This is a genomic window from Bacillus cereus group sp. N12 (assembly GCF_016483575.1).
Taxonomy (GTDB): domain Bacteria; phylum Bacillota; class Bacilli; order Bacillales; family Bacillaceae_G; genus Bacillus_A; species Bacillus_A toyonensis.
In genome coordinates this window covers 1-50,499 of record NZ_JAEHBO010000035.1, presented here as the reverse complement: position 1 = coordinate 50,499, position 50,499 = coordinate 1, and the positions used below count along the sequence as shown (strand labels likewise).

Below are 50,499 nucleotides of genomic sequence, written 5' to 3'. Positions count from 1 at the left end.
GCATATAAGTGTCCACTTTCGTCCAATTAAATCTGTAATGGTTCCGACTAGAATAGCGCCAATAAACATCCCAAATAGAGCGTAGCTGGCAATTGTTCCAGCTTGAGCTGGTGATAGTGCCCAATTGTTATCTTCTAAAAGCTTTGGCAGAACGGCACCGTAAATACCTAAATCATATCCGTCAGCTAGAATGGCTAGCCAACAAATAAAAACAACAAGTTTTGTAATAGAGCTTGAAAAGATAGTTTCTGTAGATTCTAGATGAGGTGGAGCAGAAGGTTGCATAGTATTCACCCCTTTTATTTGTAGATGAATATATTATTTTATTTACTGTTAATATTTCCCTTCTTATGTCGAAATTTATATGAAAAGGTGTCATGAAAAACAAAGAAGTTCAACAGGATTCTTGTTGAACTTCTTTGTTTTTTATTCGTTATCAACTCGTTTTAATGGTTGATCTGCTGGCCCTTCCATAACATCGCCATCAATGGAAAAACGAGAACCGTGGCAAGGACAATCCCAAGTACAATCACCGTTATTCCATTCAACTTCACAGCCGAGGTGTGTACAAGTCGTATCGACGATATGTAGTTTTCCTTCTTTATCTTTATAAGCACCTGCTCGTTTACCGTTGACATGTACAACGGATCCTTCGCCAACTTCAAGATCCTCTGGTTTACGTAATGCAGTTTCAAGTTTCCCTTCAATTAAATGTTTAGCAACATCAATGTTTTGAGAAAGGAATGTTTTTATATCTGGATTTGCATGAAACCGTGATGGTGCAAACAGCTCTTTATATGGGCTGTGGACTTTTAGTATGGAATCCTTCAGTAAATGAGCTGCAGCAGTTCCAGTTGTCATTCCCCATTTGCGATATCCAGTTGCAACAAATATATTGGGATTGCTTTCGTTAATATGTCCGATATAAGGGAGCTTGTCTAGCGTAATCAAATCTTGCGCTGACCATCTATAGGGAACTTCATCTACTCCAAAAGTTGCTTCAGCAAAAGAATAGAGTGCTTCATAATGAAGCATTGTATTTATTCCCTGTCCCGTTTTATGACTCTCTCCGCCAATCAAAATTAATTTTTCTCCATTGTTTGTTATATAGCGTAAGGAGCGTTTTGGATCATCAATACTTAAATACATGCCACCTGGATAATCTGTTTTTGCTTTTATTGCAAGAGCATAGGAGCGTTCTGCGTACATTCGCGTAAAGAAAAAGCTATTCGCATCATAAAAAGGAAAGTGAGAACAAGAGACGACATATTCACAAGTGATGCGATGCCCCTCCTTTGTAATTACTTGTGGATAATCTCCTTTTTCCACATCCATAGCTGTTGTTTGTTCATAGACCTTTCCTCCCATCTCCACAAACTTTTCTAAAAGTGTTTTCAAATAAAGGAGGGGGTGGAATTGCGCTTGATTTTTCATTACAAGTGCAGATTGTACTGGAATAGGAATCGATAGAGATTGAACATAGTCACAAGGTATATTTAATTTTTGATAAGCTTCATATTCTTTCGATAAATTTCTTAATCCGTTATCAGTAGTTGTATATAAATATGAATTTTCGTTTGAGAAATTACAGTCGATTTTATATGTTTGAACAGTTTCATTTATGAATTGTAGAGCCTTATTATTTGATTCATAGTAAAGCCCGGCCTTTTCTACACCGAAATGATTTATTAATTCATCATAAATAAGATCATGTTGTGCTGTTACTTTTGCTGTTGTATGCCCAGTCGTTCCGTTTAAAATACGACCAGAATCAATTAAAACAACGTCGATGCCTTCTTTTGCAAGTAAATAGGCAGTAGTAATACCTGTAATACCAGCACCGATAATAGCAACTTTCGTCTTTATATTTTCGGATAAACGAGAGAAAGTAGGAAACTGAGTAGATTCAATCCAATAAGATAGCGGCAGTTGTGGAAATGTATCACTTGTCATTGCGGAAACCTCCTAATTTTAGAACAATTTTCCTTTTAATATTTCCATATTATATGAAATTCATGTGTATTGTTTTAGAAGTAGTCTATCTTTATTAAAAGAGGTTATAAATTATTTTAATATAATTAATTAGGTGGGGCATTATGAAGAAGTAGGATTTATATAAAACTAAATTTAAGTGATTCCATTTATTGATCACATAGAGAGTTATTGAATGAGATAGAGTCTATGGCGTTTAAGAAAATGTCTATATATAGTAGGTGAATCCTTATGGAATCTATACATTTTCTTTAGTGAAATAAAGTATGATTATAAAAATATAACCAACTTTTATTACTAGGTCATAAAAGTTGTTGACAATATAGAAATTCTATTGTTATGATTCATCATGTGGAAAGGTTGATAGAGAGTAAAAAGAGAAATGTTTTTCATTGATAATAAAAGCGAAAAATAAGTGACGATAGAGTGAGTATATTTTCCTTATAATAGATGCTTTTTGGATCATCTAGTAAAATCAATCTGGAAGCAAGAATTGATATATGTAAGTTGCGCAAGGCGCGGCATAAGAAAGGGGCAAAAGGATGAAGGAGCTTCATACGTTTGGGTGGTATGCAGCACGTGTATCACCACATTTGCCGAAAAAAGCATTTAAACCAGTGCCTACTCGTTTATTTGGTGGACTGGCTTATTTGCTTGTGGCATTGGCGGGGTTAATATCGATTGGTGTATTTGAATTGAATGTGTGGGCGAATCTAGGAATTGCGATTGTTCTTGGATTATGTTTTGCTTCACTAGGATTTTTAGGGCATGAAATTTTACATGGAACTGTTGTAAGAAAAGCATGGCTTCGTGACTTCTTAGGCGCGATTGCATTTATGCCATTATCAACAGGACCAAAGCTTTGGAGAAAGTGGCATAATGCAACGCATCATGTTCATACACAGCATGAAGAGAATGATCCGGATGCATGGCCGACACTTGAGAAACTTAAGAAGAGTAAGTTTTTGAGTTGGGTATATCGTATGCCTTTACATGTACGTTCATTCTTTAGTTTTCTGTCACTAACAATTCAATTTACATTGCATTCGACTCGAATGTTCTTTCATTTTATAAAAGAATTTAAGTCATCGAATCAAAAATCTGTATGGCTTCAACTTCTTTTGCCTTGGACAGTTTGGATTAGTTTATTATTTATTATGGGACCTGGAAAATGGTTATTTGCATATGTAATTCCTTTGTTAATTGCTAACTTTATTGTAATGGCATATATCGCAACAAATCACCGCTTAAATCCAATTGTTCCAGTAAATGATCCGTTAGCAAACTGTTTATCAGTAACAGTGCCGCGCTGGGTAGATGTTTTACATTTCAATTTCTCGTATCATACAGAACATCATCTGTTCCCTGCTATGAGCTCTAAATACTATCCGTTAGTAAAAGAGAAGATTAAAGAAATGTGGCCGGAACGCTATCACGAAATGCCGATGACAAAAGCATTGGCAGCACTTTGGAATACACCACGTGTGTATTATCACGGAAGTGAATTAGTTGATCCGCATAGAGAACATTTCTACGGTTCTTTAGGAAATGGATTAGACCCTCATAATATTTCATATCGTGAGGAACATATAGAAGAAAAAGAGAGTATTAAAAAAGTAAATCAGTAAAAGTTGATATATTTTGCAGTGAAAAAGCAAGCCATCTCAGGCTTGCTTTTTTTTATAAAGAAACTTCTTTTTTATTCTTTGTATGGACTTGGATAGAGTTTGTCTCTTTGCGCTGTAATCGTTTTTCTAAAAGGTTAACAAAATAAGTAAATAGGAGAACGAGTACGAGATAATATAAACCAACGATTACATATGTATCTAATTGTTGGAAGTTACTTGCGGCAATTGATAAACCCGATCCCCATAATTCGGACAGTCCTACGTAAGCAACAAGTGAGGAATCTTTCAATCCAATAATAAATTGATTACCCAGAGGAGGAAGAGATAGACGAAATGCTTGTGGTAATATAATTCGGCGCATCGCCAAAGGGTAAGGCATGCCTAAAGAGCGAGCAGCTTCTAATTGTCCACGGTCAACGGATTGAATGGATCCACGGAAAATTTCGGTAATATATGCACCGTTATGAATTGCTAAAGCAATTGCTCCTGCCCAAAAAGGGGTGAACACAACAACAGATGTAATACCAAAATAGAGAATTGCGATTTGAACAATTAAAGGTGTACCACGAATAATGGCGATGTAGACATGAGCGATACTATTTAGAACTTTATTGTTAGAGATTCGAAAGAAAGCGAATAGTAATCCAATTAATGAGCCGAGTACTAGGGAAGTTAATGTTAATTGTAATGTGACAATAGTAGCTTTTAAGAGTGTGGGGTAGGTAGAGATAAAAATTTCAAACATGCGTTTCACCTCATAGTGTATAGATTTTAGTAGGGAATGAAATACCCCACATAAAAAGTGGGGCATGATTTATGGAATCTTTGAATAGTTAACTTACTTCGTTTTTGCCTCTTCTCCAAGAATATTACGACCAAACCATTTTTTACTAATCTTTTCGTACGTACCATCTTTAATGATTTCATCTAAAGCCTTATTTACTTTCTTAACCATTTCTTTATCATCTTTGCGAATAGCAATTCCCATTTCATCAAGATTTAATGGTTTTCCAGCTTCTTTTATATTTGATTTACCTTCTTTAATCATTCGAAGACCAACCATTTGATCAGTGATTACTGCGTCCACACGCCCAGGCTCTAAGTCCATAAGAGCGGTAATATCACTATCGTATTCTGTAATTTGATCTGTATGTTTTGAAACAAGAGTTTTAAAGGTACTAGCTTTTACAACACCAATTTTCTTTCCTTTCAAATCTTCTGGAGAAGAGATAGATGTATTCTTTTTAGCTACGAAAATCTGGGCACCAGAGCGATAATATGGGTTTGAGAAACTAACAGCTTTTAATCGTTCTTCTGTAATGGCCATACTTCCTAAGATTGCATCATATTTTTTTGATTGTAGACCTTGAATTAGCGTTTCCCACGGATTTGTAATAGGAGCGGGTTTCATTCCCATCTTTTTCGCGAGCGCCTCACCTATTTCTACATCAAATCCGGCAAGTTTTCCGTCATTTTCTTTATAGTTAAAAGGTTTGTATAATCCACTCATCGCATAACGAAATTCCTTTTCACCATTTGATGAAGTAGTCGAGCTTTCCTTACTACAGGCTCCCAGTATGAATGATGTACATAGTGTAATACTCGCAACAATGGTTAATAGTTTTCTTTTCATAAGACCCCTCCTATATATTGATCATACGGATGGTTTTAAGTATGTTATCGAGATATTTTATTTGGACAATTAGTTGTGCACCGTATAAATGTATTTCTTTACGTTTGAAATAGAAGTTACATTATAAAACGTTACGTAAAAACTGTTTTGCTCGTTCATGTGATGGAGCTGAAAAGAATTGCGCTGGCGGAGCATCCTCTACAATTTTTCCGTCATCCATAAAGATGACGCGATCAGCTACATCTCTTGCGAAATTCATTTCATGAGTAACAATAACCATTGTCATTCCTTCTTCAGCAAGTTCTTTCATAACTTGCAATACTTCTCCAACGAGTTCAGGGTCTAAGGCTGAGGTAGGTTCATCAAATAGCATAATTTTAGGATTCATAGCAAGAGCTCGTGCAATCGCAACGCGTTGTTTTTGACCACCTGAAAGTAGGTGAGGAGTTACATCCGCCTTATCTTGTAGGCCGACTTTTTGTAGGAGTTGATTCCCAACGTCCTTCGCGTCTGCTGTTTCCAATTTTTTTACGTGAATAGGTGCTTCTATGATGTTTTCTAGTGAGGTCATATGAGGAAAGAGGTTAAAGTGTTGAAAAACCATACCGACATTTTCCCGGACTTTGTTTAAATTTGAATGCTTTGGATCAATTCGTTCACCTTGTAAGTGAATTTCACCTTCATCGTACATTTCTAAAAAGTTAAGACAACGAAGTAATGTACTTTTGCCGGAACCACTGGCACCGATTAAAACAACAACTTCTTTTTCTTTTACTTCTAAATCAATTCCTTTTAAAACATCAAGTGAGCCAAATGATTTTACTAGATTTCGAACTTGAATCATACAAAACCCCCAGTCAAAAATATATTTTACAAATGTTGCCCCTTATTTCTGTTATTAGTCATAAATTGTCAGAATCCTTTATTTTTTTCAGGGGATTTAATATTCAAAGAAATAATGATTTTTAAAATCCCTATATCTTTCTATAACGAAAATATGGATAATAATATATAGGTAGTACTTATATTGCTTATAAGAAGGGGGAAAGAAGAGATGGGAAAAGAAAGAAAAACATTTTCCTTTGGCTTGCGTATACAGCTTATGTTATTTACTACAATTCTAGCTTTCATTACATATTCAACAAGTTTAATTTTCATTTACGTTATATATGATTATTTTCAAAGTTATGTAAGTCAAACTGTTTATAATATTATCGTTATGTTATTAGGTGTAGTATGGTCTGGAATTTTAGCGTATGGGGCAGCAATATTTTTAATTAAACCACTTCGAAAGTTGGAAGAAGCAGCAAGGAAAGCGGCTGAAGGTGATATTCGTGAAGATGTCCCATTGCCAAAGATCGATGATGAGATAAAATCTTTAAGTGTTGCATTTAATATGATGCTAGGGAACTTAAGGGGCATGGTAAAAAATATCGATACTACATTTTCGTATACAAATAATCAAGTTCAGCAAATTAGAAAACAAACAGGTGAAGCGACAAAGCAAGCACAAGGTGTGTCTGAAACCCTTGCGGAGATTTCTTCCGGTGCCGAGCAATCAGCAGCATCGATTCAAGCGATCGTTTCTACTGTTGATACAACGACTTCTATTGCAAATGAAGTAGAAGGAAAAGCAAAACAGTCTGACGAGTTGTCTTCAGAAATGGTTCAAGCTTTAGGACAAAGTACACGTGTCTTTACTTCTTTAATTCAAGGTATTCAAACATTGGCGAGAGAAAATGAAGATTCGATGGAAAATGTACAGAAATTAGAAGAGCGAATGAAACAAGTTGAACACATTGTTTCTGTTGTGAGTGAGATTGCTAGCCAAACAAATTTATTAGCACTCAACGCTTCTATTGAGGCAGCTCGTGCAGGGGAGCATGGAAGGGGCTTTGCGGTTGTAGCAGAAGAAGTACGTAAACTTGCTGATGAAAGTGATCATTCCGCAAAAAACATATCGCAGTTATTACGGAATATGCAAGATGAAGTACAGCAAGTCGCATTGAAAATGACAGAGCAGGTGAAGACAGCTAAAGAAGAGGCGAAACGCGGAGAAGCTACAGAATTAATTTTAAAAGAAATGTCATCAAGTGTTATGGAAGTAGCCGATGCAACTAAGCAAATTAGTAGTTATATGAATGAACAAGTGAATCACATTCATCAAACAGGAGCACAAACAAAGGCTGTAGCAGCAATTGCGGAAGAAACGTCAGCTGGTTCACAAGAAGTGGCACGTGTGACGTTGCAACAGTCTAAAAATATGATAGCAATCGATCAATTATTAAAAGACTTAGAGAAGCAATCAGCGGATTTAAAACAAACAATTGAACGGTTTTCAATGTAAAAGGAAGAACAGAATGCTGTTCTTCTCTTTTTTTAGCTAGATTTAATATCTACAGTTAAAAAGTATAAACTATGAACGTTTCCGCAACATTCTTTTCTGTCCCTTTCGGATGAAAATTATAGCGAGCTATAATATTAAAAGGGGTGTCTTTTATGAAAAAAGAAAAAAGACAACGATTAATTAAACAATTTGTAAAGGAGTATGAAATAGAGAAGCAAGAAAGATTAGTAGAATTGTTAGCAAAAAAAGATGTATTAGTAACACAAGCTACAGTTTCTCGAGATATTCGTGAGTTAAATTTAACGAAGGTACCTTCTCAAGAAGGATTAATGATATATAAATTTTTCTCAGAAGAGCATTTACAAACTGATATAAAGTTAAAGAAAAAATTACGAGAGGTTGTTGTAAAAATTGATTGTGTAGATCAATTAATGGTTATTAAAACATTACCCGGTAATGCACATGTTATTGGTGTTTTGTTTGATGAGCTAGATTGGAAAGAAAAAATAGGATGTGTATGTGGAAATGATACATGCCTTATCATTTCTCAGTCAAAATCCGATAGGGAGATTTTAGAAGAAAGGTTAAATTTAATTATTTAGATGCAAAATCCTGTTTTTAATAAAAATTAAAAACAGGATTTTTGTTTAAATACGGAAGTTAAATATTCAACATATATGCGTAATATATGTGTTTTTTTATTGAAAAATCGGGATGAAGTGTTATAAAAATACAAATTCATATGATTTTAAAAAAATAACTTGTTTAATATTTCACAATGATAATGTGGATGCTTTCACAAAGATGAAGGCGCGTAGCATTTATTATGTACTTGTAAGACATCAAACATATTTAAAAGGAGGTACAACAAATGAAGCATCCGATACATGTTACTTCAGAGATTGGGGAATTACAAACAGTTTTATTAAAACGACCTGGTAAAGAAGTGGAAAACTTAACGCCAGATTATTTGCAACAATTATTATTTGACGATATTCCATACTTACCAATTATTCAAAAAGAGCATGATTATTTTGCACAAACATTACGCAATCGGGGTGTTGAAGTTCTTTATTTAGAAAAACTAGCTGCTGAGGCATTAGTAGATAAAAAACTTCGAGAAGAATTTGTTGATCGTATTTTAGAAGAAGGACAGGCTGACGTAAATGTTGCACATCAAACTTTAAAAGAATATTTACTTTCCTTTTCAAATGAAGAATTAATTCAAAAAATTATGGGTGGTGTACGGAAAAACGAGATTGAAACAAGTAAGAAGACACATTTATATGAATTAATGGAAGATCATTATCCGTTTTACTTAGACCCAATGCCTAATTTATATTTTACTCGTGATCCAGCAGCTAGCGTGGGTGATGGATTAACGATAAATAAGATGAGAGAACCGGCGCGTAGACGTGAATCATTATTCATGGAGTACATCATTAAATATCATCCAAGATTTGCAAATCACAATGTGCCAATTTGGCTAGATCGTGATTATAAGTTTCCAATTGAAGGTGGCGATGAGCTAATTTTAAATGAAGAAACAATTGCAATTGGAGTATCTGCCCGTACGTCAGCTAAAGCAATTGAACGTTTAGCTAAAAATCTTTTTAGTCGACAAAATAAAATTAAGAAAGTGTTAGCAATAGAAATTCCAAAATGCCGAGCATTTATGCATTTAGATACAGTGTTTACAATGGTTGATTATGACAAGTTTACAATTCACCCAGCCATTCAAGGGCCAAAAGGAAATATGAATATTTATATTTTAGAAAAAGGTCCAGATGTGGAAACTCTTAAAATTACACATCGCACTTCTTTAATGGAAGCATTAAAAGAGGTATTAGGTTTAAGTGAATTAGTTCTTATTCCTTGTGGAGGAGGAGATGCAATTGCTTCCGCTCGTGAACAATGGAATGATGGTTCTAATACATTAGCAATTGCGCCAGGTGTAGTTGTTACATATGATCGCAACTATGTATCCAATACGTTATTGCGGGAACACGGTATAGAAGTCATTGAGGTGCTAAGTTCGGAATTATCTCGTGGGCGTGGGGGTCCACGTTGCATGAGTATGCCAATTGTTCGTAAAGATATTTAGTATAAATAACGGAGAAAGTAGGGATGAAGTATGTTAATGACTAGACCAAATTTAAAAGGAAGAAGTTTTCTAGCTGAAAAAGATTTTACACAAGAAGAATTGTTATATTTTCTAGATTTAGCAGCAGAATTAAAAGAGAAAAAGAAAAACGGTGTCCCACATCATTATTTAGAAGGTAAAAATGTAGCGCTATTATTTGAAAAAACCTCTACTCGTACGCGATGTGCATTTACAGTAGCATGTACAGATTTAGGTGCGAACCCTGAATATTTAGGGAAAGGTGATATTCAGCTTGGAAAAAAAGAATCCGTTGAGGATACAGCAAAAGTGTTAGGACGTATGTTTGACGGAATTGAGTTTCGTGGATTTAATCATGAAACTGTAGAATCTTTAGCACAAAATTCTGGTGTACCGGTTTGGAATGGATTAACAGATATGTGGCATCCAACACAAACACTTGCAGATTTATTAACAATTAGAGAACATGTAGGGAAATTAAAAAATGTGAAGCTCGTTTACGTTGGAGATGGACGAAATAATGTTGCTAATAGCTTACTAGTTGGTGGAGCGATTGTTGGATTGGATGTACGTATTTGTACACCGGAATCTTTATGGCCAGAGCAAGAAGTAATTGATTTAGCAAAAAAATATAATGAACAGGTAATGATAACAAGTAATGTGGAAGAAGCTGTTGCGAATGCAGATGTAATTTATACAGATGTATGGGTGTCTATGGGAGAAGAAGAAAAATTTGCTGAACGTGTCGAGTTATTGAAACCTTATCAAGTAAATATGAAAATGATTAAAGAAACAGGGAATGAAAACGTGATTTTCTTGCATTGTTTACCCGCATTCCATGATGTTGAAACGATGTATGGTGAGGAAGTTTATGAGAAATATGGGCTGAGAGAAATGGAGGTAACTGACGAAGTATTCCGCAGTAAACATTCAAAAGTATTTGATCAGGCTGAAAATAGAATGCATACAATTAAAGCGGTTATGGCAGCTACTTTAGGAAACATGGAGTAAAGAAGAAAGGGAGTCTTCCTTTCTTCTTTCTCCTCCTTTAGACACTATCATTCACTATTGCTTTCGTATTGTTATTGCAATTAAAGAGAGGTGAGTGGAATGGGTGAAGATAAGAAATTAGGGTTGTTTACATTAACGGCGCTTGTAGTGGGGTCTATGATTGGCGGTGGAGCATTTAATTTAGCAAGTGATATGGCAAAAGGTGCTGGTGCTGGAGCCATTATTATTGGTTGGGTTATAACAGGAATTGGTATGATTGCGCTTGGATTATCTTTTCAAAATCTAACTGTAAAACGGCCAGATTTAGATGGTGGTATTTTTAGTTATGCAAAAGCAGGATTTGGGAATTTTATGGGATTTAATAGTGCGTGGGGATATTGGCTATCTGCCTGGCTTGGTAATGTAGCTTACGGCACATTATTGTTTTCTTCATTAGGGTATTTCTTCCCAATCTTTGAGGGCGGTCAAAATGTAGCATCCATTATTGGTGCAAGCGTATTATTATGGTGTGTTCACATGTTAATTTTACGTGGAGTTCAATCAGCAGCACTTGTGAATTTAGTAACTACAATCGCAAAATTAGTACCTGTATTTGTATTTATTGTTATAGGAATCTTCGCGTTTCATATTGATACGTTCCTAGATGGATTTTGGGGACAAACTGGTTCTTTTTCATGGGGAGCAGTTGGCAGCCAAGTTAAAAGTACAATGCTTGTAACTTTATGGGTGTTCATTGGGGTAGAAGGGGCTGTTGTTTTATCAAGTCGAGCAAAAAATAGAAGTGATGTAGGGAAAGCAACGGTTATTGGCTTAATTGGTACACTCATCATTTACATTTTAATTACAGTACTGTCTCTTGGACTTATGCAGCAAGCAGATATTGCTAATTTAAAAAATCCGTCTATGGCTTATTTATTTGAAAGTGTTGTTGGAAAATGGGGTGCTATCTTTATTAATTTAGGTTTAGTTATCTCTGTATTAGGTGCTTGGTTAGGTTGGACTTTACTCGCATCTGAAATTCCGTATTTGGCGGCTAAAGACGGAGTATTTCCAAAATGGTTTGCAAAAGAAAATAAAAATAAAGCTCCAATAAATTCATTATGGATAACAAATGGCTTAATTCAAATGTTCTTATTAACATTCGTCGTTTCCGATCAGGCGTATAACTTTGCATTCTCATTAGCATCTTCAGCTATTTTAATCCCATATGCTTTTTCAGCATTTTATCAACTGAAGCATAGCTTAAAGTCTGAAGAAGCGGATCGAAATAAAAATATAATAATTGGTTTGATAGCAAGTATGTACGGTGTGTGGTTAGTTTATGCAGCTGGTTTAGAGTATTTATTATTAACAATGACTTTATATGCGCCAGGTATTTTTATTTTTTACAATGTTCAAAGGCAAAAGAGTTCGAAGCAAATATTTACTCGAGTGGAATTAGCATCATCGGTAGCAATTGGTGCTTTAGCATTCTTTGCGATTTATGGATTAATTACAGGCAATATTACTTTATAAAGCGTTGTGAAATCGAAATCAACTGGAGGGCTGAAATATGGCACGAAGAAAAATTGTAGTTGCACTAGGGGGAAATGCGATACAGTCTGGAAAAGCTACTGCGGGAGCACAGCAAGAAGCGTTAGAAAAAACAGCGGAACAACTTGTGAAAATAATGGAAAATGATGTAGATATAGTAATTGCGCATGGAAATGGTCCACAAGTGGGAAATATTTTATTACAGCAAAAAGCTGCAGAAACGGAAAAGACACCTGCAATGCCATTAGATACTTGTGGTGCAATGAGCCAAGGGATGATTGGATATTGGATGGAAAATGCGATTGAAAAGGCATTGAAAAAAAGGAATATAAAAAAAGACGTAGCAACGGTTATAACACGCGTTGTCGTGGATGAAAAAGATGAGGCATTTAAAAATCCAACTAAACCAATTGGTCCTTTTTATACAGAAGAAGAGGCCAGAAGATTAATGGAAGAAACAAAAGCAGTGTTTAAAGAAGATGCTGGCAGAGGGTGGAGACGTGTTGTTCCATCACCGAAGCCTGTAAGTATTCATGAACATAAAGTAATTAATTCTTTAGTTGAGGATGGAAATATAGTGATAGCTGTTGGTGGTGGTGGAATTCCAGTAATTGATTCTGAAGAAGGGTTAAAAGGAACTGAAGCGGTTATCGATAAAGATTTCGCTGCGCAGAAATTAGCTGAATTAGTAGATGCCGATACGCTCGTAATTTTAACTGCAGTTGATCATGTGTATGTAAATTATAATCAACTGAATCAAAAGAAATTAGAGCATGTCACAGTGAATCAATTAGAAGAATACATGGAAGAACAACAATTTGCTGCGGGAAGTATGCTTCCAAAAATTGAAGCTGCTATTAATTTTGTTAATACAAATCCAAAAAGAAAAACAATTATTACGTCTTTAGAAAAAGTATATGAAGCACTAGAAGAAAAAGCTGGTACTATTATTTCTAAACAGAATGTATGCATGTATGTTTAAATAATTATGTACGCTATTTATTAGTAAAAAAGAATGGAGTTAGTAACTTCATTCTTTTTATGTATTAATATTTTTTGTACTCATTGTTCATAAAGTTTTCATGATGAAATCTGAATATATAAGTTAGTTATGATAAAATTAAATTTGAATACGCTTTCTTGATTTTTCGCTCCAACATACAGCAAGAGAGAGGGAATCTTATGAATAGACGGAACGTAGTTAAAGATTTAAAGCAATTTGAATTATTTGCTCATTTAACAGAAAAGAAATTGAAAGGTTTGACGGAGTTTGTCTATTGGCGAACTTATAAAAAGGGTCAATTTTTATTTTTAGAAGGGGATTCAAGAGAAAGAATTTACTTCATGTTAGATGGTTTTGTAAAGTTAGAGCGGGTAAATCAAAGTGGAAATTTATTATATGATGACTATGTAAAGCGGTATTCTATTTTTCCTTATGGTGGTATGTTTACAGACAGAGGATATAACTATACGGCAGAAGCGATGACAGATGTAGAGGTATATTATATTCCGACAGTAATTTTTGAAGATATGGTGAAATCTAGTAGGACGCAATTAATGTACGTTGTTCAGCAATTATCATCAATATTAAAACTAAACGAAAATCGAGTGCAAAACATTACAATTCCTAATGCACAAGATCGAGTCATTCAAACATTAAATTATTTAATGCAAGATTTAGGAGAACAGAGTGGCGAAACGATTGTAATTTCCTGCCCACTTACAACAATTGAAATATCGAAAATATCTGGTACGTCTCGAGAGACGGTTAGCGGCGTATTAAAACAATTAAAAAACGATAGTATTGTTACGATTCTGGATAAGAAAATTACAATACATAATCCAACATATTTTGAGGAAGTCTCTATGTGAAAATTGCATATGGATTTTCTAATTCATACTATATATTAATAAAGTTCTTTATATATTTATAAGGAGCTTTTTTACGTTATCCTCTATAAAAAGATTGTATAGCATGGTAATAATAGCTAAAATCGATAATAAAAAAGTAAGGGGAAGGAGAGAAAGAATGGTCCGAATTGAGTATGATCGATTAGTAGCTATTTGTTACAGTATAGGGGTTTTGTTATTATTAAAAATTCCAAACGATAATGAATTAATTGGGGAAAAACTATTCAATTTCTTTAATGTTCCGGTATATACATATACTTATATGGATTATAAAGTCTCAAATATAGTAATCGTTTCTTTCATACTACATGTAATCGCATTTATATTATTTGTAAAATGGTTAGTAAAAAAGAAATCTAGTACATTTAGAACAATGAATAAGATAAAAGTAGTAGGCATTAGTATTTTGATTTTAATGATGCCGTTTATGCTAAATAACATCCTCCAGACATTGAATAAAACATGGTACTACGCAGGAAAAACAGGGGTAGAGGCGATAGAATATAAAAAAGAAGATAGTCAATGTAGAATGGAGAAGAATGAAGGGGATATTGAACAAAAGTGCATTGTTACTTTAAAAAATTATCGTAATCATTCACAAGCATTAAAAATTGTTTTATATGATAATGCAACAGAGACTTCCAAAAGTTATCCAGTACCGAAACCAGTCTATTTACAAAAACATGAGACAAAGCAATTGGAATTTCAAATTCCTGTTGCTTATAATAGCGGTATTGAAAAAGATAAAGTACCAAATATTAAATTACATTCATTGCATAAAAATGATGAGAAATACAATTAATCCGTAATTGAAAGTTTATGAGTAGGAGCAATAATTTGAAAAGATATAGAAAATTAACTTGAATCATCCAACATGCTGCGAGGTAACGGCATATTGGATGATTTTTTATTTTATCCCCTTTTTTACGTATGAAAAGGTGGGATACTTTGTTGAAAACGAAAAACATTGCAAGGATCATATATGGTTTTCACTTTACGTAATCTGTGAAAGTTAGAGCCATAGTAACTAGTTTGCCAATTTTTAATGTCGATATCGGGCCAATTGACATAATCACCTAGTGTATAAGGATCTAAGCTTTCTCTTAAATCTTTAACCCAGCGTATATTTCGATTTTCTTCATCATCGCATTTCCAAGAGGTAATGTATTCTTGCGCAATAATTGCTTTGCGATGGAAATAAGCTGTTTCAGTAGGCGAAATATTTTCCACAGCACCTACGAGCGATTGGTGCCAAATACTCGCATCTTTATTTGGTGCATGAGAAAGAAAATATTGCATAATCTGAATGCCTTTAAGAGGGATAGGTTTATATACGTAGGAACCGGAGCGCTTGAAGTTTTCAGGGATGTTACCACTGTTAAAAAATTCAACAGCCTTTATATAAGGAACTTCATCTATAAAGAGAGAGGGGGTACCGCTTTCAAGAAGTGGTGATAATAAGGAATGGAGTTCAGAGGGAGAGCCAACAAACTCACCTTGTGCTTCAATTTTATTTTGTTGCTTTGCGAATAATTCAATTGATGAAGTGAGACGTTCATCTATATAAGGCGCCCAGTTTTGCCAAGCTTGAAATGCAGCGATAAAATCTTCCCATTCCCATGTGATGGAGAAGATTGATACATTTTTTATAGGATGTACTCGAAAAGTTAAAGAAGTAACAATTCCGAAGTTTCCACCACCACCGCCGCGGCAAGCCCAAAACAAGTTAGGGTTTTCTTGTTCGTTTGCACGAATGATTTTTGCGCCCAATTTACCGCATGCTTGTACCATTTCAACTTCTACTAATTGATCACATGTTAATCCAAATAAGCGTGAAAGCATACCGATACCACCACCAAGTGTTAATCCAACAATTCCAACACTTGCACTTGTACCAGCCGGTATTGTAACACCATAATTCCAAAGTTCTTTATAAACCGTACCAAGATTTGCACCAGCTTCAATTGTTGCTGTTAATTTATTTGTATTAACAGTAATGCGATGCATTTCACTCACATCAATAATAAGTCCTCTATTTAAAAGAGAAAAATTTTCATAGCTATGACGTCCGCTTCTTAAGCGAAATGGTATATGACGTTCACGTGCCCATTTTAAGGCATTACACACATCATTTTTATTTTGGCAAAAAACAATAATACAAGGGAGTTTTGGAATACTTAAATTTAAATTCATTCGGGCTACGTCATAGTCAGGATCTGAGGGAACAACGATACGACCTGTTAATTTTGTTTGTTTCAATTTATCACTCCTTTCTAAAATAAGCAGTGCTTTTTATTAATATATGAAAAGCGTATGTAACGTGCGTGGACAAGAGCAGGTAAGAATGAGATTTACCTTTGTGAGAAATAAATAAAGTGAAGGCTAATAATCAGTGGGAGTTTTGTTCCTCCCCCACTGATTATTAGCCTTCACCAATCGGACTTTAACGGGCAGCCCGATCCCCACCGAACTTCTTTGCTTTCGCTGAATTTTGAGGTGGGGTTCTTACTGCTCGGCCAATAGCGGGATAAAGCATAAGAATAAGGAATCTACATAGAGTTCAATGAAAACAGTTGCAAACTATTCATATTTTGTTATGATAGTGTTACGAAAACGTTTGCATAAAATTTCCGATGGGATGCAAAAGGAGAGAATGACTATGAATAAGACATGGTGGAAAGAAGCAGTTGCTTATCAAATTTATCCACGAAGCTTTATGGATTCAAATGGTGATGGTATTGGAGATTTACAAGGTATTATTGCAAAGCTGGATTATTTAAAAGATTTAGGTATAGATGTAATTTGGATTTGTCCAATGTATAAGTCTCCCAATGATGATAATGGTTATGATATTAGTGATTATCAAGATATTATGGATGAGTTTGGTACAATGGCGGATTTTGATGCTTTATTAGATGAAGTTCATAAGCGTGACATGAAGCTTATTATTGATTTAGTTATTAATCATACGAGTGATGAACATCCATGGTTTATTGAATCTCGTTCATCTAAAGACAATCCGAAGCGTGATTGGTACATTTGGCATGATGGTAAAGATGGTGCGGAACCAAACAACTGGGAAAGTATTTTTAATGGTTCGGCATGGGAATATGATGAAGTAACAGAACAATATTATTTACATTTATTCTCACGTAAACAACCAGATTTAAACTGGGAGAATAAAGAAGTTCGTGAAGTGTTATACGATACAGTTAATTGGTGGCTTGATAAGGGAATTGATGGTTTCCGTGTTGATGCAATTAGCCATATTAAAAAAGAAGATGGCTTCAACGATATGCCAAATCCAAAAGAATTAAAGTATGTACCATCTTTTGATAAACATATGAATGTGGATGGTATTCAACCTTTATTAGAAGAGTTAAAAGAAAATACATTTTCTAAGTACGATATTATGACTGTTGGTGAAGCGAATGGCGTTAAGATTGAAGATGCTGAGCTTTGGGTTGGAGAAGAGCAAGGTAAATTCAATATGGTATTCCAGTTTGAACATTTAAGCTTATGGGATGCAGAAAAGAAGAAAGACCTTGATGTTGTAGGATTGAAAAAGGTATTAACGAAATGGCAAAAAGGATTAGAGAATAAAGGATGGAATGCTTTATATATCGAGAATCACGATAAGCCACGTATCGTTTCAACGTGGGGAGATGATAAACAATATTGGCGTGAAAGTGCAACAGCTCTAGGAGCGATGTATTTCTTTATGCACGGTACACCGTTTATTTATCAAGGACAAGAAATTGGTATGACAAATGTTCAGTTACCAAATATTGAAGATTACGATGATGTAGCAATTAAAAATTTATATCGAGAGAAAATTGCAGAAGGCGTATCACATCAAGATATGATGGAAATTATATGGGCTTCTTGCCGTGATAATTCACGTACACCTATGCAATGGAACGATGAGATGAATGCTGGTTTCACAACAAGTGCACCTTGGTTTGGCATGAATCCAAATTACAAAGAAATTAATGTTGAAAAGCAAAAAAATGACGAAAAGTCTATTTTCAATTTCTATAAGACAATGATTGCCTTGAAAAAAGAGCACGATGTATTGAATTATGGTACGTACGATTTACTTTTAGAGGACGATCCACAAATTTATGCATATACACGTACGTTACAGGATGAAAAAGTCATTGTAATTAGTAATATCTCAAAAGAGGAAGCTGTGTATAATGAGCCTTTATTCGCACTAGAACGCAAACGTTTGCTTTTAAATAACTATGAAGTTGCGGAACATGAACAATTAACTACAATCACGTTAAAACCTTATGAAACAAGGGTTTATCGCATTTCATAATACAAAAGGATGCTCCTTGAGCATCTTTTTTTATGAAAAAAAATAAATTTCTATTGCAATGTGAAAACGCTTTTATTAAAATAGATTTATGAAAACGGTTGCGTAACGAAAAAGATAAAGCAATATGAGGAATCGTTTTCATAAGAGAAACAGAAATTATAATTTAAATCATTATGTTGTTATAAATAAAGGGGAGGAAGAACAGATGAAAATTACGTCTTTTGATTTTTGGCAAAAGTTCGGGAAAGCATTATTAGTTGTTGTAGCTGTAATGCCAGCAGCTGGTTTAATGATTTCCATCGGTAAGCTAATTGGAATGTCTGCTGGGGATATTAACGCAGTTCATACTATTGCTCGTGTAATGGAAGACATCGGTTGGGCAATTATTACAAATTTACACATTTTATTTGCAGTAGCAATTGGGGGATCTTGGGCGAAGGATCGCGCAGGTGGTGCATTTGCAGCACTATTAGCATTCGTCTTAACAAATCGAATTACAGGAGCAATATTTGGCGTAAACGCTCAAATGTTAGCGGATTCAAAAGCGACAGTTTCTTCAGTATTAGCAGGAGATTTAGTTGTAAAAGATTACTTTACTTCTGTACTTGGTGCACCAGCATTAAACATGGGAGTTTTCGTAGGGATTATCACAGGTTTCTTAGGAGCTACTTTATATAACAAATACTATAACTATAATAAACTGCCACAGGCATTAGCATTCTTTAATGGAAAACGATTCGTACCATTCGTTGTAATTGTTTGGTCTACAGTCACTGCGATTGTATTATCACTTTTATGGCCATTTATCCAAAGTGGATTAAATGAATTTGGTCGCTGGATTGCAGCATCTAAAGATAGTGCGCCAGTTGTTGCGCCATTTGTATATGGAACGTTAGAACGTTTATTATTACCATTCGGATTACATCATATGTTAACGATTCCGATGAATTACACAGAGCTAGGCGGAACATATACGATGTTAACTGGCTCAAAAGTTGGACAAATTGTAGCAGGACAAGATCCATTATGGCTTGCATGGATTACAGACTTAAATAATTTATTAGCAAGTGGAGATACGAAAGCATATAACGATTTATTAAATAACGTTGTACCAGCTCGTTTCAAAGCTGGACAAGTTATCGGCTCAACAGCAGCGTTAATGGGGATTGCTTTTGCGATGTTCCGTAATGTTGATAAAGAAAAACGTGCAAAATATAAACCAATGTTCTTATCAGCAGCATTAGCAGTATTTTTAACAGGTGTAACAGAACCAATTGAATTCATGTTCATGTTTATTGCACCAGTACTATATGTTGTATATGCTATTACAACAGGACTTGCATTTGCATTAGCAGATTTAATCAACTTACGTGTTCACGCATTTGGATTTATTGAGTTAATTACTCGTACACCGATGATGGTTAATGCAGGACTAACAAGAGATTTAATCAATTTCGTTATCGTTTCATTAGTATTCTTCGGTCTTAACTTTACATTATTCAATTTCTTAATTAAAAAGTTCAATTTACCAACACCAGGACGTGCAGGTAACTATATTGATAATGAAGATGAGTCATCAGAAGGAACAGGAAATGTACAAGATGGTTCATTAGCAACAAAAGTTATTGATTTATTAGGTGGAAAAGAAAATATTGCTGACGTAGATGCTTGTATGACGCGTTTACGTGTAACAGTAAAAGATTTAGATGTTGTTGCACCAGAAGCGCAGTGGAAACAAAATGGTGCTTTAGGACTAATCGTAAAAGATAAAGGTGTACAAGCAGTATATGGTCCGAAAGCTGACGTATTAAAGTCAGACATTCAAGATATGTTAGGTGCGTAATAATATGAAATTGCTAACTTTAAACTGTCACTCTTGGCAAGAAGAGAATCAAATGGAAAAGATAAAATATCTTGCTAAAGTCATTCAAGAAGAAGAATACGATGTCATCGCATTGCAAGAAGTCAGTCAGTCGATACAAGCTGAAAATGTATGCGGTAACAAGAAAAAAGATAATTTTGGACTTTTACTATTAGAAGAGTTAAAAGCGTTACATGTAAAAGATTACAATATTACTTGGGATTTCTCTCATATTGGTTATGATGTGTATGAAGAAGGATTAGCGATTCTAACGAAACATAATGTTATAAAAGAAGATATGTTTTTTGTATCAGAAAATAAGGATACAACGTATTGGAAAACACGCAAAATTGTAAGTGCAACAATTGCTTATAATGGTAAGGATATAACGTTTTATTCTTGTCATCTAGGTTGGTGGAATGATGAAGAAGAATCATTCCAAGGTCAAGTCGATCGTTTGATGGAGCGTGTAGATAGCAATGAACTTTCCTTCTTAATGGGGGATTTTAATAATAATGCTCGTTTGCAGGGTGAAGGTTATGAATATTTGATGCAAAAAGGTTTGTACGACACATACGAACTAGCGATAGAGAAGGATGAAGGAACAACTGTCCAAGGCGAGATTGCTGGTTGGGATGAAAATAAACATAATTTGCGAATCGATTTAATAGTGTGTAACCAAAGTAAAAAAGTTCGTTCTTCAAAAGTTATTTTTAATGGTACAAATCGAAATGTAATTTCAGATCATTTCGGTGTAGAGGTTCAATTAGATATATAATAGAAGAAATCCTCACAGATGATGAAAAGCTGTGAGGATTTTTTTTAGGAATACAAGTATTTCCAAGAGAAAATACTTGTATTTTTTATGACATTTCCTATATATTTGTTATTATTGAATGTAAAACTAATTTGGTCATTTTGTATGCATACTTTTTTTACTTCGTTATATAATGAAGTAAGTGAAATATTTAATGGAAAAAATAGTGTATTTTCGTTTAATCCACGATGTAGAAAGTGATATAATTGCAAAATGTATGTATCATTTTCTAAAGAAGGAAAAATATATAATTAGGTGATAACTTCTATGAAACAAATTTGGCGTATTTATAAGACAGATTTACGGAATGTAGCTAAACATTGGGCTGCAATTGTTATTGTTTTAGGGTTAATGATTTTACCATCGTTATATGCATGGTTTAACATTAAAGCTTCTTGGGATCCATATGGAAATACAAAAGAGGTTCCCATTGCAGTTTCTAACCAAGATGCAGGCTCTAATTTAAGAGGGAAAGATATCAATATCGGGAAAGAGATTGTAGATTCTCTTAAGAAAAACAAAAACCTTGGTTGGAAATTTGTAGATGAAAAACAGGCAATTTACGGAGTTGAGCGTGGGGATTATTATGCGAGCATTACGATTCCGAAAGACTTCTCTGAAAAAATTGCAACTGTTCTGGATGAAAATCCAAAGAAACCAGAACTGGATTACTATGTAAATGAAAAAGTAAATGCGATTGCACCGAAAATTACAGCAAAAGGTGCATCAGGTATTACAGAAGAAATTAGTAAAAACTTTGTTAAAACAGCAAACGGTGAGATTTTTAAAATTTTCAATGACCTTGGAATCGATTTAGAAACAAACTTACCAAGCATCGAGAAAGTAAAAGATCTTGTATTTAAGTTAGAAGCGCAGTTCCCAGAAATGAATACACTGATGGATAAGGCGTTAGATGATGCGACTCGAGCAGAGGATATTGTGAAAGTGGCACAGAAAGATTTACCTGTTGTTGAGAGTGTCATAAATGATGGACAGGAAGCATTGGCGAATTTAGATAAGTTCTTTGCAAGACAAGATCAAACATTAAAAAATGCTCCAGGGAAGATAAGAAATGATTTAGTAGTAGCACAAGGTGTTATGGATAGTGCAGCTGCATTTACCGACTTTTTAATGAATCCAGGTGTTGATTTAAACATTCCTGATTTCTCTGGAATGAATGGACTACCTGAATTCCCTGCAAGACCGGACCTTTCTAAGTTGAATAGTGATGGTTATAAGGGGATAGCACAAAATATTAATCAAACAGTAAATAATGTTTTAAGCTCATCACGTGCAGGAACAGCTTATGGGAAAAGTGTGGTAAATGGATTGCAAAGTGGTCAGTTTGATCCAGAGCAAGCAAAGAAAGATTTAAATGCAGTATCAGATCAACTGCAAGCTCGTACAGAAAATATTTCATATCTTATTAATATATTTACTGAACTTCAAAACTCAGCCACGACTGATTTTGGAAAAAGCTTTTTCCAAGGGCGAGTGGATCGCTTAACTAAGCTTAAAGGTAGTATGGAAAATGCAAATAACGGCATTAAAGATATTGTAAGTGTTATCGGTACAGGACAAGAAGTAAAGAAAGATGTAACAGATGTAGCAAATCAAAAGTTAGATGCAGCAAATGCATTAATTGATCAAGCGGAAAAAGATTACAATGAAACATTTGTAGCAGATTATAAAAAAGCAGTTAGCACAGTAGATCAAGCTAAAGCAGATGCGAATGAAATATATGATAATGCAAAAGCGGATTATGAGAAAGCAAAGAATAGTCTTGAAAGTACTAAATCTAGTGTTCAAAAAGCATTAGAGGATGTACAAAATAGGGGTATTAATGGTTTAGAAGGTTCGAAGGAAGCCTTAAAAAGTTTAAATGGTCAATTCCAAGCTGGAATCGGTTTAATTGATGATATGATTCCTGTTCTAGAAAGCACAAATAAGGTTTTAGCAGATGTAAATAGTGATAAAAACCTTAATAATGGAATTGCGAAATTAAATAAAGCGAAAAGTAGTCTGCAAAAAGGTGTAGAGGCAACAAATAAGGGAATTACACTTCTTAACAATGGCCAGAAACCTACAAAAGATGTAATTGAAAGCATTAATAACGCTGCGAAGGGCGGATCAGCTCAATTAACAGATGTATTATCGACCTATGATTCAGAAATTGTACCTAATTTCAATGCAGCAATTGCTCGTACAAAAGAGATGTCGAAAAATACAACTCAAATTTTAAATGATGCAGACAAAAAGCTTCCAGATGTTAAAAAATTACTAGAAGATTCATCAAAAGGCCTAGTAGACGGTAGAAAGAAATTGGCAGATATTAAAGCTGACATGCCGGAAACTGAGAAAAAGGTTAAAGAATTAGCAAATAAAATTCGTGATTTTGAATCTGAAGAGGATATAAAAGACATCATACGCTTATTGAAAAACGATGTTGAAAAGCAAAGTGATTACTTTGCGAATCCAGTAAATTTAAAAGAGAATAAATTATTTGCGATGCCGAACTACGGTTCAGCGATGTCACCATTCTATACAGTGCTTGCATTATGGGTAGGCGCATTATTAATGGTTTCATTATTAACAGTAGAAGTACATGAAGAGGGCGCAAATTATAAGAGCCATGAAGTTTACTTCGGACGTTTATTAACATTCTTAACGATAGGTCTTTCACAAGCGTTTATCGTATCAATGGGAGATATATTCTTACTCGGTACGTACGTAGTCGATAAATTCTGGTTTGTGTTATTTAGTTTATTTATTGGTGGAGTCTTCGTTTGTATCGTATACTCACTCGTTTCTATTTTCGGAAACGTTGGGAAATCGATGGCGATCATTTTACTTGTACTGCAAGTAGCAGGATCGGGCGGAACATTCCCAATTCAAATGACACCGGCGTTCTTCCAAGCACTTTATCCGTTCTTACCATTCACATACGCAATTAGTGCAATTCGTGAAACAGTGGGTGGAATGCTTTGGGATATCGTAACAAGAGATTTACTTGTACTAAGTGTTTTCGTAGTAGTTATGATTGTTGCTGCATTATTACTGAAAACACCAATTAATAAATCAAGTGAAAAATTCGTTGAGAATGCAAAAGGGAGTAAAATCATTCACTAAAAAAGGTTCCTACCGATAGAGGTAGGAACCTTTTTTGTTTAATCAAATTTTAATTTCTTTAATGCTTCTGCGAACGGGTTATTTAATGGTTCTTCTTCTTTGTTCTGTTGTTTCAAATATTTTTGAACGTCACGCTTATCAGCTTTGTTTCCAGATTCTTTTTTACGTCTCTCCTGGAATGTCGATAATTTTTCGCGATAGCCACATTTACATGCAAAGATTTGACCTTCACCTTCACCACGTAGTTCTAGTTTCTTCTTACATTGTGGACAACGAGCGTTTGTTGTGCGAGATACATTTTTACGATGACCACATTCACGGTCTTGGCATACGAGCATTTTTCCTTTTTTGCCGTTTACTTCTAGCATCGGTTTACCACAGTCTGGACAAGACTTTGTTGAAATGTTGTCATGTTTATATTTTTTATCGCTCGATTTAATTTCAGAAACAATTTCTTTCGTATAGTTCTTCATTTCAGAAATGAAGACTTCTTTTTTCAGTTTACCTTTTGCGATAGCCTCAAGTTTTTGTTCCCATTCACCAGTTAGTGTAGGAGATTTTAACTCTTCTGGTACTAAATCAAGTAACTGACGGCCTTTTGATGTAATGTGAATATCTTTACCACGCTTTTCAAGTAAAAATGAATTGAAGAGTTTGTCGATAATATCTGCACGTGTCGCTACAGTGCCTAATCCACCAGTCGATTTTAACGTATCAGCAAGTTGTTTATTTTGCGTATCCATATATTTTGTAGGATTCTCCATTGCTGAAAGTAAAGTCGCTTCATTAAATCGTGCAGGTGGCTTTGTTTGACCTGATGTTTGCATAATTAACTTTACAGCTAATGTATCACCTTTTTCAATGTGAGGTAGAAGCTGCTCTTTTACGTCATCAGTTACATCATCGTCTTCAAAGCGATTTTCGTATACTTCTTTCCAACCAGCGTGTAAAACCGTTTTTCCGCGTGCAATGAACGTTTCATTACCAACTTTTGTGCGTAACGTTAGTTGCTCGTATTCGAATGCTGGGAATAAAACAGCTAAGAAACGTTTCACAACTAAATCATAAATTTTACGCTCTTTATCTGTAAAGGATGAGAAGTTAACGTATCCTTCTGTTGGAATAATTGCGTGATGATCGCTTACTTTACTATCATCAACAAATGATTTATTAGGCTTAATTGGCTTTTGTAGTACTTTATGTGCTAACGGACGATATTCCCCGACACCGCACGCTTTTAGACGCTCTGGAAGTGTTCCAACGATATCAGATGAAATGTAGCGTGAATCTGTACGAGGATACGTCAACACTTTATGTTGTTCATATAATTTCTGCATAATGTTTAATGTTTCTTTAGCAGAGTAACCAAACTTTTTATTTGCATCACGTTGTAATTCAGTTAAATCGTAAAGGCCAGGAGAGAATGACTTCTTCTGTTTTTTATCAATTTCCACAACAGTGGCATTTTGTTTATCTAGATTTTTTACAATACCATCAATTTTTTCTTTAATAAAACCACGGCTATTACCGTTTGCATCTTGCCAAGTTAGTTTTAACTTATCAGTTGTTAGGGCTTCGATACCATAGTAAGTTTGAGCCTTAAAGTTCTTTATTTCATCTTCACGACTAGCGATCATAGCGACAGTAGGCGTTTGTACACGACCGCAATTTAGTTGAGCGTTAAAGCGAGTTGTTAAAGCCCGAGTCGCGTTAAGGCCGATATACCAGTCAGCTTCTGAACGTGCAACTGCTGAAGCGTATAAATTGTCATATGCCTTACCTGGTTTTAAATTTGCAAAACCATCTTTAATTGCTTTATCGGTTACAGAAGAAATCCATAAACGTTTAATTGGTTTATTGAGCTTAACTTTATCGATAATCCAGCGTGCGACTAATTCGCCTTCACGACCTGCGTCTGTAGCGACAATAATTTCATTTACATCTTTTCTAAGTAGCTGGCTTTTCACAGCATTAAACTGTTTACCAGTTTGTTTAATAACCGTTAATTTCAAACGCTCCGGTAGCATCGGTAAGTCTTCTAAATTCCACTTTTTATATTTCACATCATAGCTTTCTGGATCTGCTAATGTAACGAGATGACCTAAAGCCCAAGTTACAATATATTTACTACCTTCAAGATATCCGTTTCCTTTTTTATCACACTTCAGTACACGAGCAATATCTCGCGCAACGGAAGGTTTTTCAGCGATTACAACGCTTTTTGACATATTAAAAACATCCTTTCAAATTTCCATAAGTTAAATATAGCATACATTTTCTTGAGATTCAGTTTCGCTCGAGGTTTGAGCTATTTTAGTGGAATGAACAAAACTCCCACTGATTAAAGTTTCACTTTATACGGAAAAGTAAAGAACTTGTTATTTTACTAGAATAAGAGTAGACTTTGAAGTAGATGAATAAGAAACACATGGGAGTTTGTGGATGCAAACTGAGAGTATGACTAATCCGTCATTGACCATTTGAACCTGTTGGATAATGCCAGCGTAGGGAGAGTGTAAAAGCACATGTTCAGGCACTTTGCATACGCGCAAAGTGCCTTTTTGTGTATCTCCCATCATTATAGTTAGGAGATGAAAAGGATGAATATGAAAGAAATTAGCAAAGTAGTGGATTTAGTGAGGGAATCTAATCCGCTCGTTCATAATATTACAAATGTTGTTGTAACGAACTTTACAGCGAACGGTTTGTTAGCACTAGGGGCATCGCCTGTAATGGCGTATGCAAAAGAAGAAGTAGCAGAAATGGCTAGCATTGCGGGAGCGTTAGTATTAAATATGGGAACACTTCGTCCCGAGGAAGTAGAAGCGATGTTACTTGCTGGTAAGTCGGCTAATACGAATGATGTACCAGTATTGTTTGATCCTGTTGGCGCAGGAGCAACATCGTATCGAACAGAAGTTGCGAGACATATTCCAGCTGAAATAGATCTAGCGATAATTCGTGGGAATGCAGCTGAAGTAGCTAACGTTATTAATGAGAGATGGGAAATTAAAGGGGTAGACGCTGGTACTGGAAATGGCAATGTTGTAAATATTGCAAAACAGGCAGCAGAGGAATTGAATACAGTTGCGGTCATTACTGGAAAAGAAGATGTCGTTACAGATGGAGAGCGAACGATTCTTATTCGAAACGGTCACTCTATTTTAACAAAGGTTACTGGAACGGGTTGTTTACTAACTTCTGTAATAGGAGCATTTGTTGCGGTAGAAAAAGATTATGTAAAGGCAGCAGTAGCAGCAGTAACATTTTATGGTGTAGCTGCGGAACTAGCAGCTGCTAAGACGGTAGAAAAAGGGCCTGGTAGTTTCCAAATTGAATTTTTAAATCAATTAGCGAATACAACTTCAGGTGATATTGAGAAGTATGGGAAGATTGAGGAGTTAGAGCAAGGGGGATGAAACACATGATGCGCATTGAAACCAAGAAAATGTCTAACCTATTACAAGTGTATTTTATTATGGGAAGCAATAATTGCACGAAGGATCCGTTAGCTATATTGAAAGAAGCGTTAGACGGTGGAGTGACACTTTTTCAATTTCGTGAAAAGGGAGAAGGGACTTTAACTGGAGAGGATAGAGTGCGTTTTGCAAAGAAATTGCAGGCGCTTTGCAAGGAATATGGTGTTCCTTTCATTGTAAATGATGATGTAGAATTGGCCGTTGAATTAGATGCAGATGGTGTTCATGTAGGACAAGATGATGAAGGGATTACATCTGTTCGTGAAAAGATGGGAGATAAAATTATCGGTGTATCTACACATACAATTGAAGAAGCAAAATGGGCGATTGAAAACGGAGCTGATTATTTAGGAGTTGGCCCTATTTTCCCAACGAGTACGAAAAAAGATACGAAAGCTGTTCAAGGAACGAAAGGTTTAGCTCATTTTAGAGAACAAGGAATTACAGTCCCGATTGTTGGTATCGGTGGGATTACAATTGAAAATACTGCTGCCGTTATAGAAGCGGGTGCTGATGGTGTTTCAGTTATTTCTGCAATTAGTCTAGCGGATTCTGCGTATGAAAGTACGAAGCGATTAGCTGGGGAAGTAAATAAGTGTTTGTAGATAAAAGACCACGTAGTATGAAAATACTACGTGGTCTTTTATCGTATAAAACAAAATATGCCGCCTAAACTAGTATGTATAAACATATATTGTTTCGGAGGCGAAGGCATGATTGTATTTCAGGATATTATAGCTGCTTATGAGAAAATGAAGGGCATTGTACATATGACCCCATTAGATTATTCAAGTACATTTAGTGAGTTATCACAGAATGAAGTGTATTTAAAGCTGGAGAATTTACAAAAGACAGGCTCTTTTAAAGTACGTGGTTCTTATAATAAAATGGTTTCTCTTGAGAAAGGTGATTTAGAAAATGGTGTTGTTGCGGCATCTGCTGGAAATCATGCGCAAGGAGTCGCTTATTCTAGTAATATGCTTAGTATTCCTTGTACGATTGTGATGCCAAAAGGTGCTCCGTTAAGTAAGGTGCTTGCGACAAAAAGGTACGGTGCACATGTAGAATTACAAGGTGATGTATTTGATGATGCATTAGCTTATGCACTAGATTTAAAAGAGAAGACAGGAGCGAAATTTGTACATCCATTTGATGATGAAGCAGTAATTGCTGGTCAAGGTACAGTCGGTCTGGAAATATTACAACAGCTGGAAGATGTAGAGGCTGTTATTTGTCCTATTGGAGGTGGAGGACTAATTGCAGGAGTTGCGATGGCAATTAAAGAACAAAAGCCATCAGTGAAAATATATGGGGTGCAGACACTTGCTTGTCCGGGAATGAAACAGTCACTTGAGGAAAAGAAGGTAATAACAGTAGAGTCGACGCCAACTATGGCGGATGGAATCGCGGTTAAAAGGCCAGGTGATTTGACTTTTGAACTTGTACAACGTTATGTGGATGATGTGTTTTGTGTAGATGAAATGGAAATTGCACGAACGATGTTAATGCTTCTTGAACGGAACAAATTGTTGGTTGAAGGGTCTGGTGCGAGCTCATTAGCTTCTTTGCTTTATCACAAAGTCCCAATAAAAGAAAAAAAGGTCGTATCCGTACTAAGTGGTGGAAATGTCGATGTAAACTTTATTTCGCGTATTATTGAGCATGGAATGGTTGAAGCAGGACGCTTCATTCACATCGCGACAATGATTAAAGATAAGCCAGGCTATTTGCATCATTTGCTCGAGATTGTAACAAATTTTGAAGCGAATGTACTAAATATACATTTAGAACGGATTGGTACAAAGGTATTTCCAGGATATGCGCAATTGCACTTGTCATTAGAAACGAAAGATAGAAATCATATTGAAGAAATATTGAGTGGTTTAAAAAAGAAAGGGTATGTTGTAGAAGTTATTGATTGAAAAAATTAAACAAACGTTTAATTAAAAAAGCACAAACCCTTTTAAATTATAGGTTTGTGCTTTTTACTTAAAACATAATTGAAATTAAGAGCATTCCAATTCCGATAGAAGTAAAGGTTGCGATTAAGCCGGGAATCATGAAGCTATGATTTAAAACATATTTACCGATACCTGTTGTACCAGTGCGGTCGAAGTTAATGGCAGCAACAATTGTTCCATAGTTTGGAATGAAGAAGTATCCGTTTACTGCAGGGAACATAGCAATCAGTAATGCTGGCGGAATACCAAGAGATAGTCCAAGTGGCATTAAGGCACGAACTGTTGCTGCTTGGCTGTACAGTAAAATAGATAGAATGAATAATGCGATAGCAAATAGCCATGGTGCACTTGTAACTAAGTGCTGAATTGATCCTTGAATCATATTTAAGTTTCCGTTAAAGAAAGTATCTCCCATCCAAGCGATACCGAAAATAGCAACAACCGCTGTTGCTCCAGCTTTAAAGACGTTACCAGACACAATGCTTTCTACATTTGGTTTACAGAAAATAATAATAAGAGCTGCGATGGTTAACATAACCATTTCAATTGTGTTTGGCATGGAAAGACGAACTAACTTCCCGTCAACCATCCATCCCGGACGAAGTGCTTCAAATGAACCAAGAAGTACGACAAGGAAAGTTCCTACTAGGAAAAGAATAACTGATAATTTAGCGCCTTTTACACCTACAAATTCTTTTTTCTTTTCAAGCTTAGGAATCATACCTTCTTTTAATCGTTTTAAGTATTCAGGGTCTTCATTTAGTTCTTTCCCCATTTTACTAGCAACGAATGCAGCTACCATACAAGCGATGAAAGTAGAAGGGATACTTACTTTTAAAATATCTAATAAAGTAATTTTATAGTCAGCTAACATTGCTAAAAGGGCAACTGTGGCAGCTGAAATGGGACTAGCTGTAATTGCTTGTTGAGAAGCGATTACGGCAATTGACATTGGTCGTTCCGGTCTAATTCCTGATTCACGAGAGACTTCTGCGATAACAGGAAGTACAGAATAGGCAACGTGACCAGTGCCAGCACATAGTGTGAACAAATACGTAACAATTGGAGCGAAAAATGTAATGCGCTTTGGATTTTTTCGTAAAGCTTTCTCAGCTAGATGAACAAGATATTCCATTCCTCCAGCGGCTTGCAAAGCACCAGCGGCAGTAATTACTGCTAAAATCATAAGCATTACATCGATAGGAGGAGCGGTTGGTTGTAAGTGGAAGACAAAAACGAGTATTGCCATACCAACTCCACCCATTACTCCTAAGCCAACTCCGCCTAGGCGTGCACCAATAAAAATGCAGAGTAATAAGGTAAGAAATTGTAGCCAAAACATGATAAATTACCTCCGAAATTCATAAGTTAAGATATATTCGAATAATTTAATTTAAATGAAAATTAGTGAAATATCCGAAGGGATCTTTGATTTATATACGTTTTTTATTATATAACATAAAAAAAGTAACATTCACGTATTTTGTTAAATTATTTCGAAAAAATAATACATTGGAATTTTATATTTATATCTCTAAATAAGTAGACATTTTAATTTAAATGTTGTAACCTTGGAAAGAGAATAATTTAATTCTCATAGAACTCCCATATCGTTCAACTCGTTCAGCGAGAAAGGCAAACTGATGGAAACATGAGGGCGCAAAACTATAGGGGCTAAGGTCGAAAGGCTATGCTAGCCAGTTACCGGACGGATAGGGTTGGTCTTGACCAATGCTTTTTACATTGGTCTTTTTTTATTCTCGAACATATTGAGAATCATTTCAAACAAAATATTGATATATTTTGTTTTTTTGTTTTAAGTAATTAAGGAAGGTGAATATTGATGAAAAAGTATTGGCATAAGTTATCGTTTCTTCAAAAGAACGTCTTATTAACTGTATTAGTTATTTTGACGCTTGTTGGAAGTATGGGAGCGTTAAGTTTCAATTTGTTTCAAAATAGTATGATGTCTTTATTTGAAAGGCAGTCTATTGAAACCGGAGAGATAGTAGTACATGACTTGGATACAGAATTAGTTAAAGATATGGCGAAAGATCCTACAACCGAAAGAGTGAAAAAAGAAAAGTTAACAGAGCAATTAGATGAAGTGACAAAAGGTTTAAAAAGTGTGGGACAAACGTATGTTACAGGAGCAAAGCCAAATGAAAAACGAGAATTACAACTCGTTGGTTTGACTACAGAGCTAACAAATGCAGTGCCTGTAAAGCCGGGAGATTATTATGAACAACCGACTCATTGGATGGATGCATATGATAAAGTGATGGACACGAAAAAGGCCCAAATGACAGAAGTATATGAAGATGAATTAGGTTCGTGGGTGACAATATTAGAACCAATTAAAGATGGAGAAAACAATATTGTTGCAATTGTTGCGGCTGATTTAGATGCTTCTATCGTTCCTAGTACAAAGAAGAATTTTATGATACAAGGTTTACTCTTTATTATTATTTCATTAGCAATCGCGACTATTGCTCAATTCTTTATCGTACGTAACTCGTTAGCTCCATTAAAAGATTTACGAGAGGGATTACGTAAGATTGGTGAAGGTGACTTAAGTATTAAATTAAAAGAAAGACCAGATGATATTGGAATTATTAATGTTTATTTCAATGATACAATTGAGAAATTTAAAGGAATTATAGATAAAGTTAGGCAGACCGCTGAGCAAGTTTCTTCTTCTTCACATGAATTGTCGGCAAGCACAGAGGAAAATAGCATGGCAGTTCAAGAGATTGCAAGTTCTATTGAAGGTTTAAGAGTAGGGGCACAGTCTCAAGAAACTTCAGTCCAACAATGCTTAGGAATTGTGCATGGAATGGAAGATAAGGTAGAAGAGATAACTGGAGCTGCGAAACAAGTTGCGGTTGCCTCAGAAGGTATGGAGCAACATTCAATTGAAGGTAATGAAGTGATTGGACAAATTATTAATCAAATGAGTTTAATCCAAAATGCAGTGAAAGATTTATCTTCTATTATTTATTCGTTAGAAACAAGATCAAAAGAAATTAGTGATATTGTAACTGTAATTACAGGTATTTCAAATCAAACAAATTTATTAGCTTTAAATGCTTCTATTGAAGCTTCTCGTGCTGGAGCAGCTGGAAGAGGATTTGCAGTTGTTGCTGATGAAGTACGTAAATTAGCAGAACAAACTGAAACGTCAGCGAAAGATATAGCAAAATTAATTAGTGAAACACAAGCTGAAACAGAAGAGGCTGTAGTTTCAATGCAAAAAGGTTCAAAAGAAGTAGAATCTGGAATTTCACTTGTTCAAAGTAGTGGTGCTTTCTTTGAAAAAATTTCAAAATCAGCACAATCTGTTAAAAATCAAGTGAAAGCTGTTTCTGGCAATTCGAGTGATATTTTACAAAATAGCCAGAATATCGTTCAAGTCGTAAATGAATTATCACATATTGCAAATACTTATGCGAATAGTAGTAGTAATGTTGAAGAAAGCATGAAGGAGCAAGAAATATCAGTACAAGATATTGCAGAATTAGCGACTTCTTTAAGTTGGCTTTCTCAGGAATTGCAAGAGCTAATTGGTGAGTTTAAAAGCCAATAAGGAAAAGTGAAATTTTAATCAAGGGGGTAGCCCCCTTGATTATGAGTTGAACAAATCTGCCCGTTAATACGGGATAAAAAAGGTGTGAATTTTCACACCTTTATTATATTTAGGAGAGGAATTTACATAAATATGAAATTAGCGATTTCTTATAATGAGATGGTAAAAGAATTTTTAGGGAAAGTAGAAGGGAGTATTCAAATACCTAAAGATGCGCAAAAGATAGAGTTTGGAATAAAAAGAAAAACTATACCATTTCCAAAATTGACTCATATTGTAGATTTAATAGGAGCAGCTGCGACGTGGTTATATCATGTTTCTAAAGAAAAACATATTGTCGTGCTATATCATGTAAGAGGAAGTTTATTTCCGATTACTATTAAAGTTTCTAATTTTCTCTCCTATGAAAGTTTGAATTTGCAGATTGAAGAGCAGCTGGAACAAATTAAAGAAATGAATGAGGAAGAAATAGAAGAGTTTCAAAACGGTAATACATTATATGAAATGTCATCTATTATTATTGGTGAAACATATTATGAGCTACAAGACACAAATACATTACAATTTGTATTTGGTAAAAATATGCAAAGTGTAGAAATAATATATAATAGTGTTAATTGGAAAGAGACAACGATTACTCGTTATGCACAACAAATACAAGGTATTTTAATTGATTCATCACAAAATGCGAATAAACATATAAAACATTTTAATGTTATTACAGAGGCCGAGATGGCACTTTATAGTCAAGTGAATGATACGACAGCAGTATATCCTGAGAAAAGTATCGTCGATATGTTCTATAATACTGTTACTCAATTTCCAAATCGTATAGCTTTATCTTCAAGGGAAGGTACTTTAACTTATGAGGAGCTAAATAAAAAAAGTAATCAAATAGCTCATATGTTAATGAAAAACGGCGTCCAATTAGGAGACTATGTTGGAATATTTATGAAACGTAGCATAGAGACAGTAGTAAGTATGGTAGCTATATTAAAAGCTGGTGCAGCGTATGTTCCGATTGATCCAGATTATCCGGAAAGTAGAATACAGTACATTATTCAAGATAGCCAAGCGAAAGTTATATTGATGAAAGAGACGCCTATAACATGTGATGGGGTTCAAACAGTTTCAATGTATGATAGTGAAACTTATGAAGATATAGATGTACAGTTGTCTATTCATTGTGATGATGTAGCTTATATGATTTATACATCTGGTTCAACAGGGAATCCAAAGGGAACGATGTTAGCACATAGAGGCGTTGTTAATCTGTACACTTGGATGCAAAAGCAATATGAATTGACAGAAGAGGATGTATTTGCCCAATTTCCTTCCTTTAGTTTCGATGCTTCTGTATGGGAGTCATTTGCTTCTTTATTCTGCGGAGGAAACTTGTATGTATTATTAGAGGAAGAGCGATTGTCTGTAGAAGCATTTGCAAATGCAATCTATAAAGTGAAAGCAACTTCGATCTTGGCATTAGCGACAATTTTTGTTCGACAAGTAGCAACTTATTTAGCAGAAGAAGATATATATAAGCTAGCTTCCCTGAAAAGAATTGCGATTGGCGGTGAAATGTTGCCTGTAGAGGTTATTAAATTGTGGAGAGAAAGAATAAATACAAATGTTGAAATTCATAATGTATACGGACCGACAGAATGTACTGTAGTGACGACAACCTATAAAATACCTAATCAGTTAAATGAGGATGTTGCGAGTATTCCCATTGGTAAACCATGTGCTAATTATCAAGTTATGATTTTGGATGAGAATATGAATCTTTGTCCAATTGGTGTACCTGGTGAGTTATATATAGATTCAGTAGGATTAGCAAAAGGGTATTTTAATAAGCCTAATAAAACAATTGAAGCTTTTATTCCGAACCCCTTTAATCCTATAGTTAATATATATAAAACAGGTGATATCGTTAAGTTGCTAGAGGATGGAAATATAGAGTTTTTACATCGGAAAGATGATCAAGTAAAAATTAGAGGACATCGTATTGAACTAGGAGAAATCCAAAGTAAAATTTCTCAAAATCATAATATAAAAGAAAATGCTGTTTTTGCTAAGAAGAGCAAGGAAGGTAGCCAATATTTAATCGCATTCTATACAACTTTGAACAAAAAGGAAATACCAGAATTAGTTTATCAGTTACAAGAGCAGTTACCGGATTATATGGTACCATCTAAATTAATTTATATTAATGAACTACCACTTACACCAAATAAAAAGGTTGATGTTAAAAAGTTAGCTCAGTTAGAAGAAAAGTATGAACCGGTTCGTCTACAAGAATATGTTGCACCTTCTAATAAAGCAGAGAAACAAATAGCAAAAGCTTGGGCAGAGGTATTAGGAATTTCAAAAATTGGAGTGTATGATGATTTCTTTACAATTGGTGGACATTCGTTGAAAGTATTGAGAGTCTTAACATTGTTAAAAGAAGATTTTTCACATTTAACAATTCAAGATTTCTTTAAAGAAAGAACGATATATGGATTAGCTAGAATTGAGAGAGAAGTAAAAGTAGAGACAGAAGAAGTATTTCGTGAATATAAGGTGATTCACGAACCGAATACTATTACTTATTCGAATGTTTTAGAAGACATTAACATCTCAAATGTCTTTTTAACAGGAGCTACTGGTTATTTGGGGTCGCACATATTATATGAATTATTGAGAGATACATCTGCTACCATTTATTGTTTAGTAAGACCGACAAAAGATGTGCAACAAAGAATTATCGATACATTAACAAGCTACTTTAATGATATATGTGAAGAGTGGTTACAGCGTATACAGGCTGTACCTGGTGATTTGGGAGAAGAGTATCTTGGGATGAGCGAAGAGGAATTTATTTTAATTAGTTCTAAGGTCGATACGGTAATTCATTGCGGTGCAGATGTAAGACATTTTGGAGATGTAAAACAATTTAAAAATGTGAACGTCCAAGGCACGAACCGTATGCTAGCGTTAGCCGAGAATGGTGCTATATTCCACTTTATTTCTACAATTGGTATTCCGATAGAATTAGCGGTAGAGCAATGGGATACATATATGGAAACAGGTGATTTCAATTATAATGTAGAGTTAGAGAATGTGTATTCCGATAGTAAACTACAGGCGGAAAATCTTGTTCGTGAAGCTTTGAAGAGCGGCATACGAGGGAATATTTATCGTGCAGGTAACCTAGCATGTCATTCAGAAACGGGTTCGTTCCAACAAAACATTGAAGGAAATGCATTTTATCGTCTTATTAAAACGATGCTTCTAATTGGAAAGGCACCAAATGTGAAGTGGAAAGTTGATTTTACACCAATTGACTTTGCCAGTAAGTCGATTGTATCGTATTTACAAGATCCAAAAATTGTAGGAGAGACGTTACATATTTGCCATCCACATCAAGTTGAATTTGAACATTTTATAAAGCTAATTGAGGGGTGTGGATACAATCTTGAAATGGTTCCACTTTCGGAATATGTAAATATCGGGCTTGAATTAGCAAAAGGAAATGAAGAAATAGCAGAGTTAATTGCTTCTCAAGTTGCAGGAGATGGAGCACAGCAATCTGAAATTGTCATGGGTACTCGTAGAACAAATGAATGGATTAAGAAAAAAGAGCTGATAGTGCCAGCGATTAATAAAGAATTTATTCAGCTGTTATTAGCTCATGGTGAAAAAGTTGGATATTTTCCAAAAGTAATGAAATGATTATGTACGTTTTTGTTTGTTCAATAAAATAAATCATGCTACAATGAGAACGAATTAAGAACCGGGGAGCCAATTGGCTGAGAGGATGTAAGTATACATCGACCCTCAACCTGATCTGGATAATGCCAGCGTAGGGAGTTACTTTAAAGTGATGTAGCATAAGTTATTATAGAATAACTTGTATACAAGGCTTTCCTACATGGTAGGAAAGCCTTTTCTTTTTTTGGAAACATATTTTATAAGGGGGATTTTTATTATGTCACAACAAGTTACAATGTCATTTTCAGTAGTACCGCAAGCAAAAACAAAAGATGTATATTCTGTTGTTGATAAAGCAATTGAAGTTGTACAACAATCGGGAGTTCGTTATGAAGTAGGAGCAATGGAAACAACGTTGGAAGGAGAATTAGATGTACTTCTTGATGTCGTGAAACGTGCGCAGCAAGCTTGCGTCGATGCTGGAGCTGAAGAAGTGATTACTTCTATTAAAATCCATTATCGTCCAAGCACTGGTGTAACGATAGATGAAAAGGTTTGGAAGTACCGTGATGAATATGCAAAACCAGAAGCAATCTAAACTTATTACAACAATTTGGCTTATCCTTCTCATTGCGATATGGGAAGGATCTGTTTCATTATTTAAAATCGAACCGTGGATTTTACCAAAGCCTTCTGCCGTTGTTCAAGAATTAATTGGAATGAAGGATTTACTATTACCAAATACGATGCAAACACTGCAGGAAGTTATAATCGGACTATTTTTTGCGATTTTACTTGGGACGAGTATTGCAATTATTATGGACGTGATACCTTTATTTCGTATTTTAATAAATCCGTTGCTCGTTATTTCGCAAACGATTCCAATCGTTGTACTTGCACCGTTATTTATTATTTGGTTTGGATATGGGATGTTGCCGAAAGTAATGGTCGTCATACTCGTTTGTTTCTTCCCAATTGCGCTTAGTATTTTAGAAGGTTTTCAAACTGTAGATAAAAATATGTTGAAATTGTTGCAAACAATGAAAGCAACGAAATGGCAAATTTACCAGAAAGTAAAGTTTCCGGCAGTGCTCCCATACTTTTTCTCGGGTTTAAAAATTGCAGTTACATATAGCGTGATGGGGGCAATTATCGGAGAATGGCTCGGTGCAAGTGAAGGGTTAGGGGTTATGCTTACGAGAGCTACAAAATCTTTTTTAACTGCTCGAGTATTTGGTGTTGCAGCAATTATCGTCATGGTGACATTATGCCTGTATTTTATCGTGGAGTTTATGGCAAGAATAACAGCACCATGGATATATAGAAAGGACGGCAGAAAATGAAAAAAGGTTTAAAAATTATGTTAGCTGCTTTATTAGCAGTAAGTGTGGCTGGGTGTAATCCGGCGAAGAAAGAAGAAAGTGCAAGTAAAGATAAAAAAGTAAAAGTTGTTTTAGATTGGTTTCCAAATACGAATCATACTGGCTTATATGTAGCGAAAACGAAAGACTATTACAAAAAACAAGGGCTTGATGTAGAAATTATCCAGCCTGGTGATAATGTCACAGCAGAGCAGATGATTGCTTCTGGGAAAGCAGATTTTGCGATAAGCGCACAGGAAAATGTAACATTAGCTCGTGTTGAAGGAATCCCAGTTGTTTCTGTTGGTGCAATTATTCAGCATAATACCTCTGCTTTTGCATCACTAAAAAAAGATAATATGACGTCACCGAAAGACTTTGAAGGTAAACGTTATGGTGGCTGGGGAGGACCAGCAGAAGAAGCGACGTTAAAAACAATTATGGAGAAACATCAAGCTGATTTTAATAAAGTCGAAAAAATCATCTTAGGACAAACAGACTTCTTCAAATCAATCGGTCGTGATGCGGACTTTGAATGGATTTATTATGGATGGGATGGCATTGAAGCGAAGCGTCAAGGAAAAGAGTTAAATACGATTATGGTGAAAGACTTAGATCCAGCGCTTGATTTCTATAGTCCTGTTATTATTACGAGTGAAAAACATACGAAGCAAGATAAAGACTTCGTGAAAAAGTTTATGACTGCAACGACAGAAGGTTATAATTTTGCAATTAAAGAGCCGAAAGAAGCTGCTGATATTTTAATTAAAGCTGTTCCAGATGTGAATAAGGAATTAGTACAAGAAAGTCAAAAGTGGTTAAGTACGAAGTATCAAGATGATGCAAAAGTCTGGGGAGTACAGAAGGAAGAAGTTTGGACGAATTACATGAATTTCTTATACGACAACAAAGTTATTAAAAAGAAAATTGATGTAAAAGATGCTTTTACAAATGAATTCCTTCCAAGTGAAAAATGAGCGGATTACAAATAAAAGATATTGTGAAATCTTTCGATGGAAAGAATGTATTAGCAAATATTAGTGCCTCTATACAGGAGGGAGAGTTTGTCTCTTTTGTCGGTCCGAGTGGTTGTGGGAAAAGCACATTGTTAAATATGATTGCGAGTGTTGAAGAGCCAACGAGTGGAGAGGTATTTTATAATGAGGAACATGTGAGAAAACAAGATGTTGTAAGCTATATGCCACAACAAGATTTATTATTACCGTGGCGATCGGCTTTACAAAATATTGTTCTTCCATTAGAAATTGAGGGGAAATCTAAAAAACAAAGGTTAACAGAAGGAATGGAAGCATTAAAGCAGTTTGAGTTAGATGAATATGCGGATCATTATCCTGATGCATTATCTGGTGGTATGCGCCAAAGAATTAGCTTTCTTCGTACATACTTATGTGAGAAGCCAATTATGCTACTTGATGAGCCTTTTGGAAAATTAGATGCATTTACAAAAATGGAAGTACACAGTTGGCTTTTAAATTCTTGGCATCAAGAAAAGCAAACAATTGTTATGGTTACACACGACTTAGATGAAGCAATTTTACTTTCTGATCGCGTATTTATTTTATCTCAAAGACCAGCATCAATAGTTGGTGAAGTGCAAGTGAAATTACCTCGTCCTCGAACGATGGATATGTTAACATCATTGGAGTTAAAGAAGGATAAGGAAGAAATTTTAAGTGTATTAGCTCCTTATATGAAAAAATAGAAAAAGTCTTTTAACAGTTTTAATCGTTTCACATGAGCTTCTTTCTATGAAACGTGGATAACGAAAGTATGGAATATCGAAGAATGGAACGTTTAAAAATAATCACAAAGAAAAGGCCGTAGCTTATATAAGCTACGGCCTTTTCTTTGTGATTAACATGATTTTCGAGAACTCTTACATGAGAATTGTATGAAGAAGCACTCTTATGGTGCGCTTATAAGCGTGCTTTTTCTGCGATTATGTTTATATTTATAATAATATTAGACGCCTTTCCCTAATAGGCAACTATCTTTTTTGTATATATAGATAGCTTGAAATGGAATGAAAATTATTCCTATATATAAAGAATAAGGTGATTAGTATGGGAAGACAATAGAAATTAAAGGAAATTCATGTAAAATTCAGATGAACTTCACGCAAACTTCATATTGAAAACTAAATATAATTATAATCGGTTATTGTAATTTTAATTTGTGATTTTTCGCAAAATTAAAAGTTTGAATTTAGGAAAGATTATTCAAACCTAAATTCAAACTTTAGTGAAACAATTAAAGAATGTTACGTCTAGTTTTCGCTAATAACGGCATTTAAAAGTTCGGCAGGGTTACCTGTTCCTGCACCTCCTATTGTAATAGATCCACCAGGAGGAATTTCACGGTTCCATCCGGCATTTGTAATTACATAATGATTATTTGTTTTACTACTAATTTTAGAATCCCAAACTTGTGTTAAATTGCCGTTATAATCAAATTCTAACTTCCAGTTTTTAATAGGGCTTGTGCTGTTATTTTTAATTACAATTGAGAAGTTATAGCCACTTCCCCAATTTGAAGTAACTGAAAATGTAGCCTTACCATTACCATCAGGAGGCGTTGTGTTAGCATCATCAGTTTTTACAATAATAGAATTAGGTTGTGATTTATTCCCGGCAGCGTCCTTTGCTAGTATTGAAAAAGTGTATTCCGTATTAGGTTTCAAATTTTTAATTGTAATGCTATTTGATGTTGTACTCCATTTTTCTTCCCCAGCAGTAACTTCATATTCAGTAACTCCCACATTATCAGTAGATGCAGTCCAGCTTAATTGGACTGAGCTTGAGGTTTTATTAGTAACCACAATGTTTTTTACGTTCGTTGGTGATTCAGTATCTTTTTGACTGATAGGTCCACCAAGTAATTCGGTTACTAACGTATCAAGCAATTTTGGACCACTACAGCTATATTTTGGACTTGTGCGACAGTCACCACTAAGTTCCCAAAACATTGCTCCACTTAAACCTTTTGTTTTTATATAATCTGTTTTATATTTCATAGATTCATTGTCATCGTAGCTAATAAATGTGCCTGTAGTAGCATTGTATAAATAAGGTACTTTAGCTGTATCATTCCAATAGCGTACAAAACCATTTTTGTTTACGTAATTCGCTGCTAAATCACCGTAATCATAAACACCCGTATCACCAGTAGAATAATCATCCCAAGTACCTTTAGATGCTAGTTTGCCATCACTACCTGGTTTACATGGTTGATATTGCCCATTATTATCTTTTCCACAACTTTTCCAACCACGTCCGTAAAATGGTACGCCTAATACGAGTTTATCAGCTGGTACACCTTCATTTTTATAAACGTCAATAGCTCCATCTACGTAAAATTTCGTATCAGCTGCTGGATCATTCGGATCTTTATATAATGCGGCATTATGGTTAGAAGTTGCTTCCCAACCGCCGTGGAAATCATATGTCATAATATTAATCCAATCGAGTATTTGAGAGATTTTCTTTAACTCTGTATGATCGGCATAACGTTGACTTGCCCCTGAAGCAATTGTTAATAAATATTGTTTTCCATCTTCAGTACCGGCTTTATTTAAAGCATTTCGGACATCTTGAAGAAGGAGTGTGAAATTTTGTTTATCTTCAGGACGGTAACTACCACCAGGAATCGTTTCAACACCTGGATATTCCCAGTCTAAATCGACACCGTCAAATCCGTATACACGTAGGAAATCGACTGTTGATTCTGCGAATACTTTTCTAGTTTTTTCATCAGCTGCCATATCAGAAAATCGATTAGACCAAGTCCAGCCTCCGACGGAAATAATGGTTTTTAAATGAGGGTATTTAGCTTTTAGTCGTTTTAATTCTCCGAAGTTGCCACAACGGGCATATTTATCACAATCTTCCCAAGTTGTACCTGATCCTGGATAAGATTTTGTGACATCAGCCCAGGGCTCACCTAATACGAGAGTACCATTAGGAACTTCTTTATTTTGCAACGGTACACCAGATTCTTTACAGTTCCATGTTTGTTTATTTGGATTATCGGGATGTGTAGAAGGATTTCCATGTTTTCCATTCCAGCAAATATCAGCAAACGCATAGTTTAAATGAGTGAGCTTTGATGCATCGATGTCTGCAACTTGATAATTACGTCCGTAGATGCCCCACGAAGGAAAGTACCCAATAATTTTTTGATTTTGCGTTGGTGAATTTGCTGATGCGAGATTTGGAGTAATAAAATTTGCGAGAAAAAGAGGTAAGAAGAGTAGTAGAGATAGCAATAGTAATGTGAATTTTTTTGACCTCATAGTCATTTCCCCTTTCAAGGTAAAAGATATATTTAAAGGCATTTGCCGATAAATCAAAGTGAATCTAGACGTATGAAACGTCTAGATAAAAATGATCAGACATCACGAAGTCTATACAAGAGAGCTGGGGTGATTAAATCGTAACAAATGTAAGATTTAGTGTAAACGCTTTATTGTATGAAGAAAGACTTTCTCAATACAAAAAGGCTTTAATACAAACTGCATATGAAAATGAAAGACCGGTGAGGAAGAAAATAGCTTATTATAAATAAATTTGAGAAAAAATTGTATGAAGTCAACTTGTAATGGGGTGGTAAGATGGTGAAATTTCATATAAAATAATAGTAAAAATATGTAAGGAAGAGGATAGTGTGGATGTGTTTTTGAACATTGCTGAAGAAAAGGTTCGACAAGCAATCTGGAATGGTGATCTGGATTATATTTCGGGAAAAGGAAAACCACTACAATTAGAAGATCTTTTAATGGTACCTCTAGAGTTAAGGATGAGCTATAAAATTTAAAAAATGCGGGAATGATTCCAGCAGAAATGGACTTACAAAAGATATATTAAAAATAGAAGATTTAATTGCTTGCTGTTATGATGAAGTAGAGAGGAAAAAATTACAAGAAGGGTTAACAGCAAAAACGTTGTGTTTTCAGCAGGTAATGGAAAAGAGAAAGATAGTTCAGCATTTCGTAAATTAAGTTAAGAGGGATAAGATGAATACATTTGAAACGATAGAAGAATTAGCAACATATATTGAAGAACAGCAATTAGTACTTCTATTTATTAAAACAGAAAATTGTGGTGTTTGTGATGTCATGTTAAGGAAAGTAAATTACGTATTAGAGAATTATGATTACGTAGAGAAAATAGAGATATTACTACAAGACATGCAAGAAGTTGCGGGGCGATATGCAGTATTTACAGGGCCGACAATTTTGTTATTTCATAATGGAAAAGAGATCCTTCGTGAATCGCGCTTTATTTCACTTGAAAATTTAGAGAGAACCATTCAATTATTCGAGAATTAGGGAGGTTTTTATATGGAATTTATTATTGTCATACTATTATTTGTTGTCATTGGAATAATTGTAATAGCTGTTCGATCAAATAAAAAGAAAGTAAACCTTACGAAACAAAATAACATACATAATTCGTCTAATAACTCATCACCGCTTTTTTTCTTTGCTGGATCTGATAATAATGACAGCTCACATGATAGCAGTTCACATGACTGTGGAGGGTCTTTTGGAGGAGATAGTGGAGGTAGTTGCGGTGGTGGCGGTGATTGATAAGAATACGCCTTATATAGGCGTATTTCTTTTTTAAACAAACGTTTGATTAGTTGGCTTACATACGCACACTAACAGTTAAATAAACGTTTGTTTAATATTTTTAACATGATTAGGAGAATAGAAATGGGAAGGGAACCGAAAGTGAAAAATAAAGGGAAAATAGCATTGTTTTTATTAGTTGCTGGAGGTGTATTTCTTGTTAAACTTGGATTTAAATTTGGAACAATACATATGATCCGAACTTGGTTTGAAAGTACGTTTTCGTAAATAAGGAATATAGCCTCTTGCGAAAGAGGTTTTTCATTTGTTATCATTAGACTGAACGGTCGGTTTAAAGAGGTGTGAGTATGAGAAAAAGCGCAGAAGAGATAAAGAAGGAAATTGCATACAAAGCAGAAAATCTGTTTTCACAAAAAGGCTATGCAGCCACATCTATGGAAGATATTTGTGAAATTACAGAGCGAAGTAAAGGGAGTATTTATTACCATTTTAAAAGTAAAGAAGAATTATTTTTATTTGTAGTAAAACAGCATACGTATGATTGGCTTGAAAAATGGAATGAAAAAGAGAAGTTGTATAGTACTAGTATTGAAAAATTATATGGTCTCGCAGAATATTATGTAGAGGATATACAACAACCTATTTCGAGTGCAATAGAGGAATTTTCTATGAGCCAAGTTGTGAGCAAAGAGGTTCTAGATGAATTATTAGCTTTAACTAGAGAATCATATGTTATGTTTGAGAGATTAATCGAAACAGGTATACAGTCTGGAGAGTTTCGTGAAGAAAATGCGCGCGATTTGATGTATATTGTACATGGCTTATTATCAGGGCTTGGAGTGCTTTACTATGAGCTAGATTATAACGAGTTAAAGCGAGTTTATAAAAAGGCAATAGATGTATTGTTAAAAGGGATGGCAGCTGAATAATAAGTCAGCGGCTTTTCTTTTAAAACGAATTAGACCGAATGGTCGGTTTATAAAAGGAGGAGCGGAAATGAAAGCTTTATTTAAAAATCGAGCATTTATGCTCGTTATGGCATCCGATATTTTACAACAATTTGCGATTTGGATCAGAAATATGGCCCTATTGTATTTCATAATGGAGCGGACGAATAATGATCCAGTTTCAGTGTCACTATTATCGGTCATGGAATATGCACCTATTTTTATTTTTTCTTTCATTGGTGGCGCCTTAGCAGATCGCTGGAACCCGAAAAGAACAATGGTTGCTGGGGATGTGTTAAGTGTACTGTCTATTATAGGGATTGTTTTATTGTTAAAGATTGATTACTGGCAGGCAATATTTTTTGCGACACTCGTTTCCGCAATTGTAGGTCAGTTTTCTCAGCCTTCATCTTCACGCATATTTAAGCGCTATGTAAAGGAAGAACAGGTAGCAAATGCGATTGCATTTAACCAAACATTACAGTCATTGTTTATGATTTTCGGACCAGTTGTAGGATCGCTTGTGTATACACAACTTGGTTTGTTTACGTCACTATATAGTTTAATCATTTTATTTTTATTATCTGCTATCGCCCTTTCATTTTTACCGAAATGGATTGAACAAGAGCAAGCAGTGAAGGAATCATTAAAAAATGATATAAAAGAAGGATGGAAATACGTTCTTCATACGAAAAATTTACGTATGATTACGATCACTTTCACAATTATGGGCTTAGCTGTTGGATTAACGAATCCGTTAGAGGTGTTTCTTGTAATAGAACGTCTTGGAATGGAAAAGGAAGCAGTTCAATATTTAGCAGCAGCGGATGGAATAGGTATGCTAATCGGTGGTATTGTTGCTGCGGTTTTCGCTTCAAAAGTAAACCCGAAAAAGATGTTTGTATTTGGTATGAGTATATTAGCAATCTCATTTTTAGTCGAAGGGTTGTCCACATCATTTTGGATTACTAGTTTGATGCGATTTGGAACAGGTATTTGTTTAGCTTGTGTTAATATCGTTGTCGGTACGCTTATGATTCAACTTGTACCAGAAAATATGATTGGAAGAGTAAATGGAACCATTTTACCAATGTTTATGGGGGCAATGTTAATTGGAACATCACTAGCTGGAGGATTGAAGGAAATGACTTCATTAGTTATTGTATTTTGTATAGCGATGTCACTTATTTTATTAGCGATTGGACCAGTTCTACGCATGCAAATAAATAAAGAAGATGTCGCTAATAAAGAGGAACTAACAAATTCGTTAGCCTCGAAATAACCATTGTAAGGGAGCAGAATTGCTCCCTTTTCTTGTGGCAGTCTTTTGACAATGAAATGTACCGATTATATACTAATGTTGTAAAAACGATTTTACATGTTAGGAGAAAAGATGTGAAAAATCAAATTTATGAATTACGCACTGAAAATAATATTTCACAAGGTGCATTAGCTGATAAGTGTAGCGTATCAAGACAGACGATAAATGCAATTGAGAATAATAAATATGATCCAAGCTTAGCGTTAGCTTTTCGTTTAGCGGAAGTATTGGGAACAACTGTTGATAAACTATTTTTGTATAAGCTGTAGGGGAAAGAGAAAATAAGTCTTTTAGTTACGACATTAGTAGTTATAAGTATGCTAGCATTTTGCACTTTACTATTGGTTAATTGAACTTCAAGTAAACTGGTATGCACTATTTATTTGTAGCATCGCATAATGTTGAAGGGGCAAATGAGGAGAAGAAAGATTTAGAAAAACATGTATGAAAAACAAGTGCAAATGTTACATATTATGTACGCATTGTATTTATTTTTTGGTTTTTTTTCGCATCGGTAGGTTTTAATAAATGGATAGATTTTCATGATGTACCGCTTTTACTTACGTTATGTGCTGCTAGAGTTGTAAAGCCAGCTGTAGTGTTTTTACTTGTAAAGCGTTATCGTTAAAAATAAAGAAAGATCCTCTTCTTGTGTGAAGGGGATCTTCTTTTTATAGCGTTTTAGTTTTCGGATTAGGTGGTGTAACGGGTGTATCATTTTCAGGAACTCTAGTTAATAAGAATCCACCGATAATAAACAATACGATAATACTAAGGACACCAGCGTTTGTTTTTCCCGTTAATTGCGTTGTAACACCGACTAATACTGGACCCATGATCGCGGCAAACTTGCCAAATATATTATAAAATCCGAAGAATTCATTTGCCGATTCTTTAGGTACTAGTTTTGCAAAATAGGAACGACTAAGTGCTTGAATACCACCTTGAGAAGTGGCAACTAACATTGCTAAAATCCAGAAATCGAGTGTCGTTTTTAAGAAATAAGCATATGTGCAAATGATGATATAAATAATAATACCAACATATAGCATTTTTTTCCCTGTAAATGTTTCTGATAATTTTCCGTATAATAAAGCGAATGGACAAGCTACAATTTGTGTGACAAATAAGATGATTAATAGATTCGTTGCACTAATACCGAGATCTGTTCCGTAAGCGGTAGACATAGTAATAATTGTATCGACCCCGTCAATGTAGAAGAAATAGGCGATTAGGAACATAAAGACTGTTTTATATTCTTTAATATTTTTAAAAGTATCAGCAAGGCGTTTGAAGCTCATTGCAATTGGTCTTGGATGGCGTTCAATATAATGTGTTTGCTCTACGTTTTTTAGCATTGGAATTGTAAATAATCCCCACCAAAGAGCTGTTATTGCGAATGAAATTTGACTGGCAATGCCGACTGATAAAGGGATAGTGCCTTTTTGAGCAAGAATAATAAGAGCGATACAACCGATAAAAGGAATTGTGCTCCCAATATAGCCTAATGCAAAGCCTCGTGTAGAAATTCGATCCATTCTATCTTTAGAGGTAACATCTACTAAAAATGCATCATAAAAAATGTTTGCTCCAGCAAAACCGACTAGTGCTAGCATATAGCAACCTAGTAATAAGTACCACTGGGATGTTGGGACGACTGCTAGCATACTTGTAAATACGATGCCGAGTCCAAAGAAGAATGTGAAAAATCGTTTTTTAAACCCTTTATAATCAGCAACTGTGCCGAGAATAGGAGCAAGTATAGAAATTAAAAGTGTAGCGAATGAGTTTGCATATCCCCAATATGCTGTTGAGGTTGCACCAGATAGTCCAGCTTCTTTTGCAGCTGCTTTAAAGTAAATTGGGAATAGTGCAGTTGTAATGACGAGCGAATATACCGAATTCGCCCAATCATATAATATCCAGCTTTTTTCTTGTCTGGACATTTTTTTCATATAATGTTCCCCCTTAAATTGTTCTACTAACAGTGTACAAAAATAAAAATTATAAAAAGAGAAACAGTGATGATTTTTACATAACTTTTACATATATACACAGTTCTTTACAATTGTAGTAAATCCTCTATAATGGATCCGTCTGTTTCGCCTAAGTGCAAACCGAGTAATCTTGCGATAGTCGGACCTTCATCAATAAGTCTCATATACGGGATTGTAACGCCACTTTGAATACCTTTTCCAGCAGCGATAAAAATTGTTTCATAGTTAGGCTTTGTTGGGGAGTAACCATGAGTTCCAAATGTATATTTTTTACTAGAAGTAACATCTTTTTTAGTAATTTCTTTTATAAAATCACCGGTATAATTTTCAGTGAAATAATACCCCTCTTGTGCTTCCAACATAAATAAACAATTACCATCTGCACCGGATTCTTTCGCCGCTTCATCATGAAGTATAAATTCAATGCCATTTTGTTTATTTTGAAGCAGTTCTTCAAGAAGTAGTTGTACTTCCCGAATGGTATCCGTATCGTTTTTGTCTTTCACATATACATAGGCAGAACCGTCGCAACTTTGACAGTAGGCCTTCCAATCTACTAATTTACCTTCTTTATTTAGAGATATAAGCTCTTTTTGATGGAATAGCACATTTAATTGAATTGATTTGTTTTCACTTAAAGCGCTATGATCACCAAGGGCAATAATTGTACTTTCTTCGTATATTCCACTTTCTTCTAATGCATGAATAATTTTTCCTAGACGTTCGTCGTGCCTATGGATAGCTGCTATTGTTTCGTTAGATTCAAAGCCATGATAGTGTCTTTGTGTGTCTAAATCAGTGAAATGCACAAACATGACATTAGGCCTTTTTGTAAGGATTGTATGTACAGCAGAAGCAAGAACGAAATCATCGAGTTCAGGTTGTGATAATCCATTTCGTATATGACCGAACCGTCGATTTAAATCTAATTGGTATAGCGGGCTACCGCTAAATAATGAAACTAAAATTTGATTTTGCCACGGTCTATTTGGAAAGATTTCCGGTAAATTGTAATCAATGTTTGCTCTTCCAGTAACAGGCCAAAGAAGGGCTGCTGTCGTTAAATTTGCTTTGCGTGCTTCATCATATAATGTTGTTCCTTTTATCGATTTTCGGTACCAATGCCAATCTGGTGATTCACGTCCTGGTTGAAGTAAAGTATTGGTAACAACACCATGTTTATTAGGGTAGTTTCCAGTAACGATTGTTGAGTGGCTTGGATATGTTACAGAAGGATAAATTGGTTCTACTTTTTCTACAACCGCGCCCTTTTTTATTAGAGATTGGAAGTTAGGTAATTTTTGTAGTATAGGAAAATCTAAAGCTGATAAACAGTCGAATGATAAAATAATGACACGATTAGTTAATGCTTTATCCATAAAGTAATCCTCCTAATTATATAAAACCTATTCTTATATATTACTATTAATACCTAGTAATAAAAATATGTTTCTGAATAAAATTTATTATTTATTTTCAGAAAAATTAAACATATAATAAGTATAAGGGATTGAATGAAAGGAGGGAATACTATGGACTGGCTAGATGGATTTGGTATTTTTTACATCATTGGTGGAATCACGATTCTCCTAGTATTTGCTATTTCATATTTACTAAAGAAACGTTTTCCAGACAAACAGTTTGATATTATATTTTCACTTAGTTTAGTACTTCTTTGTTTAGCTTTCTTTCCTGTAACAATGATAGCTATTGGTGGGTGGGAAGGAATGGGATATGGATTTATTTGTTTCTTCGTTCTACTTGGTACACTTATCGGTATGGTTGCACATCAACTTGTGAAAATCGTTCGAAAGAGCTACGTATAAAACTACAAAAAATGAAAAGAATATATAAAAATAAGAAAATTAGCTATTGTTTTAAAAAAGAATTTGTATTATGATAATCAACAAATTTATTTCGTTATAACGCTGAAAAAGGACTAGTACATGTCCAACCTTTTTTGCAGAGAGAGAATCCGTTTGGCTGAAAGATTCTTAAAGGGCGATATGGAACCTACCTTTGAGTTCTGCATATGCAGCGGGAAATTCCCGTTATCAAAAAGAGAGCATATACAATTTTTGTGTATGAATCAGGGTGGTAACGCCGGCAAAGCTCGGTCCCTATTTAGGGGCGCGGGCTTTTTTGTATTTTCTAAAAGGAGGAAGACTGACTATGGCAAAAGAACAAGTGCAAGCCATTACGAAGATGGAAGAGGACTTTGCGCAGTGGTATACC

At 34.9% G+C, this 50,499-nt stretch carries 40 protein-coding genes, 2 pseudogenes, 3 riboswitches and 1 other annotated feature; of the genes and pseudogenes, 31 read left to right on the top strand and 11 right to left on the bottom strand.

The genetic code is table 11. The features are described 5' to 3' along the window. Both JDS92_RS16885 and JDS92_RS16880 read right to left on the bottom strand, forming a co-directional pair. A partial coding sequence (locus tag JDS92_RS16885; protein WP_199632187.1) for an MFS transporter occupies window positions 1–285 on the bottom strand: 285 nt, incomplete at its 3' end. A 141-nt stretch (window positions 286–426) separates the two neighbouring features. After that, window positions 427–1,953, bottom strand: coding sequence for an FAD-dependent oxidoreductase (locus JDS92_RS16880; protein ID WP_097895658.1), 1,527 nt, complete (start codon window positions 1,951–1,953; stop codon window positions 427–429). Window positions 1,954–2,534: 581 nt separating this feature from the next. Here JDS92_RS16880 and desB point away from each other — a divergent pair. Continuing rightward, on the top strand, window positions 2,535–3,620 hold the full coding sequence (gene desB / locus JDS92_RS16875) for a Delta(10) desaturase DesB (protein ID WP_000661221.1): 1,086 nt from the start codon (window positions 2,535–2,537) through the stop codon (window positions 3,618–3,620). 52 nt (window positions 3,621–3,672) lie between these two features. On the opposite strand, the gene JDS92_RS16870 is transcribed toward desB, so the two are convergent. The 3 genes from JDS92_RS16870 to JDS92_RS16860 form a co-directional block, all read right to left on the bottom strand. Then, entirely contained in the window at window positions 3,673–4,365 is a 693-nt protein-coding gene (locus JDS92_RS16870) for an amino acid ABC transporter permease (protein WP_000461553.1), read from the bottom strand. 93 nt (window positions 4,366–4,458) lie between these two features. Further along, complete coding sequence (locus tag JDS92_RS16865) at window positions 4,459–5,253, bottom strand: ABC transporter substrate-binding protein (RefSeq protein ID WP_000823745.1); 795 nt, start codon at window positions 5,251–5,253, stop codon at window positions 4,459–4,461. A 121-nt stretch (window positions 5,254–5,374) separates the two neighbouring features. Next, window positions 5,375–6,097, bottom strand: coding sequence for an amino acid ABC transporter ATP-binding protein (locus JDS92_RS16860; RefSeq protein ID WP_000616929.1), 723 nt, complete (start codon window positions 6,095–6,097; stop codon window positions 5,375–5,377). Between the two features lie 210 nt (window positions 6,098–6,307). Between JDS92_RS16860 and JDS92_RS16855 the strand changes: the two genes are divergently transcribed. The 8 genes from JDS92_RS16855 to JDS92_RS16820 all read left to right on the top strand — a co-directional run bounded on the left by JDS92_RS16855 (window position 6,308) and on the right by JDS92_RS16820 (window position 14,979). Continuing rightward, window positions 6,308–7,600, top strand: coding sequence for a methyl-accepting chemotaxis protein (locus tag JDS92_RS16855; RefSeq protein WP_199632186.1), 1,293 nt, complete (start codon window positions 6,308–6,310; stop codon window positions 7,598–7,600). Between the two features lie 152 nt (window positions 7,601–7,752). Beyond that, window positions 7,753–8,202, top strand: coding sequence for an arginine repressor (gene argR / locus JDS92_RS16850; RefSeq protein ID WP_000711836.1), 450 nt, complete (start codon window positions 7,753–7,755; stop codon window positions 8,200–8,202). Between the two features lie 269 nt (window positions 8,203–8,471). After that, window positions 8,472–9,704 carry an arginine deiminase gene (gene arcA / locus JDS92_RS16845; protein WP_000682324.1) on the top strand — a complete coding sequence of 411 codons (1,233 nt, stop codon included), beginning with the start codon at window positions 8,472–8,474 and terminating at the stop codon, window positions 9,702–9,704. A 30-nt stretch (window positions 9,705–9,734) separates the two neighbouring features. Then, entirely contained in the window at window positions 9,735–10,733 is a 999-nt protein-coding gene (gene argF / locus JDS92_RS16840; RefSeq protein ID WP_098063912.1) for an ornithine carbamoyltransferase, read from the top strand. 99 nt (window positions 10,734–10,832) lie between these two features. After that, the gene (gene arcD, locus JDS92_RS16835) at window positions 10,833–12,248 is read left to right on the top strand and encodes an arginine-ornithine antiporter (RefSeq protein WP_097958241.1); all 1,416 of its coding nucleotides are present in this window, start codon (window positions 10,833–10,835) and stop codon (window positions 12,246–12,248) included. Between the two features lie 37 nt (window positions 12,249–12,285). Next, window positions 12,286–13,248, top strand: a complete 963-nt coding sequence (arcC, locus tag JDS92_RS16830; protein ID WP_000113957.1) for a carbamate kinase — start codon at window positions 12,286–12,288, stop codon at window positions 13,246–13,248. 200 nt (window positions 13,249–13,448) lie between these two features. Then, the gene (locus tag JDS92_RS16825; RefSeq protein WP_001081910.1) at window positions 13,449–14,138 is read left to right on the top strand and encodes a Crp/Fnr family transcriptional regulator; all 690 of its coding nucleotides are present in this window, start codon (window positions 13,449–13,451) and stop codon (window positions 14,136–14,138) included. A 157-nt stretch (window positions 14,139–14,295) separates the two neighbouring features. Then, window positions 14,296–14,979, top strand: a complete 684-nt coding sequence (locus tag JDS92_RS16820; RefSeq protein ID WP_199632185.1) for an ABC transporter permease — start codon at window positions 14,296–14,298, stop codon at window positions 14,977–14,979. Window positions 14,980–15,101: 122 nt separating this feature from the next. Here the strand turns inward: JDS92_RS16820 and JDS92_RS16815 are convergent, their stop codons facing one another. Further along, window positions 15,102–16,436: an FAD-binding oxidoreductase gene (locus JDS92_RS16815; protein ID WP_199632184.1), complete on the bottom strand. Its 1,335-nt coding sequence runs from the start codon at window positions 16,434–16,436 to the stop codon at window positions 15,102–15,104. A gap of 400 nt (window positions 16,437–16,836) precedes the next feature. Here JDS92_RS16815 and JDS92_RS16810 point away from each other — a divergent pair, with 400 nt between their 5' ends. The 4 genes from JDS92_RS16810 to JDS92_RS16795 all read left to right on the top strand — a co-directional run bounded on the left by JDS92_RS16810 (window position 16,837) and on the right by JDS92_RS16795 (window position 24,308). Further along, a complete protein-coding gene (locus JDS92_RS16810) occupies window positions 16,837–18,501 on the top strand; it encodes a glycoside hydrolase family 13 protein (RefSeq protein ID WP_016107445.1) in 1,665 nt (554 codons plus the stop codon). A gap of 205 nt (window positions 18,502–18,706) precedes the next feature. Beyond that, the gene (locus tag JDS92_RS16805) at window positions 18,707–20,344 is read left to right on the top strand and encodes a PTS transporter subunit IIBC (protein ID WP_000705554.1); all 1,638 of its coding nucleotides are present in this window, start codon (window positions 18,707–18,709) and stop codon (window positions 20,342–20,344) included. Window positions 20,345–20,348: 4 nt separating this feature from the next. After that, entirely contained in the window at window positions 20,349–21,140 is a 792-nt protein-coding gene (locus tag JDS92_RS16800) for an endonuclease/exonuclease/phosphatase family protein (RefSeq protein WP_199632183.1), read from the top strand. 306 nt (window positions 21,141–21,446) lie between these two features. Then, the gene (locus JDS92_RS16795) at window positions 21,447–24,308 is read left to right on the top strand and encodes a YhgE/Pip domain-containing protein (RefSeq protein ID WP_098711083.1); all 2,862 of its coding nucleotides are present in this window, start codon (window positions 21,447–21,449) and stop codon (window positions 24,306–24,308) included. Between the two features lie 38 nt (window positions 24,309–24,346). Here JDS92_RS16795 and topB read toward each other — a convergent pair whose 3' ends face one another. Continuing rightward, on the bottom strand, window positions 24,347–26,536 hold the full coding sequence (gene topB, locus JDS92_RS16790; RefSeq protein ID WP_098711084.1) for a DNA topoisomerase III: 2,190 nt from the start codon (window positions 26,534–26,536) through the stop codon (window positions 24,347–24,349). 190 nt (window positions 26,537–26,726) lie between these two features. Further along, window positions 26,727–26,836, top strand: a riboswitch (TPP riboswitch). 72 nt (window positions 26,837–26,908) lie between these two features. Between topB and thiM the strand changes: the two genes are divergently transcribed. The 3 genes from thiM (at window position 26,909) to ilvA (ending at window position 29,709) form a co-directional block, all read left to right on the top strand. Further along, entirely contained in the window at window positions 26,909–27,727 is an 819-nt protein-coding gene (gene thiM / locus JDS92_RS16785; RefSeq protein WP_098711085.1) for a hydroxyethylthiazole kinase, read from the top strand. Between the two features lie 5 nt (window positions 27,728–27,732). Then, window positions 27,733–28,392, top strand: a complete 660-nt coding sequence (gene thiE, locus JDS92_RS16780; RefSeq protein WP_098139536.1) for a thiamine phosphate synthase — start codon at window positions 27,733–27,735, stop codon at window positions 28,390–28,392. 108 nt (window positions 28,393–28,500) lie between these two features. Then, entirely contained in the window at window positions 28,501–29,709 is a 1,209-nt protein-coding gene (gene ilvA / locus JDS92_RS16775) for a threonine ammonia-lyase (RefSeq protein WP_000634742.1), read from the top strand. A 67-nt stretch (window positions 29,710–29,776) separates the two neighbouring features. Here the strand turns inward: ilvA and JDS92_RS16770 are convergent, their stop codons facing one another. Continuing rightward, a complete protein-coding gene (locus JDS92_RS16770; RefSeq protein WP_000498727.1) occupies window positions 29,777–31,090 on the bottom strand; it encodes an anaerobic C4-dicarboxylate transporter family protein in 1,314 nt (437 codons plus the stop codon). Window positions 31,091–31,372: 282 nt separating this feature from the next. Further along, window positions 31,373–31,457: riboswitch (cyclic di-GMP riboswitch) on the top strand. A 134-nt stretch (window positions 31,458–31,591) separates the two neighbouring features. On the opposite strand from JDS92_RS16770, the gene JDS92_RS16765 reads away from it, so the two are divergent. The 6 genes from JDS92_RS16765 (at window position 31,592) to JDS92_RS16740 (ending at window position 40,111) form a co-directional block, all read left to right on the top strand. Then, window positions 31,592–33,334, top strand: coding sequence for a methyl-accepting chemotaxis protein (locus tag JDS92_RS16765; protein ID WP_199632182.1), 1,743 nt, complete (start codon window positions 31,592–31,594; stop codon window positions 33,332–33,334). A gap of 132 nt (window positions 33,335–33,466) precedes the next feature. After that, entirely contained in the window at window positions 33,467–37,048 is a 3,582-nt protein-coding gene (locus tag JDS92_RS16760) for a non-ribosomal peptide synthetase family protein (RefSeq protein WP_199632181.1), read from the top strand. 52 nt (window positions 37,049–37,100) lie between these two features. Continuing rightward, window positions 37,101–37,202: riboswitch (TPP riboswitch) on the top strand. Between the two features lie 102 nt (window positions 37,203–37,304). Further along, on the top strand, window positions 37,305–37,625 hold the full coding sequence (locus tag JDS92_RS16755) for an MTH1187 family thiamine-binding protein (RefSeq protein ID WP_000082906.1): 321 nt from the start codon (window positions 37,305–37,307) through the stop codon (window positions 37,623–37,625). Then, on the top strand, window positions 37,597–38,370 hold the full coding sequence (locus JDS92_RS16750) for an ABC transporter permease (RefSeq protein ID WP_199632180.1): 774 nt from the start codon (window positions 37,597–37,599) through the stop codon (window positions 38,368–38,370). Before JDS92_RS16755 ends, JDS92_RS16750 begins: the two co-directional genes overlap by 29 nt. Next, a complete protein-coding gene (locus JDS92_RS16745) occupies window positions 38,367–39,365 on the top strand; it encodes an ABC transporter substrate-binding protein (protein ID WP_199632179.1) in 999 nt (332 codons plus the stop codon). Before JDS92_RS16750 ends, JDS92_RS16745 begins: the two co-directional genes overlap by 4 nt. Then, window positions 39,362–40,111: an ABC transporter ATP-binding protein gene (locus JDS92_RS16740; RefSeq protein WP_000016055.1), complete on the top strand. Its 750-nt coding sequence runs from the start codon at window positions 39,362–39,364 to the stop codon at window positions 40,109–40,111. The genes JDS92_RS16745 and JDS92_RS16740 overlap by 4 nt, the downstream gene beginning before the upstream one ends. 564 nt (window positions 40,112–40,675) lie before the next feature. On the opposite strand, the gene JDS92_RS16735 is transcribed toward JDS92_RS16740, so the two are convergent. Beyond that, window positions 40,676–42,700, bottom strand: a complete 2,025-nt coding sequence (locus JDS92_RS16735; RefSeq protein ID WP_199632178.1) for a glycosyl hydrolase family 18 protein — start codon at window positions 42,698–42,700, stop codon at window positions 40,676–40,678. Window positions 42,701–43,071: 371 nt separating this feature from the next. On the opposite strand from JDS92_RS16735, the pseudogene JDS92_RS16730 reads away from it, so the two are divergent. The 8 genes and pseudogenes from JDS92_RS16730 to JDS92_RS16695 all read left to right on the top strand — a co-directional run bounded on the left by JDS92_RS16730 (window position 43,072) and on the right by JDS92_RS16695 (window position 46,895). Continuing rightward, window positions 43,072–43,405 (top strand): annotated as a pseudogene (locus JDS92_RS16730) (DnaJ family domain-containing protein). Between the two features lie 15 nt (window positions 43,406–43,420). Beyond that, window positions 43,421–43,735, top strand: coding sequence for a thioredoxin family protein (locus JDS92_RS16725; protein ID WP_001091216.1), 315 nt, complete (start codon window positions 43,421–43,423; stop codon window positions 43,733–43,735). Between the two features lie 12 nt (window positions 43,736–43,747). Further along, window positions 43,748–43,996 (top strand): hypothetical protein, encoded by a 249-nt coding sequence (locus tag JDS92_RS16720; RefSeq protein ID WP_000394360.1) that lies wholly within the window; start codon window positions 43,748–43,750, stop codon window positions 43,994–43,996. Window positions 43,997–44,122: 126 nt separating this feature from the next. Further along, window positions 44,123–44,266, top strand: coding sequence for a hypothetical protein (locus JDS92_RS16715; RefSeq protein WP_000532279.1), 144 nt, complete (start codon window positions 44,123–44,125; stop codon window positions 44,264–44,266). An 80-nt stretch (window positions 44,267–44,346) separates the two neighbouring features. Continuing rightward, window positions 44,347–44,928 (top strand): TetR/AcrR family transcriptional regulator, encoded by a 582-nt coding sequence (locus JDS92_RS16710; protein WP_001231936.1) that lies wholly within the window; start codon window positions 44,347–44,349, stop codon window positions 44,926–44,928. Window positions 44,929–44,995: 67 nt separating this feature from the next. Then, window positions 44,996–46,228: an MFS transporter gene (locus JDS92_RS16705; protein ID WP_087968986.1), complete on the top strand. Its 1,233-nt coding sequence runs from the start codon at window positions 44,996–44,998 to the stop codon at window positions 46,226–46,228. A gap of 56 nt (window positions 46,229–46,284) precedes the next feature. Next, window positions 46,285–46,536 carry a helix-turn-helix transcriptional regulator gene (locus tag JDS92_RS16700; protein WP_080001328.1) on the top strand — a complete coding sequence of 84 codons (252 nt, stop codon included), beginning with the start codon at window positions 46,285–46,287 and terminating at the stop codon, window positions 46,534–46,536. Window positions 46,537–46,584: 48 nt separating this feature from the next. After that, window positions 46,585–46,895 (top strand): annotated as a pseudogene (locus tag JDS92_RS16695) (hypothetical protein). 43 nt (window positions 46,896–46,938) lie between these two features. Here JDS92_RS16695 and JDS92_RS16690 read toward each other — a convergent pair. After that, window positions 46,939–48,222: an MFS transporter gene (locus JDS92_RS16690; RefSeq protein ID WP_000738837.1), complete on the bottom strand. Its 1,284-nt coding sequence runs from the start codon at window positions 48,220–48,222 to the stop codon at window positions 46,939–46,941. Between the two features lie 107 nt (window positions 48,223–48,329). Next, window positions 48,330–49,643 carry an alkaline phosphatase family protein gene (locus JDS92_RS16685; RefSeq protein WP_098711091.1) on the bottom strand — a complete coding sequence of 438 codons (1,314 nt, stop codon included), beginning with the start codon at window positions 49,641–49,643 and terminating at the stop codon, window positions 48,330–48,332. 153 nt (window positions 49,644–49,796) lie between these two features. Here JDS92_RS16685 and JDS92_RS16680 point away from each other — a divergent pair, with 153 nt between their 5' ends. Beyond that, complete coding sequence (locus tag JDS92_RS16680; RefSeq protein ID WP_000383863.1) at window positions 49,797–50,090, top strand: YesK-like family protein; 294 nt, start codon at window positions 49,797–49,799, stop codon at window positions 50,088–50,090. Window positions 50,091–50,183: 93 nt separating this feature from the next. After that, window positions 50,184–50,389 (top strand) — a binding site (T-box leader). The last annotated feature ends 110 nt before the right edge of the window (window positions 50,390–50,499 follow it).

What these genes read in the sequence shown, in the direction of transcription:
- JDS92_RS16865 (WP_000823745.1), bottom strand. Translation starts at nt 5,253, where the DNA reads ATGAAAAGAAAACTATTAACCATTGTTGCGAGTATTACACTATGTACA.
- JDS92_RS16855 (WP_199632186.1), top strand. Translation starts at nt 6,308, where the DNA reads ATGGGAAAAGAAAGAAAAACATTTTCCTTTGGCTTGCGTATACAGCTT.
- JDS92_RS16795 (WP_098711083.1), top strand. Translation starts at nt 21,447, where the DNA reads ATGAAACAAATTTGGCGTATTTATAAGACAGATTTACGGAATGTAGCT.
- topB (WP_098711084.1), bottom strand. Translation starts at nt 26,536, where the DNA reads ATGTCAAAAAGCGTTGTAATCGCTGAAAAACCTTCCGTTGCGCGAGAT.
- thiM (WP_098711085.1), top strand. Translation starts at nt 26,909, where the DNA reads ATGAATATGAAAGAAATTAGCAAAGTAGTGGATTTAGTGAGGGAATCT.
- JDS92_RS16680 (WP_000383863.1), top strand. Translation starts at nt 49,797, where the DNA reads ATGGACTGGCTAGATGGATTTGGTATTTTTTACATCATTGGTGGAATC.
- JDS92_RS16735 (WP_199632178.1), bottom strand. Translation starts at nt 42,700, where the DNA reads ATGAGGTCAAAAAAATTCACATTACTATTGCTATCTCTACTACTCTTC.
- JDS92_RS16860 (WP_000616929.1), bottom strand. Translation starts at nt 6,097, where the DNA reads ATGATTCAAGTTCGAAATCTAGTAAAATCATTTGGCTCACTTGATGTT.
- JDS92_RS16805 (WP_000705554.1), top strand. Translation starts at nt 18,707, where the DNA reads ATGAAAATTACGTCTTTTGATTTTTGGCAAAAGTTCGGGAAAGCATTA.
- argF (WP_098063912.1), top strand. Translation starts at nt 9,735, where the DNA reads ATGTTAATGACTAGACCAAATTTAAAAGGAAGAAGTTTTCTAGCTGAA.
- desB (WP_000661221.1), top strand. Translation starts at nt 2,535, where the DNA reads ATGAAGGAGCTTCATACGTTTGGGTGGTATGCAGCACGTGTATCACCA.
- JDS92_RS16770 (WP_000498727.1), bottom strand. Translation starts at nt 31,090, where the DNA reads ATGTTTTGGCTACAATTTCTTACCTTATTACTCTGCATTTTTATTGGT.
- argR (WP_000711836.1), top strand. Translation starts at nt 7,753, where the DNA reads ATGAAAAAAGAAAAAAGACAACGATTAATTAAACAATTTGTAAAGGAG.
- JDS92_RS16755 (WP_000082906.1), top strand. Translation starts at nt 37,305, where the DNA reads ATGTCACAACAAGTTACAATGTCATTTTCAGTAGTACCGCAAGCAAAA.
- JDS92_RS16820 (WP_199632185.1), top strand. Translation starts at nt 14,296, where the DNA reads ATGGTCCGAATTGAGTATGATCGATTAGTAGCTATTTGTTACAGTATA.
- JDS92_RS16715 (WP_000532279.1), top strand. Translation starts at nt 44,123, where the DNA reads ATGGGAAGGGAACCGAAAGTGAAAAATAAAGGGAAAATAGCATTGTTT.
- JDS92_RS16765 (WP_199632182.1), top strand. Translation starts at nt 31,592, where the DNA reads ATGAAAAAGTATTGGCATAAGTTATCGTTTCTTCAAAAGAACGTCTTA.
- arcC (WP_000113957.1), top strand. Translation starts at nt 12,286, where the DNA reads ATGGCACGAAGAAAAATTGTAGTTGCACTAGGGGGAAATGCGATACAG.
- arcA (WP_000682324.1), top strand. Translation starts at nt 8,472, where the DNA reads ATGAAGCATCCGATACATGTTACTTCAGAGATTGGGGAATTACAAACA.
- JDS92_RS16750 (WP_199632180.1), top strand. Translation starts at nt 37,597, where the DNA reads ATGAATATGCAAAACCAGAAGCAATCTAAACTTATTACAACAATTTGG.
- JDS92_RS16685 (WP_098711091.1), bottom strand. Translation starts at nt 49,643, where the DNA reads ATGGATAAAGCATTAACTAATCGTGTCATTATTTTATCATTCGACTGT.
- ilvA (WP_000634742.1), top strand. Translation starts at nt 28,501, where the DNA reads ATGATTGTATTTCAGGATATTATAGCTGCTTATGAGAAAATGAAGGGC.
- JDS92_RS16710 (WP_001231936.1), top strand. Translation starts at nt 44,347, where the DNA reads ATGAGAAAAAGCGCAGAAGAGATAAAGAAGGAAATTGCATACAAAGCA.
- JDS92_RS16740 (WP_000016055.1), top strand. Translation starts at nt 39,362, where the DNA reads ATGAGCGGATTACAAATAAAAGATATTGTGAAATCTTTCGATGGAAAG.
- JDS92_RS16720 (WP_000394360.1), top strand. Translation starts at nt 43,748, where the DNA reads ATGGAATTTATTATTGTCATACTATTATTTGTTGTCATTGGAATAATT.
- JDS92_RS16725 (WP_001091216.1), top strand. Translation starts at nt 43,421, where the DNA reads ATGAATACATTTGAAACGATAGAAGAATTAGCAACATATATTGAAGAA.
- JDS92_RS16745 (WP_199632179.1), top strand. Translation starts at nt 38,367, where the DNA reads ATGAAAAAAGGTTTAAAAATTATGTTAGCTGCTTTATTAGCAGTAAGT.
- JDS92_RS16825 (WP_001081910.1), top strand. Translation starts at nt 13,449, where the DNA reads ATGAATAGACGGAACGTAGTTAAAGATTTAAAGCAATTTGAATTATTT.
- JDS92_RS16760 (WP_199632181.1), top strand. Translation starts at nt 33,467, where the DNA reads ATGAAATTAGCGATTTCTTATAATGAGATGGTAAAAGAATTTTTAGGG.
- arcD (WP_097958241.1), top strand. Translation starts at nt 10,833, where the DNA reads ATGGGTGAAGATAAGAAATTAGGGTTGTTTACATTAACGGCGCTTGTA.
- JDS92_RS16700 (WP_080001328.1), top strand. Translation starts at nt 46,285, where the DNA reads ATGTACCGATTATATACTAATGTTGTAAAAACGATTTTACATGTTAGG.
- thiE (WP_098139536.1), top strand. Translation starts at nt 27,733, where the DNA reads ATGATGCGCATTGAAACCAAGAAAATGTCTAACCTATTACAAGTGTAT.
- JDS92_RS16880 (WP_097895658.1), bottom strand. Translation starts at nt 1,953, where the DNA reads ATGACAAGTGATACATTTCCACAACTGCCGCTATCTTATTGGATTGAA.
- JDS92_RS16870 (WP_000461553.1), bottom strand. Translation starts at nt 4,365, where the DNA reads ATGTTTGAAATTTTTATCTCTACCTACCCCACACTCTTAAAAGCTACT.
- JDS92_RS16705 (WP_087968986.1), top strand. Translation starts at nt 44,996, where the DNA reads ATGAAAGCTTTATTTAAAAATCGAGCATTTATGCTCGTTATGGCATCC.
- JDS92_RS16690 (WP_000738837.1), bottom strand. Translation starts at nt 48,222, where the DNA reads ATGAAAAAAATGTCCAGACAAGAAAAAAGCTGGATATTATATGATTGG.
- JDS92_RS16800 (WP_199632183.1), top strand. Translation starts at nt 20,349, where the DNA reads ATGAAATTGCTAACTTTAAACTGTCACTCTTGGCAAGAAGAGAATCAA.
- JDS92_RS16810 (WP_016107445.1), top strand. Translation starts at nt 16,837, where the DNA reads ATGAATAAGACATGGTGGAAAGAAGCAGTTGCTTATCAAATTTATCCA.